Origin of the sequence: Enterobacter cloacae complex sp. 418I7, from assembly GCF_050030705.1 — a bacterium.
Taxonomy (GTDB): Bacteria; Pseudomonadota; Gammaproteobacteria; order Enterobacterales; family Enterobacteriaceae; genus Enterobacter; species Enterobacter intestinihominis.
The window spans coordinates 683093-740763 of record NZ_JBLGUU010000001.1 but is presented as its reverse complement, the minus strand read 5'-3'; the positions used below and the strand labels follow the sequence as shown (position 1 = coordinate 740763).

The window sequence follows — 57671 nt, the reverse complement described above, 5'->3', positions numbered from 1 at the left end:
CGCAGGCAACTGTTCGCTGGAAGAAGTGATCATGGCGATCAAAGTGCGCAAAGACATCATGGACGTGCACACACGCATCAATCACAACGAAATCTGGCGCACCAGCCAGACCGTCAGCCAGATTTGCAACATGCCGATCCCGGCCAACAAAGCGATTGTCGGTACGGGCGCGTTCGCTCACTCTTCCGGTATTCACCAGGATGGCGTGCTGAAGAACCGTGAAAACTACGAAATCATGACTCCGGAATCCATCGGTCTGAACCAGGTTCAGTTGAACCTGACCTCACGCTCTGGTCGCGCGGCAGTGAAGCACCGTATGGAAGAGATGGGCTACAAGGACAGCGATTACAACATGGATCAGCTGTACGACGCCTTCCTGAAGCTGGCGGACAAGAAGGGCCAGGTGTTCGATTACGATCTGGAAGCGCTGGCATTCATCAACAAACAGCAGGAAGAGCCAGAGCACTTCCGTCTGGACTACTTCAACGTCCAGTCCGGCTCAAGCGACATCGCCACCGCCTCCGTGAAGCTGGCCTGCGGGGATGAAATTAAAGCGGAAGCCGCCAACGGCAACGGCCCTGTGGATGCCATTTACCAGGCGATTAACCGCGTCACTGAGTACGACGTAGAGCTGGTGAAATACGACCTGACGGCTAAAGGGCACGGTAAAGACGCCCTGGGTCAGGTGGATATCGTCGTCAATTATAACGGTCGCCGCTTCCACGGTGTGGGTCTGGCGACAGATATCGTCGAATCCTCCGCGAAAGCGATGGTGCATGTCCTGAACAACATCTGGCGCGCCGCCGAAGTCGAAAAAGAGTTGCAACGCAAAGCTCAGAATAAAGAGAACAATAAGGAAACCGTGTGATGTCGAAGAATTACCATATTGCTGTGTTGCCGGGTGACGGTATTGGCCCGGAAGTGATGGCACAGGCGCTGAAAGTACTGGAAGCCGTTCGTTCGCGTTTTGCGATGAAAATTACCACCAGCCACTACGATGTGGGCGGTATTGCAATTGATAACCACGGTACGCCATTGCCGAAAGCCACTGTGGAAGGCTGTGAAAATGCCGATGCCGTGCTGTTTGGCTCCGTGGGCGGCCCTAAGTGGGAACATTTGCCGCCAGCAGAGCAGCCGGAGCGCGGTGCGCTGCTGCCGCTGCGTAAACATTTCAAACTGTTCAGCAACCTGCGTCCGGCGAAGCTGTACCCGGGGCTGGAAGAGTTCTGCCCGCTGCGCGCGGATATCGCGGCCAACGGTTTCGACATTCTCTGCGTGCGTGAGCTGACCGGCGGCATCTACTTCGGTCAGCCAAAAGGTCGCGAAGGCAGCGGTCAGCATGAGAAAGCGTTTGATACCGAGGTCTATCACCGTTTTGAAATTGAACGTATCGCCCATATCGCGTTTGAGTCAGCGCGCAAACGCCGCCGTAAAGTGACCTCTATTGATAAAGCGAACGTGCTCCAGTCTTCCATTTTGTGGCGCGAAATCGTCAGTGAAGTCGCTAAGCAGTACCCGGACGTTGCGCTGTCGCATATGTATATCGACAACGCAACGATGCAGCTGATCAAAGATCCGTCTCAGTTTGACGTGCTGCTGTGCTCCAACCTGTTCGGCGATATTCTCTCGGATGAATGCGCCATGATCACTGGCTCCATGGGCATGCTGCCCTCGGCCAGCCTGAACGAAGAAGGCTTTGGCCTGTACGAACCGGCGGGGGGCTCCGCGCCGGATATCGCAGGCAAAAACATCGCCAACCCGATTGCGCAGATCCTCTCCCTGGCTCTGCTGCTGCGCTACAGCCTGGATGCAGGCGATGCAGCAACCGCAATTGAAAACGCCATTAACCGGGCGTTAGAAGAAGGCGTCCGTACCGGTGATTTAGCACGCGGCACGGCGGCAGTCAGTACCGATGAAATGGGCGACATCATTGCCCGCTATGTCGCTGAAGGGGTGTAATCATGGCTAAGACGTTATATGAGAAGTTGTTTGATGCGCACGTTGTTTACGAGACGCCAGACGAAACCCCACTGTTGTACATCGACCGTCATCTGGTACACGAAGTGACGTCTCCTCAGGCATTTGACGGCCTGCGTGCGCACAAGCGCCCGGTGCGTCAGCCGGGTAAAACCTTTGCCACGATGGATCACAACGTTTCCACCCAGACCAAAGACATTAATGCATCTGGCGAGATGGCGCGTATCCAGATGCAGGAGCTGATTAAGAACTGTAACGAGTTTGGCGTGGAGCTGTACGATCTGAACCACCCCTATCAGGGCATCGTCCACGTAATGGGGCCTGAACAGGGTATTACTCTGCCGGGCATGACCATTGTCTGCGGCGACTCCCACACCGCGACGCACGGCGCATTTGGCGCCCTGGCGTTCGGGATTGGCACCTCTGAAGTGGAACACGTTCTGGCGACGCAGACCCTGAAGCAGGGCCGCGCCAAAACCATGAAGATTGAAGTGAAGGGGAAAGCCGCGCCGGGTATCACCGCGAAAGATATCGTGCTGGCGATTATCGGCAAAACCGGCAGTGCAGGCGGTACCGGTCACGTCGTTGAGTTCTGCGGCGACGCTATCCAGGCGCTGAGCATGGAAGGTCGTATGACCCTGTGCAACATGGCCATTGAGATGGGTGCCAAAGCAGGCCTGGTGGCCCCAGACGACACCACCTTCAACTATGTGAAGGGGCGTCTTCATGCGCCGAAAGGACAGAATTTTGACGACGCGGTAGCGTACTGGAAAACCCTGAAAACGGACGAGGGGGCAATTTTTGATACCGTTGTGACGTTGCAGGCGGAAGAGATCGCCCCGCAAGTCACCTGGGGCACCAACCCGGGCCAGGTCATTTCCGTCAACGACTGCATTCCTGACCCGGCTTCCTTCGCCGATCCGGTCGAGCGCGCGAGTGCGGAAAAGGCGCTGGCCTATATGGGGCTGAAACCCGGCGTACCGCTGACCGACGTGAGCATTGATAAAGTGTTCATCGGCTCCTGCACTAACTCCCGTATCGAAGATTTACGCGCTGCGGCAGAAATTGCAAAAGGCCGCAAAGTGGCACCGGGCGTGCAGGCGCTGGTTGTGCCGGGCTCCGGTCCGGTGAAAGCCCAGGCGGAAGCGGAAGGTCTGGATAAGATCTTTATCGAAGCAGGCTTCGAGTGGCGCCTGCCCGGCTGCTCCATGTGTCTGGCGATGAACAACGACCGCCTGAATCCGGGCGAGCGCTGTGCCTCCACCAGCAACCGTAACTTTGAAGGCCGTCAGGGCCGCGGTGGGCGCACCCACCTGGTCAGCCCGGCAATGGCCGCCGCTGCGGCAGTCACCGGTCATTTCGCCGATATTCGCAGCCTGAAATAAGGAGACAATCATGGCAGAGAAATTTACCCAACATACGGGCCGTGTTGTCCCGCTGGACGCCGCTAACGTCGATACTGACGCGATCATTCCTAAACAGTTTTTGCAGAAAGTGACGCGCACGGGTTTTGGGGCGCATCTGTTCAACGACTGGCGCTTCCTCGATGATAAAGGCGAAGTGCCGAACCCGGAATTCGTCCTGAACTTTCAGGAATACAAAAGCGCCTCCATTCTGCTGGCGCGGGAAAACTTTGGCTGCGGATCGTCGCGTGAACACGCGCCATGGGCGCTGACCGACTACGGTTTTAAAGTGGTTATCGCCCCAAGCTTCGCGGATATCTTCTACGGCAACAGCTTCAACAACCAGCTGCTGCCGGTGACGCTGAGTGACGAACAGGTCGATGAACTGTTTGCGCTGGTGCAGGCAAATCCGGGGATGTCGTTTGAAGTGGATCTGGAAGCAGAAGTGGTGAAAGCCGGTGACAAGACCTACAGCTTTAGCATTGATGCGTTCCGTCGCCACTGCATGCTGAACGGTCTGGATAGCATTGGCCTGACGCTGCAGCACGAAGAGGCTATCTCCACCTACGAGAAAAAACAGCCTGCGTTTATGGGCTAAAGGCAATGGCCCGCAGGGCGCGGGCCATTGATAAGGGTGCGTTGAGGCGTAACCACTCTGGAGAGGCGGGGAAAAACCCCGCCAATACCGCTAACGTTTTGCTTCGTAAGCCAACACTGCCGCCAGCTCTGTTTTCTCCTGTCTGAAGTGCAGCTCACACAGCGAGTCGCGCACCATCCAGGTGAAGATCAACAACGTCGTACAGATCAGAAACAAACCTAACAGCAGAGTACGTTTTGGCATTCCAGCCTCCTTATTGCTTTTCGGCAATGAAGAGACTAACCTCGCAATGTTGGTTGTGAAGTTGGTCTCCCCATCATTTTTTTGATGTGGGGCTCTCCACTGTTTGCCTCTTGCGAAAGCCTGAGGCAAACAGCCTCAAGCACCCGTCACGCACTCTATGCGCCTTCTCTGCTCCTGTCAGAAAATCGTTTCATTTCGTGAAGCCGCCTTCCAGAATCAAACGTCTTTAACCCGGCACGTTAACACAAGCGTGATGACCGAAATCGCTGCGATCACCCAGTACACGGATGCATGTCCATAGCTTTGCGACAGCGCCCCCTGAATCACCCCTGCCAGAATCACGCCGGTAGAGATACTGTTTGTAAACAGCGTGGTCGCGGAGCCTGCTCGCCCCGGCATTAAATCCTGGAACCAGAGCATGCCGATCCCGGCAACGATTCCGATAAATACCGCGTTAAATAGCTGTAACGCCAGCAAAGCTTCACGCGAATGGAAAAGGATTAACCCCGCGTAGAACACCACCCCAGCCGCCATGGCGACGACCATCATCCGACGCTTTCCGAAACGTTTTACGTAGTAACCCGCCAGAATCATCGCCGGGATCTCCAGCCCGGCAGCGGTGCCCATCAGGATCCCCGCGAGCTTGTCGGGCAGTCCCAGATCGCTGCTGATCCACAGCGGCATATCGATAATGTACATGGTGTTGCAGGTCCACATCAGCGTGGAGGCGATAAACAACATGCGGACGTTTTTATCCTGCCAGCCGCTTACCTGGGTGATGGGCTTGTCCGTCACCTGCTCTACGCGCGCCACCGATGGCAGCACAAAGGCTATCAGCGCCAGGCTGATGGCAAAAATTCCCGCGGCGATGGTGAACATGACGGTGAAACCGTAGTTCAGCGCCAGCATGAACGCCAGCGGGGGGCCGATGACCCATGCGAGAGAGAGCTGCGCACGCATTACCGAGCTGAACATCACCACTTCCCGCGCCGAGTTGTCGGCGTACTCCCGGGCCAGAGCGAAGAGCTGCGGCATGGCGGTGTTCGCCAGAGAGGCCAACAGCACGCCACAGGTGATAAGCGTCAGGTAGTGACGATTAAAGGCAAACAGCAACGCGTTGCCCACGGCCATGGCGCAACAAAAGAGGATCAGCTTGCGGCGATCGCCCTGGCTGTCGGATCGTTTCGCCAGCCACAGGCTGACGAGGATCCCGGCAATGGCGTTGACGGTGTAGAACAGGCCTACCCAAAATGGCTGCGCCCCAACCTCACGGCTGAGAAACAGGCTCAGCGTCGGCGCCTGTAGCGCACCGGCCACGCCCATCATGAAGGCCACCAGCATAAAAGCGGCGTACACGCCGTTCAGGCGTCGCCCCATCGTCATCAACCAGAGCATGCGCAAGTCCTTATGAAAGCGAATCGAAATTGGGTGAAATAGTAAACGAAAAAAGCCAGCAAAAACATTTTGCTGGCGGGTGATTAGCACCAATACTCAGTCACACATGATCGAGGCGAGTTAGCGAGAAGAGGTCGGTTTCGTAACGTCCCACTGCATCAGATCTTCCAGTATTCTCAGCCGCTGCTCTGCGCACTGGCGGGCCAGCCAGGACACTCCCTTTGTCGCTGAAAAATAGTGCTGATAAAACTGACGTGCGGTAGACCTCTTCATAATTTACCTCCTCGCTTCATCGATAAGGATTATTGGCTTAATATAGGGATTAATAAATTGCTGATTTTTTGTCAGGAGTTCCTCTTTTATGCCTTCTGGTCGTCTGCAACAACAATTTATCCGCCTCTGGCAGTGCTGCGAGGGGCAATCGCAGGAGACCACGCTGAACGAGCTGGCTGAGCTCCTCAACTGCTCCCGGCGTCATATGCGTACCCTCCTTAACACCATGCAGCAGCAGGGCTGGCTAAACTGGGAGGCCGAAGCCGGACGCGGTAAGCGCTCGCGCCTGACTTTCCTCTATACCGGCCTGGCGTTGCAGCAACAGCGGGCGGAGGATCTGCTGGAGCAAGACCGCATCGATCAGCTGGTCCAGCTGGTGGGCGACAAAGCCGCCGTGCGCCAGATGCTGGTCTCGCATCTGGGACGCAGCTTTCGTCAGGGACGCCACATTCTGCGAGTGCTTTACTATCGCCCAATGAAAAATCTGTTGCCCGGTACGGCGTTACGTCGCTCTGAAACCCACATGGCCCGGCAGATTTTTAGCGGTCTGACGCGGATAAATGAGGAAAACGGGGAACTGGAAGCGGATATTGCCCATCACTGGCAACAGGTGTCTCCGTTGCACTGGCGCTTCTTTTTACGTCCCGGCATACATTTCCACCATGGACGCGAGCTGGAGATGCGCGACGTTATCGATTCCTTAGAGCGCGCCCGCACGCTGCCGCTCTATTCGCATATCGCGCGGATCCACTCCCCAACGGCATGGACGCTGGATATTGAGCTATCGCAGCCGGACAAATGGCTTCCGTGGCTTCTGGGCTACGTGCCCTCGATGATCCTGCCTGCCGAGTGGCGATCCCTGAACAATTTTTCCAGCCAGCCGATTGGTACGGGCCCCTACTCCGTTTCACGGAACAACAGTAATCAGCTGAAGATCCGCGCCTTTGATGATTACTTTGGCTATAGGGCGCTGATCGACGAAGTCAACGTCTGGGTACTGCCGGATCTCAACGAAGAGCTGAGCGCAGGCCTGACGCTGGAAGGGCCAACAGCCGGTGAAAAGGCGTTCGAAAGCCGCCTGGAGGAGGGCTGCTACTACCTGCTCTTCGATAGCCGCAGCCATCGCGGGGCGAATCACGACGTACGCAGGTGGATCAGCCATGTTCTGGCGCCCGCTAACCTGATTTATCACGCAGAGGAGCAATACCAGACCTGGTGGTTCCCGGCCTATGGCCTGCTTCCGCGCTGGCACCATGCGCAGCCAATACGCAGTGAAAAACCTGCCGGACTGGAGACCATCACCCTCAGCTACTATCGCGATCACATTGAGCACCGGTTTATCGCAAGGATCATGAGTAAGCTGCTGGCAGCCGAGGGCGTGACGCTGGCGATACAGGAAGTGGACTATGATGAATGGCACCGTGGAGATGTTATCAGCGATATCTGGCTCAACAGTGCGAACTTCACGCTGCCGCTTGATTTTTCGCTCTTCTCTCACCTGTATGAAGTGCCCCTGATTCAGCACTGTATCAATCGGGACTGGCAGCGAGACGCCGCACGGTGGCGGGCAGGAGAAATGGATCTGGCCGCCTGGTGTCAGGAGCTGCTGGCCGGGCAGACGATCGTACCGTTGATTCACCACTGGCTGCTGATCCAGGGTCAGCGCAGCATGCGCGGCCTGCGAATGAATACCCTGGGCTGGTTTGATTTTAAATCCGCGTGGTTTGCGCCGCCGGAGCCATAACGCTTTCGTAATATTCACCAAATCATTACAATAGCGCCGTTCTCAACGGGGTGCTGCATCACTGATGTGCGCTGAGATAATACCCGTCGAACCTGATCCGGATAACGCCGGCGAAGGGATTTGAGGCTGTCTCTCAAAATCCTTTGCCACTCAACCCTGAGGTGCAAAGTGTTAAAAAACGTTCTTCCTCTGCTGGCGCTGTTTGCGCTGCCTGTTTTTGCTAAGCCTGTCCTGACGGTCTACACCTACGACTCCTTCTCCGCCGACTGGGGCCCCGGCCCGGCGGTGAAAAAAGCCTTTGAAGCCGACTGCAACTGCGAGCTGAAATTCGTGGCACTGGAAGATGGTGTCTCTCTGCTTAACCGGCTGCGTATGGAAGGCAAAAACAGCAAAGCCGACGTGGTGCTCGGGCTGGATAACAACCTGCTGCAAGCCGCCACTCAAACCAGACTGTTCGCCAAAAGCGGCGTGGCGGCAGATGCCGTCAACGTGCCGGGCGGCTGGAAAAACGACACCTTCGTTCCCTTTGATTACGGTTACTTTGCGTTTGTCTACGATAAAAACAAGCTGAAGAATCCGCCCAAAAGCCTGAAAGAGCTGGTCGAAAGCGATCAGAAGTGGCGCGTGATTTATGAAGATCCGCGCACCAGCACGCCGGGTCTGGGGCTGCTGTTGTGGATGCAGAAAGTCTATGGCGACAAAACGCCTGAGGCGTGGCAGAAACTGGCTGCGAAAACCGTTACCGTCACCAAAGGCTGGAGCGAAGCCTACGGCCTGTTCCTGAAAGGCGAAAGCGACCTTGTGCTGAGCTACACGACTTCTCCGGCCTACCACATTATCGCCGAGAAGAAAGACAACTACGCCGCCGCGAACTTTGCTGAAGGACATTATTTGCAGGTGGAAGTGGCCGCCCGCACCGCCGCGAGCAAACAGCCGGAGCTCGCCGAGAAATTCCTGAAGTTTATGGTTTCACCGGCATTCCAGAATGCTATTCCGACAGGAAACTGGATGTACCCGGTCACTGATGTTGCGCTGCCGGCAGGTTTTGAGCAGCTGAACAAACCGCAAACCTCCCTGGAATTTACGCCGCAGCAGGTTGCCACCCAGCGCGCCGCATGGATAAGTGAATGGCAACGCGCCGTCAGCCGCTGATCCCCGGCTGGTTAGTTCCCGGGCTGCTCGCCGCTATACTGATGGTGGTCGTCAGCCTGGGTGCATTCCTTGCGCTGTGGTTTAACGCGCCAGAGAGCGATCTGCTTGCCCTCTGGCACGACAGCTATCTCTGGCACGTCATCCGTTTCTCGTTCTGGCAGGCGTTTCTCTCCGCGCTGCTGTCAGTCATCCCGGCCATTTTCCTCGCCCGCGCCCTCTATCGCAGACGTTTCCCCGGCAGGCTTGCCCTGCTGCGGCTGTGCGCGATGACGCTGATCCTGCCCGTGCTGGTGGCGGTGTTCGGCATTCTGAGCGTCTATGGTCGGCAGGGATGGCTGGCATTCCTTTTCAACCTGCTTGGTCTGGAATGGACCTTCTCGCCATACGGCCTGAAAGGCATTCTGCTGGCGCATATTTTTTTCAATATGCCGATGGCCACGCGCCTCTTTTTACAGGCGCTGGAAAACATTCCCGGTGAGCAGCGTCAGATTGCCGCCCAGCTTGGCATGCGCGGCTGGTCGTTCTTCCGCTTTGTCGAATGGCCGTGGCTGCGACGCCAGATTGCCCCGGTTGCCGCGCTAATCTTTATGCTCTGCTTTGCCAGCTTCGCGACCGTACTTTCTCTCGGCGGCGGGCCGCAGGCCACCACCATTGAGCTGGCGATCTATCAGGCTTTAAGTTACGACTACGATCCGGGCCGCGCCGCGCTGCTGGCGATCGTGCAGATGGTATGCTGTCTGGCACTGGTGTTACTCAGCCAGAGGCTAAGCAAAACGATCCCCGCAGGAAGCAATAACATGACAGGCTGGCGCGATCCGCAGGACAGCCTGTATAGCCGCGTCGCGGATTTTATGCTGATCGCACTGGCACTCCTGCTTTTGCTGCCCCCGCTGCTGGCCGTTATCGTTGATGGACTGAATCGCAATGTGTTGTCGGTACTGCAACAACCTGTCCTGTGGCAAGCGACGTGGACCTCCTTGCGCATTGCGCTGGCAGCCGGGCTACTGTGCGTGATTCTGACCATGATGCTGCTCTGGAGCAGCCGCGAGCTGTACGCGCGTCATGCCCGTAAAGCCGGACACGCGCTGGAACTGACGGGTATGCTGATCCTGGCGATGCCGGGCATTGTGCTGGCGACCGGATTCTTTTTACTGTTCAACAGCACCCTCGGCCTGCCGGAAAGCGCCGACGGCATCGTCATTTTTACCAACGCACTGATGGCCATCCCTTACGCGCTCAAGGTACTGGAAAATCCGATGCGCGACGTCAACAGCCGCTACAGCTTGCTGTGTCAGTCGCTGGGCATGCAGGGCTGGCAGCGTCTGAAGGTGGTAGAATTGCGCGCACTGAAACGTCCGCTCGCCCAGGCGCTGGCGTTTGCCTGCGTGCTGTCGATTGGCGATTTTGGCGTAGTGGCGCTCTTCGGCAACGAGGATTTCCGCACGCTGCCGTTCTGGCTTTATCAGCAAATTGGCTCCTATCGTAGCCAGGACGGCGCCGTCACGGCGCTGCTCCTGTTGCTGCTGTGCTTTGCGTTATTTACCGTTATCGAAAAACTTCCGGGGCGTGATGTTAAAACTGACTGATGTAACCTGGCTTTATGAGCACCTGCCAATGCGTTTTACCCTCTCCGTTCGTCAGGGAGAGCGAATCGCAGTGCTTGGCCCCAGCGGGGCCGGAAAAAGTACCCTGCTCAATCTGATTGCCGGTTTTTTGCAGCCAGCCAGCGGGTCGATCGTCATTGATAACGGCGAGTTTACCTACGCTCCGCCGGCTAAGCGCCCGGTGTCGATGCTGTTTCAGGAAAACAATCTGTTCAATCATCTTACGGTCTGGCAGAACATCGCGCTGGGTATGGATCCGGGGTTAAAGCTCAGTGCTGCGCAGCGTCAGACGCTGGAGGCGATCGCCGAACAAATGGGCCTGTCTGCGTTTATCAACAGACTTCCGGGGGAGCTTTCCGGCGGCCAGCGCCAGCGCGTGGCGCTGGCACGCTGTCTGGTGCGCGAGCAGCCGCTGCTGCTGCTCGACGAACCCTTTTCGGCGCTCGACCCGGCTCTGCGTCAGGAAATGCTCTCGCTGGTTGAGGAGGTGTGCGAGCGCGAACAACTGACGATGCTGATGGTTTCGCACAGCATTGAAGATGCCGCACGCATCGCGCCGCGATCGGTGGTGATCGCAGAGGGACGTATTTTGTGGGATGGAGAAACAGAAGAACTTCTGAGTGGTAACGCAGGGGCATCTTCATTGTTGGGCATTCGTGCGGTCTGATGCCCTCACCCTGGCCCTCTCCCACGGGGAGAGGGAAAACACCTTAACGGCTCACCACCTTCAACAGGATCTCTCCGTACACCGGCATCAGCGGGTGACGGATTAGCGCCACCAGCGCTACCACCGCCACGCCGAGCGTAAGTGGGGCCAGCCAGAGCAGGCGCGTGCGCGGGAGATAGCGGGTCAGGCGATCGACGCTCGCTTTCGCGCTGCGCCACAGGCGCCAGCAGAGCCAAACCGCCAGCCACAGCAGCACCGCCGTACCCAGCAGCAGCCATTTAAACTCACCGCTTTGCATACCGTCAGGAATATCAATCGCCGCGCCCGCCAGGATACCCGGCAGGAAGTAGAACGGCGGCCAGAAGACGCAGCCGATGATATTCGGCACCACAAACTTCGCGACGGGCAGATCCAGCATCCCGGCCACCATCGGCACCAGTGGACGCGTTGGCCCAACGAAGCGCCCCACGAGGATGGTGAACATGCTGTGCTGGTGCAGCGCATGCTCGGTTTTATCCAGCAGCGCTTTGTTTTTTTTCATGAACGACCAGCGGTGTAGCGGCTTCTTAAAGCGCCAGCCCAGCCAGAAGGAAATCCAGTCCCCCAGCAAACAGCCGATAATACCGGCCATCCACGCCTGCCAGAAATTGACCTCGCCGCTGCCGATAAGCGCCCCAAGCCCCGCCATCATCACGGTGCCGGGCAGGATCAGCCCGACCAGCGCCAGCGACTCCAGAAACGCCACCAGCGCCACGGCGATGAGCGAATACATAACGGACTGGGTAATAAAATGTTCCAGCAATGCCTGCATAACTATTCCGGTCAGAAAACGAATCAGCGATTCTGCTTAGCGCCCTGCACCGCGTCAAGGCATCAATTGTCTGAATAGTTTACAAGATGCGCCTGAAGTTCACCTGAATGTTTACCGATTATTCACATCCCGCACGGAATTCGCTCGGGCTGGCACCGGTGCACTTCTTAAACACGCGAGAGAAATAGAGCTGATCTTCAAAGCCGACGTTACGCCCGACGGTGGCGATAGGCATTCGGGTGGTGCTGAGCAGCAGTTTCGCCTGGCTGATGCGCTGATCCTCGCGCCAGCTGAGCACGCTCACGCCAAGCTGCTGGCGGAACAGATGCGACAGCCGTGACGGCGACAGGCACACATGCTGGGCGACGCTGGCAATATCAAACTGGCTGTCGGCAAGGTGGTCGCTGATGTACTGGCAGGCGTCGCGGACGCGGTTGTCCAGCGGCGGATTAAGCGACTCGTTGATGGCCTCCATGCGGCGCAGCAGCACCTGTTCAAGCAGATTGATGGCCAGCAGTTCGGCGTAGCGCCCTCCCGCCTGCCCTGCCTCAATAATCTGTGCAAACAGCTCACGGAACTGCGCCAGATGCGCCTCATCCGGGCGATATAAACCGGTATGGGCGAAAATGGCCGGCCACGAGAGCCACTCCTGCCAGTAGGCGCGCGGACGGAAATAGACCCACTGGTGATACCACTCTTTGGCATCCGGGTGGCGTCCGTAGTGGTGGATCTCCCCCGGCGGGAACAGCAGCATATCACCAGGGCGGCAGATAAACTGCCGATCGCCGTTTTTAATCACCCCTTCCCCGCGAACGGTCAGGTTCAGAATATACCCTTTCATTCCGAGCGGTCGATCGACGTAGAAATCGAGATACCCCTCGGCCTCAATGGGCGTCAGCCCCGCCACCAGATGGGCGTTAAATGAGTATCCCGGCAGCAGGGGATCGTTTTGCGGTTCGGCCATAGATTCAGTTCTCCCAAGGGTCCTGAAGGAAACCAATTGTCCATATCGATAAAAGCAGTATAAAAATGGCCCGCGAAAAGATCCAAAAAGCATCACGCCTCTTTTACGTCCGCCATGTTTCAGCCTTTTCCCCTGATTTCTCCGCCAGCACGGGCGGATAAGCAGTAACAAAAGTGTCTATAAGTACGGCAGAAATGTCCACATTGAATATTTGCACGGCGTCACACTTTCCGCTGCTACAGCAATTTAGTCCATAAGATTAGCGGATCCTGCCTGACGATCTTTGTCCTCAGTCTCTAATGTTCTTCCATACCTGTTTTGGATGGAGCAACACCATGGCAATTGCAATTGGCCTCGATTTTGGCAGCGACTCAGTTCGCGCGCTGGCAGTGGACTGTACGACTGGCCGGGAGATAGCAACCAGCGTTGAGTGGTATCCGCGCTGGCAAGAGGGGCGCTACTGCGATGCGCCGAACAACCAGTTCCGCCACCACCCGCGTGATTACATTGAATCAATGGAAGCGGCGATCAAAACCGTGCTGGCGGAGCTGACGGATGCCCAGCGGGCCGACGTCGTGGGGATTGGCGTCGACAGTACCGGTTCAACGCCGGCCCCGGTTGATGCAGAAGGCCGCGTACTGGCGCTTCGCCCGGAGTTTGCCGATAACCCGAACGCCATGTTTGTGCTGTGGAAAGACCATACCGCCGTGGAAGAGGCGGAAGCCATCACCCGCTTATGCCACCAGCCGGGCAAAACCGACTACTCGCGCTACATCGGCGGGATCTACTCCAGCGAATGGTTCTGGGCAAAAATCCTGCACGTTACCCGCGCGGACGCGTCGGTCGCACAGGCAGCGGCGTCATGGATTGAGCTGTGCGACTGGGTTCCCGCCCTGCTTTCCGGCACCACTCGCCCGCAGGCTATTCGCCGTGGCCGTTGCAGCGCCGGGCATAAATCGCTGTGGCATGAAAGCTGGGGTGGTCTGCCTCCGGCAGCGTTCTTCGATGAACTCGACCCGATCATCAACAAAAACCTGACATACCCGCTGTTTACCGACACCTTCACCGCCGATATTCCGGTCGGCATGCTCTGCGAGGAGTGGGCGAAACGCCTCGGTCTGCCGCAAAACGTGACCATTTCCGGCGGCGCGTTCGACTGCCATATGGGCGCCGTGGGCGCGGGTGCGCAGCCTAACACGCTGGTGAAAGTGATTGGCACCTCCACCTGCGACATTCTGACGGCGGATAAAACGACCGTTGGCGACCGCGCGGTGAAGGGTATCTGCGGTCAGGTTGACGGCAGCGTGGTGCCCGATTTTATCGGCCTCGAAGCGGGTCAGTCCGCGTTTGGCGATATCTACGCCTGGTTTGGCCGGGTGCTCGGCTGGCCGCTGGATCAGCTGGCGGCCGCGCATCCTGAACTGAAAACCCAGATTACCGCGAGCAAAAAACAGCTCCTGCCGCAGCTCACCGAAGCCTGGGCAAAAAATCCGTCTCTCGATCACCTGCCGGTGGTGCTGGACTGGTTCAACGGCCGTCGTACGCCGTTTGCCAACCAGCGTCTGAAAGGGGTGATTACCGATCTCAACCTGGCGACCGACGCGCCCGCGCTGTTTGGCGGCCTGATCGCCGCCACCGCGTTCGGCGCGCGCGCCATTATGGAGTGCTTCACCGGGCAGGGCATTGACGTGAACAACGTGATGGCTTTGGGCGGTATCGCCCGTAAAAACCCGGTGATCATGCAGGCCTGCTGCGACGTGCTCAACCGTCCGCTGCAAATTGTGGCCTCCGATCAGTGCTGTGCGCTGGGCGCAGCGATTTTCGCTGCCGTGGCCGCAGGTGTCCATGCGGATATCCCGACCGCGCAACAGCATATGGCGAGCGCCGTCGAAAGTACGCTTCAGCCGCAGGCTCAGCAGGCACAACGCTTTGAACAGCTTTATCAGCGCTACCAGCAATGGGCAAAAAGCGCCGAACTTCACTATCTCCCTGTCGCCGCCCCGGCCAAAAGTACCGCGGACACTACGGCAACCCTGACACATTAAGGACACGATAATGACCATTTTTAATAATTATGAAGTGTGGTTTGTGATTGGCAGCCAGCATTTATACGGACCGGAAGCGTTGCAGCAGGTGACGAAACACGCGGAGCACGTTGTGAATGCGCTGAACACGGAAGCCAAACTGCCGTGCAAACTGGTGCTGAAGCCGCTGGGTACTACGCCGGACGAAATCACTAACATCTGCCGCGATGCCAATTACGATGACAAATGCGCTGGCCTGGTGGTGTGGCTGCACACCTTCTCGCCAGCCAAAATGTGGATCAACGGCCTGGCTATCCTCAACAAACCGCTGCTGCAATTCCACACTCAGTTCAACGCCTCCCTGCCGTGGGACAGCATCGACATGGACTTCATGAACCTGAATCAGACCGCGCACGGCGGTCGCGAGTTCGGCTTCATCGGCGCACGTATGCGTCAACAACATGCCGTGGTGACCGGCCACTGGCAGGACGGCCAGGCACAAAAACGCATTGGCTCCTGGATGCGTCAGGCGGTCTCTAAGCAGGATACCCGTCACCTTAAAGTGGTGCGTTTCGGCGACAACATGCGTGAAGTTGCCGTAACCGACGGCGACAAAGTGGCCGCGCAGATCAAGTTCGGCTTCTCCGTGAATACCTGGGCAGTGGGCGACCTGGTGCAGGTGGTGAATGACATCAGCGATGGCGACGTTAACGCGCTGGTGGACGAGTACGAAAGCAGCTACCGCCTGACGCCTGCGGCACAGGTCAACGGCGACAAGCGCCAGAACGTGCTGGATGCCGCACGCATTGAACTGGGCATGAAGCGCTTCCTGGAACAGGGCGGCTTCCATGCCTTCACCACCACCTTTGAAGATCTCCACGGCCTGAAACAGCTCCCGGGTCTGGCGGTACAACGTCTGATGCAGCAGGGCTACGGTTTTGCGGGCGAAGGCGACTGGAAAACTGCCGCTCTGCTTCGCATCATGAAGGTGATGTCAACCGGTCTGCAGGGCGGCACCTCTTTTATGGAAGACTACACCTACCACTTCGAGAACGGCAACGATCTGGTGCTCGGCTCGCACATGCTGGAAGTGTGTCCCTCTATCGCCGTTGAAGAGAAACCGATCCTCGATGTGCAGTACCTCGGCATTGGCGGCAAAGCGGATCCGGCCCGTCTGATCTTCAACACCCGTACCGGCCCGGCCATTAACGCCAGCCTGATCGACCTCGGCGATCGTTTCCGCCTGCTGGTGAACTGCGTCGATGCGGTGGAAACTCCGCATTCTCTGCCGAAACTGCCGGTCGCGAACGCCCTGTGGAAAGCGCAACCTGACCTGCCAACCGCGTCGGAAGCCTGGATCCTGGCCGGCGGCGCGCACCACACCGTCTTCAGCCACGCGCTTGACCTGAACGATATGCGTCAGTTTGCCGAGCTGCACGACATCGAACTGACCGTGATTGATAACGACACCCGTCTGCCAGCCTTTAAAGACGCGCTGCGCTGGAACGAAGTCTATTACGGTTCAAAACGCTAAGCCCTGAATGCCCGGTGGCACTTCGTTTACCGGGCCTACGGTTCTGTAGGCCGGATAAGCGCAGCGCCATCCGGCAGGAGACGACAATGTTAGAAGATCTCAAACGTCAGGTACTCGAAGCCAACCTGGCGCTGCCAAAACATAACCTCGTGACCCTGACATGGGGCAACGTCAGCGCCGTTGACCGGGAAAAAGGGGTGTTCGTGATCAAGCCTTCCGGCGTGGATTACACGGTAATGACCGCAGACGATATGGTTGTGGTCAGCCTCGAAACGGGTGAAGTGGTTGAAGGCAATAAAAAGCCCTCCTCCGATACGCCAACCCACCGCCTGCTCTACCGCTCATTCCCAACCATCGGCGGGATTGTGCATACCCATTCACGTCACGCGACCATCTGGGCGCAGGCGGGCCAGTCCATCCCGGCCAGCGGCACCACACACGCGGACTACTTCTACGGCACCATTCCCTGCACGCGTCTGATGACCGATGCGGAGATCAACGGTGAGTACGAATGGGAAACCGGGAACGTGATCGTCGAAACCTTCGAAAAACAGGGAATCGACGCGGCGCAAATGCCCGGCGTGCTGGTGCACTCCCACGGCCCGTTTGCCTGGGGTAAAAACGCGGAGGACGCGGTGCACAACGCGATCGTGCTGGAGGAAGTCGCCTACATGGGGATCTTCTGCCGCCAGCTGGCACCGCAGATGCCGGATATGCAGCAAACCCTGCTGGATAAGCATTATCTGCGCAAGCACGGTGCGAAGGCGTACTACGGGCAGTAAATCATTGCCCGGCGGCGCTGCGCTTATCGGGCCTACGGATCCTGTTGGCCGGATAAGCGTAGCGCCATCCGGCAAAACAGGCACTGTATAAAACCCCAGCAAACACCCCTCAACCAGGCTATAATCAGGCCTGGTTTGTTTTGTGGGATAGCGGCGTGGCACAGGCGCAAGAAGGCTTTTTACTGACCCGACACTGGCGGGATACCCCTCAGGGCACCGAGGTTGCGTTCTGGCTGGCGACGGATAACGGCCCGCTGCACGTTACCCTGCCGCCTCAGGAGTCCGTGGCGTTTATCCCTGAACACCACGTCGAGAAGGTAAAGCAGCTGCTGCGCGGTGAAAACGGCTGGCGCCTCACGCCTCTTGAGCTAAAAGACTTCCACCGCCAGCCGGTTTATGGCCTCTACTGTCGCGCCCATCGCCAGCTGATGCGCTATGAAAAATTGCTCCGCGAAGCGGGCGTGACGCTCTATGAAGCGGACATTCGCCCGCCGGAACGTTTTCTGATGGAGCGGTTTATCACCGCCCCCGTCTGGGTAGATGGCACCGCGCAAAACGGCAGGATCGTTAACGCGCGCCTGAAGCCTAATCCGCACTATCGCCCCCCGCTCAAGTGGGTCTCGCTGGATATCGAAACCACCCGCCACGGTGAACTGTACTGCATCGGCCTGGAGGGCTGTGGGCAGCGGGTTGTCTATATGCTCGGGCCCCCGAACGGCGATGCGTCCGCGCTGGATTTTCATCTGGAATACGTTATCAGCCGACCACAGCTGCTGGAGAAGCTTAACCAGTGGTTTGCCGAGCACGATCCCGACGTGCTGATCGGCTGGAACGTGGTGCAGTTTGACCTGCGCGTGCTGCAAAAACATGCCGAGCGGTACCGCATTCCCCTGACGTTAGGGCGCGGAAACACGGAGCTGGAGTGGCGAGAGCACGGTTTTAAGAACGGCGTATTCTTCGCACAGGCTAACGGTCGCCTGATAATCGACGGCATCGAGGCGCTGAAATCGGCCTTCTGGAACTTCTCTTCCTTCTCGCTGGAAGCGGTCGCCCAGGCGCTGCTCGGTGAAGGTAAATCCATCGACAATCCCTGGGACCGAATGGACGAGATCGACCGGCGCTTTAATGAGGATAAGCCGGCGCTCGCTACTTATAACCTGAAAGACTGTGAGCTGGTAACGCAGATTTTCCATAAAACCGAGATCATGCCCTTCCTGCTGGAACGCGCAACGGTAAACGGTCTCGCGGTCGACAGGCACGGCGGCTCGGTAGCGGCCTTCAGCCACCTCTATTTCCCGCGGATGCACCGGGCGGGCTATGTGGCCCCTAACCTCGGTGACGTGCCGCCGCAGGCCAGTCCCGGCGGTTACGTGATGGATTCACGGCCCGGGCTGTATGATTCGGTGCTGGTGCTGGATTATAAAAGTCTGTACCCGTCGATTATCCGCACATTTCTGATTGATCCGGTAGGGCTGGTCGAGGGGATGGCGCAGCCAGACGATGCGCACAGCACCGAAGGTTTTCTTGGGGCACGCTTCTCGCGCGAAAAACACTGCCTGCCTGAAATCGTGGGAAACATCTGGCACGGCCGCGACGAGGCAAAACGTTACGGCAACAAGCCGCTCTCACAGGCGCTGAAAATCATTATGAACGCCTTTTACGGGGTGCTGGGCACCAGCGCCTGCCGCTTCTTTGATCCGCGTCTGGCGTCGTCCATCACCATGCGCGGGCACGACATTATGCGCCAGACCAAAGCGTTGATTGAATCCCGGGGTTATGACGTTATTTATGGCGACACCGATTCCACCTTTGTCTGGCTGAAATCGGCCCATTCAGAAGACGACGCCGCGCAAATCGGCAAAGAACTGGTCGCCTTCGTGAACGCCTGGTGGCGCGAAAATTTGCAAAAAGAGCGGTTAACCAGCGCGTTAGAGCTGGAGTTTGAAACCCATTTTGCCCGCTTCTTAATGCCGACCATTCGCGGAACCGACCAGGGCAGCAAGAAGCGCTACGCCGGACTGATTCAGGAAGGCGACAAGCAGCGGATGGTGTTTAAAGGGCTGGAGACAGTGCGCACCGACTGGACGCCGCTGGCACAGCAGTTTCAGCAAACCCTCTATCTGCGGGTGTTCCGCAATGAGCCGTATCAGGACTACGTGCGCGAGACGATAGCCAGCCTGATGGCAGGCGAACTTGACGCGCAGCTGGTGTATCGCAAGCGCCTGCGCCGCCCGCTGGCGGACTACCAGCGTAATGTTCCTCCGCACGTCCGCGCGGCGCGGCTGGCGGATGAAGAGAACGTTCGCCGGGGCCGCGCGCCGCAGTATCAGAACCGGGGAACGATCAAATACGTCTGGACAACGAACGGACCAGAACCCGTTGATTACCAGCAGTCTCCGCTCGATTACGATCACTACCTGACCCGCCAGCTTCAGCCTGTTGCGGAGGGAATTTTACCGTTCATCAACGACGACTTTGCTACACTAGTGACAGGACAACTTGGGCTATTTTGACGCGTGACGAAACCGTTGCCATCCAGTACCATAGCGCCCTTTCCATTCCCGGACCCATTTTTCGATGACCGTCTTTTTTGACGGGGTCGAACTATTGCCTGCAATTAAAGATTAGAGCCGAACAACTATGCCTTTTACACTTGGTCAACGCTGGATCAGCGATACAGAAAGCGAACTTGGATTAGGAACCGTCGTTGCCGTCGATGCGCGCATGGTTACCCTCCTTTTCCCTGCTACCGGTGAAAACCGCCTGTACGCTCGCAATGACTCCCCTGTTACCCGCGTAATGTTCAATCCGGGTGATACCGTGACCAGCCATGACGGCTGGCAACTGAAGGTTGAAGACGTAAAAGAAGAGAATGGACTGCTCGCCTACATCGGAACGCGTCTTGATACCGACGAGACGAATGTCATCCTGCGTGAAGTGCTGCTCGACAGCAAACTGGTGTTCAGCAAGCCGCAGGACCGTCTGTTTGCCGGGCAAATCGACCGAATGGATCGCTTCTCCCTGCGCTACCGCGCGCGTAAGTTCCAGAGTGAGCAGTACCGCATGCCGTGGAGCGGCCTGCGCGGTCAGCGTACCAGCCTTATTCCCCATCAGCTGAATATCGCCCATGACGTGGGCCGTCGCCATGCGCCTCGCGTGCTGCTGGCTGACGAAGTGGGCCTGGGTAAAACCATCGAAGCAGGCATGATCCTGCACCAGCAGCTGCTCTCTGGCGCTGCCGAGCGCGTGCTGATTGTGGTTCCAGAAACGCTGCAACATCAGTGGCTGGTTGAAATGCTGCGCCGCTTTAACCTGCGCTTCTCCCTGTTCGACGATGAGCGCTATGCCGAAGCCCAGCACGACGCGGACAACCCGTTTGAAACCGAACAGCTGGTCATTTGTTCCCTGGACTTCGTGCGCCGCAGCAAGCAGCGCCTGGAGCATCTGTGCGACGCTGAATGGGATCTGATGGTCGTCGACGAAGCGCACCACCTCGTCTGGAGCGAAGACGCGCCAAGCCGTGAATACATGGCGATTGAGCAGCTTGCCGAGCGCGTACCGGGCGTTCTGCTCCTGACCGCCACGCCGGAGCAACTGGGTCTTGAGAGCCACTTCGCCCGTCTGCGCCTGCTCGATCCCAACCGTTTCCACGATTTTGAGCAGTTTGTTGAAGAGCAGAAAAACTACCGCCCGGTGGCGGACGCCGTCGCGCTGCTGCTGGCCGGTAATCGTCTCTCTAATGATGAGCTTAACACTCTCAGCGATCTGATTGGCGAGCAGGATATTGAGCCGCTGCTTCAGGCCGCGAACAGCGACAGCGATAATGCGGGATCCGCGCGTAAAGAGCTGATCGACATGCTGATGGACCGCCACGGTACCAGCCGCGTGCTGTTCCGTAACACCCGTAACGGCGTGAAAGGCTTCCCGAAACGCGAGCTGCACACCATCAAACTGCCGCTGCCGACCCAGTACCAGACGGCGATTAAAGTCTCCGGCATTATGGGCACCCGTAAATCTGCGGAAGATCGCGCGCGCGACATGCTCTACCCGGAGCAGATTTATCAGGAATTCGAAGGCGACACCGGCACCTGGTGGAACTTCGATCCGCGCGTGGAGTGGTTGATGGGCTACCTCACCGCTCACCGTTCCCAGAAAGTGCTGGTGATCTGCGCCAAAGCCGCTACCGCATTGCAGCTGGAGCAGGTTCTGCGTGAGCGCGAAGGCATTCGCGCCGCCGTGTTCCACGAAGGCATGTCCATAGTTGAGCGCGATCGTGCAGCAGCCTGGTTTGGTGAAGAGGACAGCGGCGCGCAGGTTCTGCTGTGCTCTGAAATCGGTTCTGAAGGCCGTAACTTCCAGTTCGCCAGCAATCTGGTGATGTTCGATCTGCCGTTTAACCCGGATCTGCTGGAGCAGCGTATCGGCCGTCTGGATCGTATCGGGCAGGCGCACGATATTCAGATCCACGTGCCGTATCTGGAGAAAACCGCCCAGTCCGTGCTGGTGCGCTGGTACCACGAAGGGCTGGACGCGTTTGAACACACCTGCCCGACCGGCCGCACCATTTACGATCAGGTCCATGGCGATCTGATCGGTTACCTGGCCGCGCCTGAAAATAGCGAGGGCTTTGATGAGCTGATTAAATCCTGCCGTGAGAAGCACGACGCACTGAAAGCGCAGCTGGAGCAGGGTCGCGATCGCCTGCTGGAGATCCACTCCAACGGCGGTGAAAAAGCGCAGCAGCTGGCCGAAAGCATTGAAGAGCAGGACGACGACACCAGCCTGATCAGCTTCTCCATGAATCTGTTCGACATCGTCGGTATAAACCAGGACGATCGCGGCGAGAACATGATCGTGCTGACCCCGTCCGATCATATGCTGGTGCCGGATTTCCCGGGCCTGCCGGAAGACGGCTGCACTATCACCTTTGAGCGTGATGTGGCGCTGTCCCGCGAAGACGCACAGTTCATTACCTGGGAGCACCCGCTGATCCGCAACGGTCTGGATCTGATCCTCTCCGGCGATACCGGCAGCAGCACCATTTCCCTGTTGAAGAACAAAGCCTTGCCTGTGGGCACGCTGCTGGTGGAGCTGATCTACGTTGTGGAAGCGCAGGCGCCGAAACAGCTTCAGCTTAACCGCTTCCTCCCGCCAACGCCGGTGCGTCTGCTGCTGGATAAAAACGGTACGAATCTGGCCGGCCAGGTGGAGTTTGAAAGCTTCAACCGTCAGTTGAGCGCGGTGAACCGCCATACCGGCAGCAAGCTGGTGAATGCGGTGCAACAGGACGTGCATGCCATTCTGCAACTGGGTGAAACCCAGGCCGAAAAAGCGGCCAGAGTGCTGATTGATGCGGCGCGCAGCGAAGCCGATGAGAAGCTTTCTGCCGAGCTGTCGCGTCTGGAAGCGTTGAAAGCGGTGAACCCGAACATTCGTGACGATGAGCTGGCCGCAATTGAGAGCAACCGCCAGCAGGTGCTGGAAAGTCTGAATCAGGCCGGATGGCGTCTCGACGCCCTGCGTCTTATCGTTGTGACGCATCAGTAAGCGGAGCGCAAAATGGTAATGGAGCCCTACAATCCCCCGATGGATCCGTGGCTGGTCATTCTGTATCAGGACGAGCACATTATGGTGGTTAACAAGCCGAGCGGCCTGTTGTCCGTGCCGGGGCGTCTGGAAGAGCATAAAGACAGCGTGATGACGCGTATCCAGCGCGATTATCCCCAGGCCGAGTCTGTCCATCGTCTGGATATGGCGACCAGCGGCGTGATTGTGGTGGCTCTTAATAAGGCGGCAGAACGTGAGCTGAAGCGTCAGTTCCGCGAGCGCGAGCCGAAGAAGCAGTATGTCGCCCGCGTGTGGGGCCATCCGGCGCAGGCGGAAGGGCTGGTGGATTTACCGCTGATTTGCGACTGGCCGAACCGGCCAAAGCAGAAGGTGTGTTATGAAACCGGCAAGGCTGCGCAGACCGAGTATGAAGTGCTGGAGTACGCGCCGGATAATACCGCGCGCGTCCTGCTGAAGCCGATTACCGGGCGCTCCCATCAGCTGCGTGTGCATATGCTTGCGATGGGTCACCCGATTCTGGGGGACAGATTCTATGCGCCGCCGGAAGCGCTGGCGTTAGCGCCGCGCCTGCAACTGCATGCGCAGACGCTCACCATCACCCACCCTGCTTTCGGCAACGCCATGACGTTCAAAGCCCCGGTGGACTTCTGAAAAAATGGCCCGACACTGTCGGGCCATTTTTTTATTTAAAACCTTTCTGCTCTTTAATCAGCTCGTAGGCTTTCTGGATTTCCTGCGCTTTCTGTTTCGCCATCTCCATCATCTCAGGCGGCAGGCCTTTCGCCACCAGCTTATCCGGATGGTGCTCGCTCATCAGCTTACGATAGGCGCGTTTGATGGTCGTGACATCGTCAGAGGGCTTCACGCCGAGGACATTACAGGCATCTTCAAGCGTAGGGCCACGCTGCGCCTGCTGCCAGCCGCCACCGGACGATTGCTGTTGATAACCGCCGCCAAAGTGCGCGCCACCCTGCATCATGCGCAGGAACTGATCGAACTGCATGCGGGAAATGCCCAGCTCTTCAGCAATCACATACAGGACGTCCCGTTCATTCGGATGCAGAGAGCCATCCGCGAAGGCGGCCTGGATTTGAATTTCCAGAAACATCCGAATTAAATCAAAGCGCCCGAAGCAGATGCTACGGAACTGCCGCATTTTTTCACGCAGCGGGTAGTTATCCGCTTTACCAATCCGGAATGCATTCTGCGCCGCGACGCGGGATTCGCCGTGCAGATTCATGCGATCCATAAAGACGCTGGCAACCTGAATATCGGCTTCCGTTACGCGCCCTTTTGATTTGGTTAAGTGCCCCATCACCTCGAAGGTGGTGGAGAAAAAGAGTGACTGGCGCTCGCGCTGGTTGGCAAACCAGGCCATTTTGCGGCTGCGTGCTTTATCAAACATATGGCCGATAATGAGGCCAAGAACAACACCCCAGAATCCGGCACCCATAATAATTGCGAACGCAACGCCGATTATTTTACCCCAATACTGCATATACTCCCCGAATGGTCATGTTCCTGGCCGACGCAACGCCATCATTACAGTGGTCGCGCCACGGTCAATTGAGGGACATCGCCTATAATTTGCATTATCATACTCGTCATTCGATAGCGAGCCTAACACTCTGGCGCGCAAACGGGCAGGATTAACGCTGGTACTGCGCTGATGAGTAAGATAGTCTCTGAGCGTTTGTAAGCCGTAGCCACTGATGACGGAACAATAAAATACAACGTATGAAAAAACGTATCCCCACCCTTCTGGCCACAATGATTGGCACCGCCCTGTATAGCCAACAGGGGCTCGCAGCCGATCTCGCCTCGCAGTGTATGCTTGGCGTCCCAAGTTACAATCGCCCACTGGTGAAAGGCGATACGAATGACTTACCCGTCACCATTAATGCCGACAGCGCAAAAGGTAATTATCCTGACAATGCAACCTTTACGGGCAATGTCGATATTAACCAGGGAAACAGCCGTCTGCTGGCTGACGAAGTGCAATTGCACCAGAAGCAGCCGGAAGGTGCTCAGGCGCCTGTCCGTACGGTGGATGCGCTGGGTAATGTGCACTATGACGACAATCAGGTCATCCTGAAAGGTCCGAAAGCCTGGTCGAATCTGAATACCAAGGACACCAACGTCTGGGAAGGTGATTATCAGATGGTCGGTCGTCAGGGGCGCGGTACCGCAGACCTGATGAAGCAGCGCGGCGAGAACCGCTACACCATTCTCGAAAACGGCTCGTTTACGTCCTGTTTGCCAGGGTCAAATACCTGGAGCGTTGTGGGCAGCGAAGTGATCCACGACCGTGAAGAACAGGTTGCAGAGATCTGGAACGCCCGTTTTAAACTCGGCCCGGTGCCCATTTTCTATAGTCCTTACCTGCAACTGCCTGTGGGTGACAAACGTCGTTCAGGCTTCCTGATCCCGAACGCCAAGTACAGCACGTCGAACTACTTTGAGTTCTACCTGCCGTACTACTGGAACATTGCGCCCAACATGGACGCCACGATCACGCCGCACTACATCCATAAGCGCGGTAACATCATGTGGGAGAACGAATTCCGCTATCTGACCAAAGCGGGCGCGGGTCTGATGGAATTTGATTATCTGCCATCAGATAAGGTGTTCCAGGACGAACATCCGAGCGAAGGTGATAAGCACCGCTGGATGTACTACTGGAAGCACGCCGGGGTATTGGATCAGGTGTGGCGCTTCAACATCGACTACACCAAAGTCAGCGATCCGTATTACTTCAACGACTTCGACTCTAAATACGGGTCCAGTACCGACGGTTACGCCACGCAGAAATTCAGCGTGGGCTACGCCATTGAGAACTTTGACGCGACGGTGTCGACCAAGCAGTTCCAGGTATTTGATACGCAATCGCGTAGTACCTATGGTGCAGAGCCGCAGCTGGACGTGAACTGGTACCAGAACGATGTGGGTCCTTTCGACACGCACGTTTACGCTCAGGCGGTCCATTTCGTCAACACCAACTCGGATATGCCGGAATCAACGCGTCTGCATATCGAGCCGACGATCAATCTGCCGTGGTCAAACGACTGGGCGAGCCTGAATACCGAAGCCAAGCTGATGGCCACCCACTATCAGCAGAAAAATCTGGACTGGTATAACAAACGCTATGGCACCGATCTTGAAGAGTCGGTAAACCGTACGCTTCCGCAGTTCAAAATGGACGGGAAGCTGATTTTCGAACGTGACATGGCTCTTCTCGCGGATGGATACACCCAGACGCTTGAGCCACGTATGCAGTATCTGTACGTGCCTTATCGCGATCAGAGCAAAATTCAAAACTATGACTCGTCCTTCCTGCAATCAGACTACAGCGGCCTGTTCCGGGATCGTACCTACGGCGGCCTTGACCGTATTGCGTCTGCTAACCAGTTAACGACCGGCGTCACAACGCGCATTTATGATGATGCTGCCGTTGAACGTTTTAACGTTTCTGTTGGTCAAATCTACTATTTCACCGAGTCTCGTACCGGTGATGACGACATTAACTGGGAGAAAGACAACAAAACGGGCTCACTGGTATGGGCGGGCGACACCTACTGGCGTATGACGGATCGTTGGGGTCTGCGCGGTGGTGTTCAGTACGATACACGACTGGACAATATCGCGACGGGCAGCGCTGCCATCGAATATCGTCGTGATGAAGATCGCATGTTGCAGTTGACGTACCGTTACGCCAGCCCGGAGTATATCCAGGCGACATTGCCAAACTATGCGAATACAGACCAATACAAAGACGGTATTTCACAGGTGGGTACCGCCGCGAGCTGGCCTATCGCCGATCGTTGGTCAGTCGTCGGAGCCTACTACTATGACACGAATGCCCAAAAACCTGCTGACCAGATGCTGGGTCTGCAATATAACTCCTGCTGTTACGCAATACGTGTCGGTTACGAACGCAAACTTAACGGCTGGGATACGCAAAACAGTCAGGGCAAATACGATAACGTGATTGGCTTTAATATCGAGTTGCGCGGCCTGAGCTCTAACTACGGTCTGGGCACGCAGCAGATGCTGCGCTCGAACATTCTGCCGTATCGTAGTTCATTGTAATGTGCTTGATTTACAACGTAATCCGCTTTGCGGTTAATTGAAATGGAAAAAGTATGAAGAACTGGAAAACGCTGCTACTCGGTGTCGCTATGGTTGCGAATACCAGCTTCGCGGCCCCACAGGTTGTCGATAAAGTCGCGGCTGTGGTTAACAACGGCGTCGTGCTTGAAAGTGACGTTGACGGTTTGATGAAATCTGTAAAGCTCAACTCGGGCCAGGCAGGTCAACAACTTCCGGATGACGCTACGCTGCGCCACCAGATCCTGGAACGTCTGATCATGGATCAGATTGTCCTGCAAATGGGCCAGAAAATGGGTGTGAAGATCTCTGACGAGCAGCTCGATCAGGCGATCGCTAACATTGCAAAGCAGAACAACATTACCCCGGACCAGATGCGTAGCCGCCTGGCCTATGACGGCATCAGCTATGCCACCTACCGTAATCAGATCCGTAAAGAGATGCTGATTTCAGAAGTGCGTAACAATGAAGTCCGTCGCCGCGTCACCATCCTGCCTCAGGAAGTGGATGCCCTGGCGAAACAGGTGGGTAATCAGAATGATGCCAGCACTGAACTTAACCTGAGCCACATCCTGATCCCACTGCCGGAAAACCCAACCTCCGATCAGGCGGCTGAGGCGGAAAGTCAGGCGCGCGCTATCGTTGAGCAGGCGCGTAATGGCGATGACTTCGGCAAACTGGCGATCACCTACTCTGCTGACCAGCAGGCGCTGAAAGGCGGCCAGATGGGCTGGGGCCGTATTCAGGAGCTGCCATCCCTGTTTGCCCAGGCGCTGAGCACGGCGAAGAAAGGCGACATCGTCGGTCCAATCCGTTTCGGTGTGGGCTTCCACATTCTGAAAGTGAACGACCTGCGCGGTCAGAGCCAGAACATTTCGGTTACCGAAGTGCATGCGCGCCATATCCTGCTCAAACCGTCTCCGATCATGACTGACGATCAGGCCCGTGCGAAGCTGGAACAGATCGCCGCAGACATCAAGAGCGGTAAAACCACCTTCGATAAAGCAGCAAAAGAGTTCTCTCAGGATCCTGGCTCTGCAAACCAGGGCGGTGACCTGGGTTGGGCGGCAGCGGATATTTACGATCCAGCTTTCCGCGATGCGTTAATGAAGCTGAATAAGGGTCAGATGAGCGCGCCAGTGCACTCCTCCTTCGGCTGGCATCTGATCCAGCTGATGGACACGCGCAACGTGGATAAAACCGACGCGGCGCAGAAAGATCGTGCGTATCGCATGCTGTTTAACCGTAAGTTCTCTGAAGAAGCCGCAACCTGGATGCAGGAACAACGCGCCAGCGCTTACGTGAAAGTGTTGAGCAACTAATGAAACCGCATCGTGTTGTGATCACTCCCGGCGAACCCGCCGGGATTGGGCCTGACCTTGTGGTTCAGCTCGCCCAGCGCAGCTGGCCGGTAGAGTTGGTGGTCTGCGCAGATGCAACACTGTTACAAGACCGGGCAGCCTTGCTCGGTCTGCCTTTAACGCTCCTCCCTTACGTTGAAGGCCAACAGCCCGCACCGCAGCAGGCTGGTACTCTCACCCTGCTTTCAGTTCCGCTCCGTGCACCTGTTGTCCCCGGTGAGTTACACATCGAAAACGGCCACTACGTTGTCGAGACGCTGGCGCGCGCCTGTGACGGTTGCCTTCAGGGCGAATTTGCAGCCCTGATCACCGGTCCGGTGCATAAAGGCGTAATCAACGACGCGGGCATTCCGTTTACCGGGCATACCGAATTTTTCGAAGAGCGTTCGCACAGCCCGAAAGTGGTGATGATGCTGGCAACCGAAGCAATGCGCGTTGCGCTGGTAACAACGCACCTGCCGATCAAAGCCATTCCGGATGCCATTACGCCTGAACTCCTGCGTGAGATCATTGGCATTTTGCATCACGATCTGCAAACCAAATTCGGTATTCCGCAGCCGCATGTGCTGGTTTGCGGCCTGAATCCGCACGCGGGTGAGGGCGGACATATGGGCACTGAAGAGATCGACACCATCATTCCGGTGCTTGAGGAGATGCGGGCGAAGGGGATGAACCTCAGCGGGCCACTGCCTGCCGACACCCTTTTCCAGCCCAAATACCTGGATAAAGCCGATGCCGTACTCGCGATGTACCACGATCAGGGTCTGCCCGTGCTAAAATACCAGGGATTTGGTCGCGGGGTGAATATCACCCTCGGCTTACCCTTTATTCGAACGTCCGTTGACCACGGTACTGCGCTGGATCTGGCAGGCCAGGGAAAAGCGGATGTCGGCAGTTTTATCACGGCGCTTAATCTCGCCATCAAAATGATTGTTAATACTCAATGACTAATCGAGTCCATCAGGGCCACTTAGCCCGTAAACGCTTCGGGCAAAACTTCCTCAACGATCAGTTTGTGATCGACAGTATCGTTTCTGCCATTAATCCGCAGAAAGGCCAGGCCATGGTCGAAATCGGCCCGGGTCTTGCCGCGCTGACCGAGCCGGTAGGCGAACGCCTTGACGAACTGACCGTTATCGAACTCGACCGCGATCTGGCCGCGCGTCTGCAAACGCACCCTTTCCTCGGGCCGAAGCTGACGATTTATCAGCAGGATGCGATGACCATGAACTTTGGCGAACTGTCAGAAAAAATGGGACAGCCGCTGCGCGTGTTCGGTAACCTGCCGTACAACATCTCCACCCCGCTGATGTTCCATCTGTTTAGCTATACTGATGCCATTGCCGACATGCACTTCATGTTGCAAAAAGAGGTCGTTAACCGTCTGGTTGCAGGGCCGAACAGTAAAGCGTATGGTCGTTTAAGCGTGATGGCGCAATATTACTGCAACGTGATCCCGGTATTAGAAGTGCCGCCTTCCGCGTTCACGCCACCACCAAAAGTGGATTCTGCGGTTGTGCGCCTGGTGCCACATAAAACGATGCCGTATCCGGTCAAAGACCTGCGCGTGCTGAGCCGTATCACGACAGAAGCCTTTAACCAGCGCCGTAAAACGATTCGTAACAGCCTTGGCAATCTGTTTACCGTTGACGTGTTAGCTGAGTTGGGCATCGACCCGGCAATGCGTGCGGAAAATATTTCCGTAGAGCAGTACTGCAAGCTGGCTAATTACATCAGCGACAATGCGCCGCCGAAGGAGAGCTAAGCCATGATTGATTCGCCCCGCGTCTGTGTTCAGGTTCAAAGCGTCTACATTGAGTCCCAATCCACACCGGATGAAGAACGTTTTGTCTTTGCTTATACCGTAACCATTCGCAATCTGGGGCGGATGCCTGTGCAACTGCTCGGGCGCTACTGGCTTATCACCAACGGCAATGGCCGCGAAATTGAAGTCCAGGGTGAAGGTGTGGTCGGTGAACAACCCCATATCGCCCCTGGCGAAGAGTATCAGTACACCAGCGGTGCGGTCATTGAAACGCCACTGGGTACCATGCAAGGCCATTACGAAATGGTCGATGCCGACGGTAATGCTTTCCGCATTGCTATTCCTGTGTTCCGTCTCGCCGTACCTACACTTATTCATTAATCTAATGTCTACATATCTGATTGGCGACGTTCACGGTTGCTACGATGAACTGATCGCATTATTAAAACAGGTCGATTTTACTCCCGGGCAGGACACGCTCTGGCTTACAGGCGATTTAGTGGCGCGCGGCCCTGGCTCCCTTGACGTCCTGCGTTACGTCAAATCTCTGGGCGACAGCGTGCGGCTGGTACTGGGCAACCACGATCTGCATCTGCTGGCCGTATACGCCGGGATCAGCCGTAATAAGCCGAAAGATCGCATTACCCCCCTGCTGGAAGCACCGGATGCCGATGAGTTGCTCAACTGGCTGCGTCGCCAGCCACTGCTACAGATTGACGAAGAGAAAAAGCTGGTGATGGCTCATGCCGGCATCACGCCTCAGTGGGATCTTGAGACGGCAAAAACCTGTGCGCGCGACGCCGAAGCGGTGCTGGCGAGCGACTCCTACCCGTTCTTCCTCGATGCGATGTACGGCGACATGCCGAATAACTGGAGTGATGACCTCAGCGGCCTGGCGCGGCTACGTTTTATCACCAATGCTTTTACGCGGATGCGCTACTGCTTCCCGAACGGGCAGCTGGATATGTATTGCAAAGATACGCCGGAAAATGCCCCTGCGCCGCTTAAGCCATGGTTTGCGATTCCGGGCCCCGTGACAAACGAATATAGCGTGGTATTTGGGCACTGGGCATCACTGGAAGGAAAAGGCACCCCGGAAAATATCTATGCGCTGGATACCGGATGCTGCTGGGGCGGGGATTTAACCTGCTTACGCTGGGAAGATAAAACCTACTTTGTCCAGCCATCCAACCGACAGCTGGATTTAGGCGAGGGAGAGGCGGTCGCCTCCTGAAGATGTTTATCCTCTCCCTTTGGGGAGAGGATAAAAACGTTAACGACGTTCCAGAATTTCGAAGCAGTAGCTGTGCGAGTTCTGCGCATCCGCATCGTGAAACTCACTGAATACGGACTCCCACTCGTCCGGATCGTAATCCGGAAAATGGGTATCCCCTTCCACTTCCGCATCAATGTGCGTCAGATACAGTTTCTGCGCTTTTGGCAGGAACTGCTCATACACGCGACCACCACCGATCACCATGATCTCTTCGGCATCGCCGCAGGCGGCAATCGCTTCATCAACGGATTTCACCCACTGCACGCGATCGTCAGTGCCCGGCTGGCTACTGATCACAATATTCTTACGACCCGGCAATGGACGACCAATCGACTCCCAGGTCAGGCGGCCCATCACTACCGGCTTGTTTAACGTAGTACGTTTAAACCATGCGAGATCGGCAGGCAGGTTCCACGGCATGGCGTTTTCCATGCCGATAACGCGGTCTACCGCCAGCGCTGCAATCAGACTGATCATTGAAAATTTCCCGGATGCAAAAAATTGCCGCCACTATACGGAAAGCTTAATCTTTCGTCGACTGGCGGCAGGGTAAAGAATTAGAAATTTTTTAATATTGCTGGCAACTCCACTTCACGCAGAGGGTTTACTCTCCGGTTCATCCGCAGGATCACCGGTATGCTTGCCCTCTTCCGTCCCTTGCCAGCCGTGGCGCTGAACCAGCGACAGGTGATTACGATCCTCGTTGATGATTTCCGTCAGCATGGTGCTGGTGCGTTTAAACACCGCTGCGCGTTCGGTTGCCGTACTGCTCGCCATCGCCACCATCTCTTCCACCATATCATGGTTAAAGCGGCGGAACAGATCGGCACGTTCACGCGCTTCATACGCACCAAGCCCCAGACTTTCCAGCGCCATGCGGCCAGATTTGAGCGCCCCTTCGAAGGTTTCACGTTCAGGGGCTGCCACCCCCGCCTGACGCAGCTGGATGTAGTGATCCACATCGCGCGCACGTGAGATAATGGTCAGATGCGGAAAATGCTCTTTAACCAGCTCAACCATCTGCATGCTGGTCTCAGGATCGTCGATGGCGTTAATCAGCACCTCGGCTTTCGCCGCCCCGGCGGATTCCAGCAGGTCCGCCCGGGTCGCATCACCGTAAAACACTTTCATATCGAATTTACGCAGCGTATCAACATGGTCAGGATCGTGATCGAGGATAACCATTTTCACACCGCTGGAGAGCAGTAAACGGCCTGCGATCTGCCCGAAGCGGCCAAATCCGGCGATGATCACGCGAGGCTGCTCCTCGTCGATCTCATCGGCTTCTCGCTCCTGTTCGCTTCCCGTTTTTTCCAGACGCGTCAGCAGCACCAGCAGAATTGGCGTTGCGGCCATCGACAGCGCGACCGCCAGCGTCAGCGCTTTTGCCCATTCCGGATCGAGTACATCTGCCATCTGCGCTGCGCCAAAGACCACGAAAGCAAACTCACTCCCCTGCCCCAACAGCACGGCAAACCAGCGGCGTTGCGGTTTTGGCACGTTTAACGGTCGGGCAATCAGCCACAGCATCGCCATTTTAATGACCAGGAAACCCACCAGCAGAATGATGATGCGCAGCGGGTGGGTTACCAGCGTCCCGAAGTCGATAGACATCCCGACGCCGATGAAAAACAGCCCAAGCAGCAATCCTTTAAACGGCTCGATATCGCTTTCCAGCGCGTGACGATATTCGGAGCTTGCCAGTAAGACCCCTGCGAGGAAAGCGCCCATCGCCATCGACAGCCCAGCCTCTTCAAGCAGCAATCCAAAACCAAACACCAGGAATAACGCAACGGCGCTGAATACTTCGCGCAGGCCAGAGCGAGCCACAAAGCGCAGCAACGGACGCGTTACGTAGCGCCCCAAAAGAATTACCAGCGCCAGCGCACCGACAACCTTCAGCGCAGATAAGGCAAATGCCCCCAGCGTCGTTGATGCGCCGCTGGTTGCCAGCAGCGGGATCATCGCTACCAGCGGGATGGCGGCAATATCCTGGAACAGCAGTACGGAGAAGGTGCTGCGCCCCATTTGCGAGACCGTCAGGTTACGTTCGTTCATTGCCTGCATGGCAATCGCCGTCGAGGAGAGCGCCAGCGTCATGCCAATCAGCTCTGCGACTTTCCACTCCATCCCCAGCAAAATGCAGAACCCGCCCAACAGCAGACCGCAGGCCAGCATTTGCAAAGCGCCACCGCCAAACACCGAGGCGCGCAGTTTCCACAGCCGCTGCGGATCCAATTCCAGGCCAATCACAAACAGCATCAGCACCACGCCGATTTCCGCAAAATGCAGGATTGACTCGGCATCCGTCACCAGCCGAAAGCCCCAGGGGCCAATCACACACCCGGCAATCAGATAGCCGAGCACCGAGCCCAGCCCCAGACGGACCGCCACGGGCACAATTAATGCCGCCGCGCCGAGGTAAATCAGCGCCTGTATCATCGTATGGCTATCCATTGTGCCCCTCCTGCCACTCGAGTAAGCGTTGTTTGTAGTGACTAGCCTGCGCCTGCAAGGTTTCATCGTCGCAGACAAAGGTACAGTGCATTGCAAAAGGCGGAAGCCAGTTCAGGCCACAGTAAAGGGCGGTAGCCTGGAGCGGCTGCGCCAGCACGTCAAATCCGGGGAAAGCGCCAATCTCAAAGTGGCTTTCACCCCCACCGGTGGTTACAGCCCACATCAGGCTTTTTCCCTGAAGCGCTTTGCCGTTATGTCCGTATGCCCAACCGTGCGACAAGACTTTGTCGATCCACAATTTCAGCAGCGGAGGTGTGCTGTACCACTGCATCGGATGCTGCCAGACGATCAGATCGGCACGAGAGAGCGCCTCCTGTTCGGCGGCGACATCGATACTGAAATCAGGATAGAGTTGATAGAGGGAACGTATCTCAACGTTTTCGAGCGTCCTTGCCTGCTCAAGCATCCGTTTATTCGCATGCGAATGTTGCGGATAGGGATGCGCATAAATTATCAGAACCATGAATATGCCTGTCTTTTACTTTTCTTGTAGCATTGAGTGTAGACAGTTACCACCCCGACTTAAAGGGGCTATCTAACGGTTAAAAGTAAAACGCAAGTATTGGCAACCCATCCCACCTTACCAGCGACAGTGGCGCTAAACACGAAGAGCGATACGCGAGACAAATTCATCCTACAAAATAGTTATGGCCATTCATATTATCAACAGATATTTTTAGCGAAACTTAAGTCATTATTTAATAAATCAACCTGTACATAACCTATTGAAAAAATAATAATTTTATGCTTTTTTGTTTTAAGCTCACGCTTTAAGACGGACTAAATACGTTTTACGCACGTTATCTAATGTTCCTTCTCACTCAAATGGATGTGTACATGAGCAACAATTTCTTTAGATTAAATCATACAACCAAAACTCTTGGAAAGATATTTCCTGCCTTGTTGATATGCACCCCTGCGGTTGCATTTTCTGCAACGATTGACCAATCAACTTCTGTTCCTCAAGATTTCTCAGCCGATGCTGAATATATTATTAATAAAAACGTGACGATCTCCTCCGCTGGTAGTGAAGCGGCGGTATCGGTCTCTGGGTTTACTCTCACCAATGTCACTAACGAGGGGAATATTTCTGGCACGGGAAATGGCCTGAATATAAATACTGGTGTACAGCGCATTGTAATTAATAACGACATCGGCGCAACCATTTCCTCCACCACCGCGAATGCGGTGAATATTCAGTCACTACTCGGTGATTTTAATAACAGTGGAAACATTACTGGCTCGGAAAATGGCATTTTTGTCAGTGAAAACTCCTCCGCAGTAAATATTACCAATACCAGCACCGGAACGATAAAAGGAAAAACAGGTCTTAGTACTCAGGTTGGCATTGGCATTAATAACAGTGGCGAAATTATCGGTACAAACGGTGATGCTATTACGGCAAATGATGGCAACACTAAGATTTTTAACAGTGCCACTGTGCAGGGAACCCAGTACGGAATCAATGTAAAAGATACAGCAAAATTAGATATCAAAAATAGCGGAACGATTAGTGGTGAAACAAACGCTATTATGTTTGCCAGCGATAAAAATAACACGCTACTGCTCGACACTGGCTCCAACCTCATCGGTGACGTAATATCCACAAATTCCAGAGGAAATACCCTGACGTTGATCGGCACCGGTACGGAAGACAGTAACTTCGTGGGTCTGAATGAAGGCGACTGTTTTGCCAGCGTAAAAATGGAGGGTGAAAGCTGGGCACTGTCGGGCGATCTCGACATTATTGGCTCTGGCGACTCCTTGCTGATAGAGACTGGCGCGTTAACCCTGTCGGGTGCGGTATCGAATACCGGTAATACGCGGGTGGCCAAAGACGCCTCGCTGCAACTGGGCGATGGCGAAAAAACTGCGACGCTCAGCGGTGGGCTCACCAACAATGGTACCGTCATTTTTAATCAGGGTAGCGATTTCACTTTCGCCACCGACATGACCGGTAGCGGTAACGTCGAAAAAGTTGATTCCAACACGCTGACCCTGACAGGCAAAAATAGCTATACAGGGAATACGGTTCTGCACGGTGGCACCACGCTTATCTCCACCGGAGCAACGCTCGGCGTCAAGGGCAGTAACGCCACCGTTACCGTTGAAAACGGCGCGACCTTTGCCACCGCAGGCGAAGTGAACAACAACATCGCGATTCTTAGCGGCGGTACGCTGGCGGCATGGAATGCAGTCCAGGGTAACTCCACGCTCAGCGCTTCCGGTGTTGATACCATCAACGGCAACGTGGCTAATGGCGGCACGCTGTTGCTGAGTGCGGCTGATAATAGCGTTGGCAATAATTTTACGATTAATGGCGACTACACCGGCTCTGACGGTAGCCAGATTGTGATGAACAGCACTCTGGGTGAAGATAACTCACCAACTGACCACCTCACCATTACGGGCAGCAGCTTCGGTCAGTCCGGCGTCAGCATTACCAACATTGGCGGCGCAGGCGCGCAAACCCTTAACGGTATGGAAATTGTCAGCATTGGCGGCAGTTCCGAAGCCCAGCTGACGCTGGCAAAACCGGTCGTCGCAGGCGCCTGGGAATATAACCTTTACCAGCACAGTGACGGAAACTGGTATCTGGAATCAAAGGCGACGCCTTCTGATGATCCTTCCGACGACACCGATGACGGTGGCAATAATGATGACGGCGGTAACACCGACGGCGGTGGCAACACCGATAATGGTGGTAACACCGATGACGGTGGTAACACAGATGACGGTGGTAACACAGATGACGGTGGTAACGCCGATGATGGTGGTAACACCGACAACGGCGGCAACACTGACAACGGCGGCAACACCGATAACGGCGGCAACACTGACAACGGTGGCAACACCGATAACGGCGGCAATACTGACAACGGCGGCAACACCGATAACGGCGGCAACACCGATAACGGCGGCAACAACGATAACGGCGGTAACAGTGCCCCGGAAGTTATGGCACCTGAAGTGGGTGCTTACTTAGGTAACTACCTTGCCGCGCAGAGCATGTTCCTGCATAAGCGCGACGATCGCGACCAGCTCACTTTCCGCAATGAAGACGATCTGAACACCTGGATGTACGTTAAGGGTCGCTATCATGAGAACGATGCGGGTGGCGATAAAGTCAGCTACGACACCACCACCACCGTTCTGCAAGTCGGCAGCGATTTCATGAGCAAGCCAATGGATAACGGCATCCTGCGTGCCGGTGGTATGTTCGGTGCAGGCCAGGCGAAGACCCACTCTGATGCGAAGCACAACGTGCGTGACGCACAGGGTAAGGTTGATGGCTTTAATATTGGGCTGTACGCCACCTGGCAGGAAGATCAGAAATTACGTCTGGGCAGCTACGTTGATACCTGGGCCGCTTATAGCTGGTACAACAACAAAGTCACCAGCAATCGTAACGATGAAGATTACGATAGCGAAGGTTTCGCCGCGTCTGTTGAAGTCGGCCACGCGTGGGTTATCCAGTCTGAAAATGAACGTACATGGAAGATCGAGCCACAGGCGCAGGTGATCTACAGCTATCTCGATCAGGAAAATCACACCGATCGCGACGGCGTTCGCGTAACCACGCTGGACAATGACAGCGTCTTTGGTCGTCTTGGCGTTAAAGCAAGCTACTTCCAGCAGAAGGACGTCAAGGCCTGGCAGCCATACGTCGCAGTTAACTGGTTGAAAGGTGCTGGTCAAAACGATCTGGCATTCAACGACGAAACCGTCAGCAACGATACGCCAGAAGATCGTGGTCAGTTAGAGCTGGGCGTAACCGGCAACCTGAACGAAACCACAACGATCTCCCTGCGTGCCAGCGGTGAGTGGGGTGAAAACAGCTATGCCGCTTACGGCGGTCATATTTTGTTAAACCATCGCTGGTAATCGATCATTCTGACGCAAAAAAAGCAGTGGCATGTGCCACTGCTTTTTTTTAGTTATCCAGCTCACCCATTGATTTAACCTGGTCACGGTTAATCTGTTCAGTTTGACCGGTTTCGGCGTTTTTGTACGATACCAGACCGGTATCGTCATCCACCTGCGGTTTCCCGTCAGTAACGATAGTTTTACCATCGGTGGTTTTTACGGCCTGATTTGACGAACAGCCCGCCACGGTGAACATTGCAGTGGCAGCCAGAACGGAAGCGATCAGTAGTTTATTTTGCATGGTGTTTTCCCCTGCTCTCAGTTGAATTTTCGTTATCGACCTAACCATTTTAGGCTAACTGACTGAAAGCGGATGAAAAACCAGAAGGTTCTTAAGATGGGTAAAGAAAACCGTAGGGCGGGTAAGCGAAGCGCCACCCGCCACTTGCCCGGCGGCGCTAACGCTTGCCGGGCCTACGCAGATTACTTGCTAATCTGAGCGTGCATTTCCTGCACCGAAATCACCTTCTCGGTGGCATCCGCATTCAGCGCCATGGCCGTCGCGAAACCGCCGTTCAGGGTGGTGTCGTAATGCACTTTATACTGGAGCGCGCTGCGGCGAATCAGCTTGGAGTCTTCAATCGCCTGGCGACCTGCGGTGGTGTTGATGATGTAGGTGTACTCACCATTCTTGATACGGTCCTGAATGTGCGGACGACCTTCATGCACCTTGTTCACCAGACGCGGGTTGATCCCAGCTTCACCCAGCACAATTGCCGTGCCGTGGGTTGCATCCAGCTCGAAGCCCTGTTTAAGCAGCTTGGCGGCCAGGTCAACCACGCGCTCTTTATCGCCTTCGCGAACGGAGAGCAGCGCACGGCCCGATTTTCTCATGGTGGAGCTGCTGCCCAGCTGTGCCTTGGCAAACGCTTCTGCGAAGGTGCGGCCCACGCCCATCACTTCCCCGGTAGAGCGCATCTCTGGCCCTAACAGTGGGTCAACGCCCGGGAATTTGTTGAACGGCAGCACCACCTCTTTCACCGAGTAGTACGGCGGGATGATTTCTTTCGTGACGCCCTGCTGAGTCAGCGTCTGGCCAGCCATCACGCGCGCCGCCACTTTCGCCAGCGGAATACCGGTCGCTTTAGAGACGAACGGTACGGTACGTGCCGCACGCGGGTTGACTTCAATCAGATAAACTTCGTTGTCTTTCACTGCGAACTGGACGTTCATCAGGCCGCGAACCTGCAACTCGAAGGCCAGCTTCTGCACCTGCTGACGCATCACATCCTGAATCTCCTGGCTCAGGGTGTACGCAGGAAGAGAACATGCGGAGTCACCGGAGTGCACGCCAGCCTGCTCGATGTGCTCCATGATGCCGCCAATCAGCACCATTTCGCCGTCGCAGATAGCGTCAACGTCGACTTCGACCGCGTCGTCGAGGAAGCGGTCGAGCAGCACTGGCGCATCGTTGGAGACGCTCACCGCCGTCTGGAAGTAGCGACGCAGGTCGGCTTCGTCATAGACGATTTCCATCGCACGGCCGCCCAGTACGTAGGATGGACGCACCACCAGCGGGTAACCAATCTCTTTCGCTTTCTCAACGGCCATTTCAATCGCGGTCACGGTGGCGTTCGCCGGCTGTTTCAGCTTGAGACGATCAACTGCCTGCTGGAAACGCTCGCGGTCTTCCGCACGGTCAATCGCGTCCGGGCTGGTGCCAATGACCGGCACACCTGCTGCTTCCAGCGCACGCGCCAGCTTCAGCGGAGTCTGGCCGCCATACTGCACGATCACGCCTTTCGGCTTCTCGATGCGCACGATTTCCAGCACGTCTTCCAGCGTAACCGGCTCGAAGTAGAGGCGATCGGAAGTGTCGTAGTCGGTCGAGACGGTTTCCGGGTTACAGTTGACCATGATGGTCTCGTAACCGTCTTCGCGCAGCGCCAGCGAGGCATGCACGCAGCAGTAGTCGAACTCAATGCCCTGGCCGATACGGTTTGGACCGCCGCCCAGCACCATAATCTTGTCGCGGTCGACGGACGGGTTCGCCTCGCACTCATCTTCATAGGTGGAGTACATGTACGCGGTATCGGTCGAGAACTCTGCCGCACAGGTGTCCACGCGCTTGTAAACCGGGTGCAGGTCATACTGGTCGCGCAGCTTGCGGATCTCCGCTTCACGTACGCCCGCCAGTTTAGCCAGACGCGCATCGGCGAAGCCTTTACGCTTCAGCATGCGCAGGAAGTCTGCGTCAAGGCCGTTGATGCCCAGCTCTGCCACTTTCTCTTCCAGACGCACCAGCTCTTCAATCTGTACCAGGAACCAGCGGTCGATGTTAGTCAGGTTAAATACGCCGTCGACGGAGAGGCCCGCACGGAAGGCATCGGCGATGTACCAGATACGCTCTGCGCCCGCGTCTTTCAGCTCGCGGCGGATTTTGGTCAGTGCTTCCGGGTCGTCCAGGCTGACTTTCGGGTCAAAGCCGGTCGCGCCCACTTCCAGGCCACGCAGCGCTTTTTGCAGGGATTCCTGCTGCGTGCGGCCAATCGCCATGACTTCACCAACGGATTTCATCTGGGTAGTCAGACGGTCGTTCGCGCCGGCGAATTTCTCGAAGTTAAAGCGAGGAATTTTAGTCACAACGTAGTCGATGGACGGTTCGAAGGACGCTGGCGTGCGGCCACCGGTGATGTCGTTCATCAGCTCGTCAAGGGTGTAACCCACCGCCAGTTTCGCCGCCACTTTCGCAATCGGGAAGCCGGTGGCTTTGGAGGCCAGCGCGGAGGAACGGGACACGCGCGGGTTCATTTCGATAACAATCAGACGGCCGGTTTTCGGGTTCACCGAGAACTGCACGTTCGAGCCGCCGGTTTCCACGCCGATTTCACGCAGTACCGCCATCGAGGCGTTACGCATGATTTGGTACTCTTTGTCGGTCAGCGTCTGAGCTGGCGCAACGGTGATGGAGTCGCCGGTGTGGATCCCCATCGCGTCGAAGTTTTCGATGGAGCAGACGATGATGCAGTTGTCGTTTTTATCACGCACCACTTCCATCTCGTACTCTTTCCAGCCAATCAGCGATTCATCAATCAGCAGCTCTTTGGTTGGGGAGAGATCCAGACCGCGTTCGCAAATCTCTTCGAACTCTTCGCGGTTGTAGGCGATACCGCCGCCGGTGCCGCCCATAGTGAATGATGGACGGATGATGCACGGATAGCCCACGTCAGCCGCGACGGCCAGCGCTTCTTCCATGTTGTGTGCGATACCGGAACGCGCGGTGTCGAGGCCAATTTTTTTCATTGCCACGTCGAAGCGACGACGGTCTTCTGCTTTATCAATCGCGTCGGCGGTTGCCCCAATCATGGTCACGCCGAACTCTTCCAGCACACCCTGACGCTCCAGCTCCAGCGCGCAGTTCAGCGCCGTCTGGCCACCCATGGTCGGCAGCACCGCGTCCGGACGCTCTTTCTCAATAATTTTGCGTACCACTTCCCAGTGAATTGGCTCGATGTAGGTCGCATCTGCCATTTCCGGGTCGGTCATGATGGTGGCCGGGTTAGAGTTGACCAGGATGACGCGGTAACCCTCTTCGCGCAGGGCTTTACACGCCTGCGCGCCGGAGTAGTCAAATTCACAGGCCTGGCCGATCACGATCGGGCCAGCGCCAAGGATCAGGATGCTTTTTATGTCTGTACGTTTTGGCATGGTCTTCTCAGCTCCTGATTATTTAGCAGTCTTACGGTATTGCTCGATAAGTTCGATGAAGTGATCGAACAGCGGCGCGGCATCGTGTGGGCCCGGGCTGGCTTCAGGGTGGCCCTGGAAGCTGAACGCAGGCTTATCGGTGCGATGGATACCCTGCAAGGTACCATCGAACAGTGACTTATGCGTCACGCGCAGGTTAGCTGGCATCGTCGCTTCATCCACAGCGAAGCCGTGGTTCTGCGCGGTGATCATTACCGTGTTGTTGTCGATATCTTTCACCGGGTGGTTACCACCATGGTGGCCAAACTTCATCTTGACGGTGTTCGCTCCGCTCGCCAGTGCCAGCAGCTGATGGCCGAGACAGATGCCGAATACCGGGATATCGGTTTCAAGGAAGGACTTAATGGCGTCGATAGCGTAGTCGCACGGCGCCGGGTCGCCAGGACCGTTAGAGAGGAAGATGCCGTCCGGGTTCATCTTCAGAACATCTTCCGCAGACGTTTGTGCCGGGACGACCGTCAGGCGGCAGCCACGGTCAACCAGCATACGCAGGATGTTGCGCTTGGCACCAAAATCGTAGGCCACCACGTGGAACGGCAGCTCGCTTTCCGGTTTCGCTTCCGGCAGGTCGCCTTCCAGCGTCCAGCTTCCCTGCGTCCAGCTGTAGGCTTCTGTGGTAGTCACTTCTTTCGCCAGGTCCATCCCGTTCAGGCCCGGGAAGGCTTTCGCTTTTTCCAGCGCCAGCGCCGCATCGAGGTTGTCCCCTGCGATGATGCAGCCATTTTGTGCACCCTTCTCGCGCAGCAGACGCGTCAGCTTACGGGTATCGATATCGGCAATCGCCACAATGTTATGGCGCTTCAGGTAAGAAGAGAGGTCTTCGGTGTTGCGGAAGTTGCTGGCAATCAGCGGCAGGTCGCGAATGACCAGGCCTTGCGCATGTACCTGAGAGGATTCTTCGTCAGCCGCATTGGTGCCGACATTGCCGATATGAGGATAAGTAAGAGTAACGATTTGGCGAGAATAGGAAGGATCAGTGAGGATTTCTTGATAACCGGTCATTGAAGTATTGAAAACGACTTCCCCAACCGCCGAACCCGTTGCCCCTATGGCCCGACCGATAAACTGGGTTCCGTCTTCCAGAACCAATAGCGCTGACTTAATCAAAACACCCTCCAGAGAATATTCACTCACTTTATTTGCATATTAATTCATAACCATGTCATGGATCAATGCAAATGTGTTGCCAGCGGATTTTTGGCAAACGGCGGCATTCTGGGGATTTGCCATGTAAAAGTCAACTTAAAACGGGGATTTTGTTTATTCTTTTGCAGGCCTGATGGCTTGATTTCAAATTAAGTGGCAAAAAGATCAACTAAATCACTGTGGAAACCGCTTGCGCAGGCAGTTTAAAAGAAACAATCGTCTTGCGGGAATAAAAAGTGGACCAGATGGTCAAAATTTACAGTACAGCAACATAAAATAGCATGAAAACACTTACTTTAAATGAGTTAAATGCAATAATCCTTTGAAATAGACAAAATAAAAGGGCAATAAAATATTGCCCTATGCAATCAAACAGTTACGACTGCAATAACCACATCACGATGGGTAATAACGCTTACAAATTGTTGAGTTCGAGCACATCTCGCATATCAAAAAGACCATTTGGCTTACCTTTTAGCCACAGTGCGGAGCGTACCGCCCCGTTTGCAAACGTCATGCGGCTGGATGCTTTATGTGTGATTTCGACCCTTTCACCAATATCGGCGAACATAGCGGTATGTTCGCCGACGATATCACCCGCGCGAACGGTGGCAAAACCAATGGTGCCAGGCACGCGCTCGCCAGTGTGACCTTCGCGAGAATAGACCGCGATGTCTTTCAAAACTTTATCCATTGCATAAGCAATCGCTTCGCCCATCGCCAGCGCCGTGCCAGATGGGGCATCGACTTTATGGCGGTGGTGCGCTTCAATAATCTCAATGTCGGTATAGTCGCCCATCACCTTCGCTGCCTTTTCCAGCAGTTTCAGCATAACGTTAACGCCTACGCTAAAGTTCGCGGCGAAGACAATCGCAATGTCGGCGGCTGCTTCCTGAATGGCCTGTTTACCGGCATCATCGAAACCGGTGGTGCCAATCACCATCCCTTTACCGTGCTGGCGGCAAAACGCCAGGTGAGTCAAAGTGCCTTCCGGACGGGTAAAGTCGATGAACACGTCAAAGTCTTCTTTCACCGCCTCCAGGTTGCTCTGTACGGTAACGCCTGTCTTGCCCGCGCCTGCCAGCTCGCCCGCATCGGAGCCCAGCAGGGATGAACCTTCACGCTCCAGCGCCGCGCCAAGTGCCACGCCATCCATCTGTAGTGCCGCCTGAATCAGCTGGCGACCCATACGTCCACCCGCGCCCGCAATGGCGACACGGATCTGTGCATCATGCATAGTTATTCTCTTACGTTAAAATGATGTAAACCGTTTTCAGATTAACCAGCCTTCGCTAACGCTGCCAACTGAAAACACCAATAATTAGAATTTAACGTGAAACCGACTCAGATATCAGTAAAAGACATGATTTTGTCGTCACGATAAGATACGAAGCAAAAAAAGGCCAGCACAGAAGGTGCTGGCCTTTCATCAGAAAAGAAATTATTCCACTTCGCGGGCGTCAATTCGCAGCTCTTTCGGCACTTCAAAGACAATGTTCTCTTCACGGCCTTCCAGCGGCACCGCTTCGCCACCACCCAGCTCTTGCAGGCGGGCAATGACGTTTTGCACCAGAATATCCGGCGCTGAAGCACCTGCGGTAACACCGACGCAGGCCGCGTTTTTCACCCACGCTTCCTGAATGTCCGTTGCGTCGTCGATCAGAAACGCCGCTTTCCCCATACGCTGCGCCAGTTCGGCCAGACGGTTAGAGTTAGAGGAGTTTTTTGAACCGACCACCAGCACCACGTCCGCCTGTTCAGCCAACGCGCGCACGGCTTCCTGACGGTTGGTGGTTGCGTAGCAGATATCATCTTTGCGCGGCCCGACGATTTTTGGGAAGCGCTGGCGCAGGGCGTCAATCACGTCTGAGGTGTCGTCCACGGAAAGCGTCGTCTGGGTCATAAACGACAGACGCGCTTCGTTTTTCACATTCAGCGTAAAAACGTCTTCCGGCGACTCAACCAGATACATACCCCCTTCCGGGTTGCTGTACTGACCCATGGTGCCTTCAACTTCCGGGTGACCGGCATGGCCAATCAGAATCGACTCTTCACCACGACGGCTTGCACGCGCCACTTCCATATGCACCTTGGTCACTAACGGACAGGTGGCATCGAATACGGTCAGATCGCGGCTTTTGGCTTCGTTACGTACGGCCTGGGATACGCCGTGCGCGGAGAAGATGAGGATTGCGCCGTCCGGCACTTCGCTGATCTGCTCGATAAAAATCGCACCGCGCTCGCGCAGGCTGTCGACCACGTAGCGGTTGTGCACCACTTCGTGACGCACGTAAATCGGCGCGCCGTAAATCTCCAGCGCATTTTCAACAATGCTGATAGCGCGGTCTACACCAGCGCAAAAACCGCGCGGGTTAGCCAACAGGATCTGCATTTCAGTCCTCCAGCGCCGGATCGATCTCCAGCACTTCTACATCAAAATGAACGGTACGCCCGGCAAGCGGATGGTTGAAGTCAACGGTGATGGAATCCCCGTTGATTTCGCGGATCACGCCAGGCATTTCGCTGCCGTCCATAGCGGTAAAGAGCATAATCGCCCCGATCTCCGGTTCACCCGCATCCATAAACTCACGGCGCGAGAAGTACTGAATCAGATCCGGGCTTGGCACACCGAATGCCGCATCCGGCTCCAGTGAGAACGCTTTTTTCTCACCCTCTTTCAGCCCGAGAAGCTGTTGTTCTAGGCCTTCAGACAGGGAGGTGTCGCCCAGACGAAACAGCGCCGGTTTGCCATTGTTGCGGGTGGATTCGGCCGTGGAGCCGTCATCCAGCTTCAGCGTGAAATGAACGAGAACCGCGCTGTTGCTCTGTACGGATTTAGACATGCAAATTGCTCGCTTGTTTTGGGTCACCTGTTGCCCGGTGGCGCTACGCTTACCGGGCCTACGGGGGCCACAAATTCTGTAGGCCGGGATCGCTACGCGTCACCCGGCTGGTTTTGTTACGCCTGCTCTTTCGCGGCCGGTTTAGGCAAGAAGCCTTCCAGCACGATTAACGCTGCACCAACGCATATTGCGCTATCGGCGAGGTTAAAGGTCGCAAAGTGCCAGTCGCCGACGTAGAAGTCGATCATATCGACTACAAAGCCGTGCCACAGGCGGTCAAACAGGTTACCCAGTGCGCCACCAATGATCAGCGCGTAGGCGATGTTATTCAGCTTTTGCGTGGCCTTCGAGCGGTACATCAGCACCGCGAGCACGACGCAGATACCCATTGCGATACCTGCGAAGAACCAACGCTGCCAGCCACCGCTGTCGGCAAGGAAACTAAACGCCGCGCCGTAGTTGCGGGCGTAGTGCAGGTTAAGCGACGGGAACAGCGGGACCGTATCCCCCAGAGCGAAATTCTGGAGGATCAGGAACTTGCTGCCCAAATCAATAATCAGCACCACTACCACCAGCCACAGCCAGCGCAGTCCTGTTGAACAGAGAGTTTTACTCATCAGGCAAACTTACGTTTTTCGCCGTCGCCGGCGACGTTGCTTACACAGCGTCCGCAGATGTCTGCGTGTTCCGCCACCTGGCCGACATCGGTAGTGTAATGCCAGCAACGCGGGCATTTTTCACCATCGGCTTTGCTCAGTGCGACCTTCAGTCCTTTGAGCAGTTCGCTCTGCTGAGCATCAGCAGATGCCTCGGCATAATCCGCAACTTTCGCACCGGAGGTCAACAGGACAAATCGTAATTCATCGCCCAGCGCGGTCAGCTTCGCGGCCAGCTCAGGCTCTGCGTACAGGGTCACCGTCGCTTCCAGAGAGCCACCGACTTTCTTGTCAGCGCGCGCCTGCTCGATAACCTTGTTCACTTCGCCACGCACTTTCAGCAGCTCGTCCCAGTAGGCGTCGTTCATTGCTTCAGTGCTGGAGAGGTCGAACAGACCTTCGTACCACTCGCCGGTGAAGACATACTTCTCACGGTCGCCCGGCAGGTAACCCCAGATTTCATCTGCGGTGAAGGACATGATCGGCGCCATCCAGCGTACCAGCGCCTCTGCGATGTGGAACAGCGCGGTCTGGCAGCTACGACGCGCCACGCTGTCCGCTTTCGCGGTGTACTGGCGGTCTTTGATGATGTCGAGATAGAACGACCCCATCTCAATGGAGCAGAAGCGCATCAGGCGCTGCACCACTTCGTGGAAGTCGTAAGACTCATAGGCTTTCAGAATATCTTCCTGTGCCGCTTTCGCGCAGCCTACCGCCCAGCGATCGAGCACCACCATCTCTTCCGGCTTCACCATGTCTTTTACCGGATCAAACCCGTTCAGGTTCGCCAGCAGGAAGCGCGCGGTGTTACGGATACGACGATAGCTGTCAGCAGCACGTTTCAGGATCTCGTCAGACACCGCCATTTCGCCCGTGTAGTCGGTGGATGCCACCCACAGGCGTAGAATATCCGCGCCCAGCTTGTTCATCACGTCCTGCGGAGAAACGGTGTTACCGATGGATTTGGACATCTTACGGCCCTGACCATCCACGGTGAAGCCGTGGGTCAGTACCTGGCGGTAAGGTGCTTTGCCCTTCATGGCGGTGGAGATCATCAGGGATGACATGAACCAGCCGCGGTGTTGGTCGGAGCCTTCCAGATACATGTCGGCAGCGTGACCGGCGAACTCAGGGCGCACGTCAACCACGGAGGAGTGGGTAGACCCGGAGTCGAACCACACGTCCAGGGTATCCGGCACTTTCTCGTAGTTGTCCGCGTCAGCGCCCAGGATGTCACGGGAATCGAGATCCCACCACGCCTGAATGCCGTCAACTTCAACGCGCTTCGCCACCTCTTCCATCAGTTCCAGGGTGTTCGGGTGCAGTTCCTGCGTCTCTTTATGCACGAACAGCGACATCGGCACGCCCCAGGTGCGCTGACGGGAGATACACCAGTCGGGACGGTTAGCCACCATGGATTCGATACGCGCCTGGCCCCAGTCCGGGATCCACTGCACGCCTTTGATCTCTTTCAGAGACTGCTCGCGCAGGCCTTTCTGGTCCATGCTGACGAACCACTGCGGGGTCGCACGGAAGATAATCGGGGTCTTATGGCGCCAGCAGCACGGATAGCTGTGCTGCATTTTCTCAACGTGCAGCAGCGCACCGCTGGTGCGAAGCATGTCAACGATGATGTCGTTGGCTTTAAAGACGTTGATACCGTCCAGCGCCGGGTAGGTGCCAGGCAGGTAAGAGCCATCCGGACCGACCGGGTTGGCGATTTCCAGACCGTATTTCAGGCTGATGTTGTAGTCGTCAGGACCGTGGCCGCCGGCGGTATGCACCGCACCGGTACCCGCGTCCAGCGTGACGTGGTCGCCCAGGATCGCCGGAACGTCGAAGTCCAGGAACGGGTGTTTGAAGCGCATCAGCTCCAGCGCGTCGCCTTTTACGGTACCCAGCACGCTGTAATCAGTGATGTTCGCGCGTTTAAGCACGCTTTCAACCAGATCTTTTGCCAGGATAACCGCGCGACCATCAATTTGTACCAGCGCGTACTCAAACTCACCGGACAGGGAAATGGCACGGTTGGCTGGTAACGTCCACGGGGTGGTGGTCCAGATAACCAGCGAGACTGGACCGCTTACGCCTGGCAGGCCAAATTTAGCTTTGATCGCATCCTGATCGACCGCTTCGAACGCCACGTCGATAGAAGGCGAGGTTTTGTCGTAATACTCTACTTCCGCTTCTGCCAGCGCAGAACGGCAGTCCACGCACCAGTGCACCGGCTTAGCGCCTTTATGCAGGTGACCGTTGCCGATGATTTTACCCAGCGCACGGATAATGTTGGCTTCGGTTTTGAAGTCCATGGTCAGGTACGGGTGCGACCAGTCGCCCAGCACGCCCAGACGGATGAAGTCAGCGCGCTGACCGTCTACCTGGGTGGCAGCGTATTCGCGGCATTTCGCGCGGAACTCTGCGGCGGTGAACTTCTCACCCGGCTTACCGTACTCTTGCTCCACTTTCAGCTCGATTGGCAGACCATGGCAGTCCCAGCCCGGAACATAAGGCGAGTCATATCCCGCGAGTCCTTTGGACTTCACGATAATGTCTTTCAGAATCTTGTTTACAGAGTGACCAATATGAATGCTGCCATTCGCATAGGGAGGGCCATCATGCAGAATGAAGGTTTTTTTGCCTTTTTTGGCTGCACGAATGATGCCGTACAGGTCATCATCAGTCCAACGCGCCAGCATTCCCGGTTCGCGCTTGGCGAGATCGCCGCGCATCGGGAACCCTGTTTCCGGCAAATTCAGGGTTGATTTATAGTCACTCATCAGATTCTCGGTTCCGTATTTATCACGTAGGCAGTTAAGCCGGTTCTAAAGCCCAAAAAACTCGCGGGCCGTTAATTCATCTCGCGCGATTTGCGCCTTAAGTTCATCCAGCGAAGCGAATCGCTGTTCATTGCGTATTTTTTTACGCAGTATCACATCTATATGGCGACCGTAGAGGTCCATTACAACGTCCAGCAGGTGTACTTCTAACTGTTGACGCACACCGGAAACCGTTGGACGTGTACCAATGTTGGCAACACCGTAGAAAGGCTTCTCACCCAGTCCTGCCACTTCCACCGCATAGACCCCTTTAACCGGGGAGACCTGACGACGCAGCGGTATATTCGCCGTCGGAAAACCTATCGTGCGGCCCAGCGCATCGCCATGGACCACACGACCTGAAATTGTGAACGGATGACCCAGCAGCGTTTCTGCCGTGTCCAGTTCATCGTTCGCCAGCGCCTGACGTACCGCCGTGCTGCTGACGCGCACCCCGCCCTCACAGAAGGTCATCGTACTGGTGACGTCAAACCCGTACTCCAGGCCAGCCTTCTGTAATAACAAGAAATCGCCCTGACGACCAGCGCCAAAGCGGAAATCATCGCCCACGGCGAGAAACTGCACGCCAAGCTGCCTGACCAACAGATCGCTGACAAAGTTTTGTGCGGTCAGCGCGGCAAACCGACGGTCGAAGCGTACGCACAGGACGTAGTCAACGCCGGACTCCGTCAGGTAGCGTAACTTCTCACGCAGACGCGTCAGCCGCGCGGGGGATTTCTCGCCGGCAAACAGCTCCAGCGGCTGCGGTTCGAAAATCATCACCACAACGGGCAGGCCACGCGCCTCCCCTTCTTTACGCAATCCCTGCAACAGCGCCTGATGCCCACGATGCACGCCGTCAAAATTACCAATGGTCAGCACGCACCCGTGCGGGGCTTGACTGAGATTATGTATGCCGCGTATCAGCTTCATGACTGGCTCAAAACAGTGAAAATCGCCAAAGTATACCTTGTACGGCGGTTAAGGTTAACCGGCGATTGTTCACGCGAAACAGAAAGCCGTATGATTTCATCAGGCTGACCTTTCACAGCAAAAAAATCTGCCCGAGAACTGCGATTTTTATGCCGAAAGGCTGTATTCACGAAAGACAAGCTGGTAGAATCCTGCGCCATCACTACGTAACGTAGCGTCGCTCATTAACGGCGCTTATTTGCACAAATCCATTGACAAAAGAAGGCAAAGAGGGCATATTCCTCGGCCTTTGAATTGTCCACATAGAACATATTTGGGAGTTGGACTTGGCTAATATCAAATCAGCTAAGAAACGTGCCGTTCAGTCTGAAAAGGCTCGTAAGCACAACGCAAGCCGTCGCTCTATGATGCGTACTTTCATCAAGAAAGTATACGCAGCAATCGAAGCAGGCGACAAAGCTGCAGCGCAGAACGCATTTAACGAAATGCAACCAATCGTGGATCGTCAGGCTGCTAAAGGTCTGATCCACAAAAACAAAGCAGCGCGTCATAAAGCAAACCTGACCGCGCAGATCAACAAACTGGCTTAATCGCTACTTGTTGTTGCTTGTTTGAAAGAACCCGCTTAACGCGGGTTTTTTTATGTCTTCAGATTGCCGGCGGCGTAAACAGCGCCGAGTAGTCGCGGTTGCAGATTCGCTGCACCGCCGGGTGCTGAATCATCCTTTCGGCGAATATGGCGTGATACTCTTCCATCACGTTATCCACCCTGCCAATCTCGGTAATCTTGTCGTCTGAATAGAGATCGTGCGCGTACAGCGTCGGGGCAACGAAGATAGCGTTGTGCGCCTCGCCAAAAGCCTTCATCAAAGCCGCATCGTCGAACTCACCGAGGATCTCCACGTTCAGCCCCTGCGAGTTAAACCAGTTCAGCAGCTTACGTCCGAGCATAGACCGCCTACCCGGCACCAGCAGGCGGCGCTCTTCCAGGCAGGCAGGAAACGGTTTTTCCGGCGGCGGATTAATGCACCAGAAACTGACGCCGCATTCGCCAATTTTCACCGAGAACAAGCCTTCCTGCTGCGTGGAGTCGATTGGGCAGTCCGAGATAATCATATCCAGCTTATGCTGGCTCAGCTGTTCCAGCAGCATCTCGTGAGTGGACTCAAAGCAGCGTAAATGAATCTGTTCATCTTCCACCACCGCCGCATCCAGCACACCGCTTACCAGCCGTTTGGACAACGCATCCGCCACGCCCACGTCAAAGAGCAGGTTCGACTCTTTGCGATAGTTAACGATATCCAGCATCTCCTGGCTCAGGGTGAACATCTTGTCCGCATAGCGGAACACCAGTTCGCCCAGCTCGCTCGGCTCAATGCCACGTCCTTTCCGCTTAAAAAGCTTGCCCTGTAAGCGCTCTTCCAGGGCTTTGATTTGCCCGGTAATAGTTTGTGGTGTCAGGTAGAGCGCCTCTGCCGCTCCCACGACCGAGCCCTGCTTGTAGACATGCCAGAAGTAATAGAGATGGTTATAGTTCAAATGAGACATCACGTTTTCACTCCCTGATAGTTTATCGGGAGAAGGCTTCCCTTCTCCCGGTTTCCTGTTATGCCTGGACAGCCTGTCCGGACAACTTCACCTTCAACAAGGTATAACCAATAACCGCGGCCAGTAACGACCCGATAAGAATGCCGAGTTTCGCCCAGACGATAAGCTCAGGCGCGCTGGTGCCAAACGCCAGCGTCGAGATAAAGATCGACATGGTGAATCCAATACCGCACAGCACGCCGATGGCCATAATCTGACTAAAGGTGGTTCCGTTTGGCAATGACGCCAGCTTCAGCTTCAGCGCCAGCCAGCAGAACAGGCTGATACCCAGCGGCTTACCGATAAACAAACCAGCGATGATACCCAGCGGCAGCACAGAGGTGAGTCCGTCCAGGGTAACACCGGCCAGGGAAACACCCGCGTTGGCAAATGCAAACAGCGGCAGGATCATAAAGCCCACCCACGGATGAAGCACATGCTCCAGCTGTCTGGCAGGCGATTTGCCGTCCTGCTCCTTCAGCGGAATAAAGAAGCCAACGATGACGCCCGCCAGCGTGGCATGCACGCCAGACTTCAGCACCGCCGTCCACAGCACCATCCCCACCAGAATATAAATACCCGTGCGTCGGACGTTGAAGACGTTCAGCAACGCCAGCACCGCAATAGCCACGGCCGCCACGCTCAGCGACAGAACCGACAGATCGCTGGTGTAGAACAGCGCGATAATCACGATAGCGCCCAGGTCATCGATAATCGCCAGCGCCATCAGGAAAATTTTCAGTGCTACCGGGACGCGGCTACCGAGCAAGGCTAAGACCCCGAGCGCAAACGCGATATCCGTTGCGGCCGGGATCGCCCAGCCGTCACGCGCAACCGGATCCTGCCACGCAAACGCGAGAAAGAGCAACGCGGGAACGATCATCCCGCCAATCGCCGCGATCACCGGAAACGCCGCGCGCTGACGGCTGGCAAGAGAACCGATCACCAGCTCACGTTTGACCTCCAGGCCTACCAGCAGGAAGAACACCGCCATCAGCGCATCGTTGATCCACAGCAGCATGTTCTTGTTAATTTCCAGCGCCCCGACCTTCAGCTCGACGGGGGTTTCCAGAAATGCGTGATAGAGATCGCGCGTCATGCCCATATTGGCGAGCAGCATGGCGGCTGCAGCAGCAATAATCAGGATGACGCCGCCGGATGCCTCACTGCTTAAGAAACGGTGTAGTAATTTCACGTTTAAACTCTCTTTTACAACAATACCTCGGTAAAACCATAATATCAGCGCAAACAGATCGGTAAAAACAGATTAATATTGGTTATAGATTCAGTTTAACCGAGGAATAACGCTATAAAGCAAAAAGCCCGGAATCGCTTCCGGGCTTTAAAGGATAGTAACCAGCTGGCAGGTTAGCGGGTTAAATCGTCGAAGAATTTTTTGACGCCATCGAAGAAGCTTTTGGAGCGCGGGCTGTTTTTCTCACCCGTCGGGCCACCAAAACTCTCCTGAAGCTCTTTCAGCAGCTGTTTCTGCTTGTCGTTCAGGCCGACCGGCGTTTCAACAACCACGCGGCATAACAGGTCACCCTGCGCGCCACCGCGAACGGATTTAACGCCTTTGCCGCGCATGCGGAACAGCTTCCCGGTCTGGGTTTCGCCAGGGATTTTCAGGTTAACGCGACCGTCCAGCGTCGGCACTTCGATTTCGCCGCCCAGCGCCGCCATCGCAAAGTTGATCGGCACTTCACAGTACAGGTTGTTACCTTCACGCTCGAAGATGGCGTGCTGTTTAACCTGAACCTGAACGTACAGATCCCCTGCCGGTGCGCCGTGCTCGCCAGCTTCACCCTCACCTGCCAGACGGATGCGGTCGCCCGTATCCACGCCTGCCGGGATCTTAACGGACAGCGTTTTGGTTTTCTCCACGCGACCGTGACCGTGGCATTTGGTGCACGGATCTTTAATCAGCGTACCGCGACCATGACAATGCGGACAGGCCTGCTGCACCGCGAAGAAGCCCTGGCGCATCTGCACCTGACCGGAACCGTGACAGGTTGGACAGGTCTGTGGCTGAGTCCCCGCTTTCGCGCCGCTGCCGTGGCAAACGTCACACTCTTCCAGCGTCGGGATACGGATCTCTTTGGTTACGCCACGAACCGCTTCTTCCAGCGTCAGGTCCATGTTATAGCGCAGATCTGCGCCGCGCGCCGCGCGCTGACGACCACGACCGCCGCCGAAGATATCGCCAAATACATCGCCAAAGATGTCGCTGAAATCAGCGCCGCCGCCGAAGCCGCCGCCACCAAATCCACCGCCGCCCATGCCGCCCTGTTCAAAGGCCGCGTGACCATACTGGTCATAAGCCGCACGTTTTTGTGCATCGGTCAGGACTTCGTAGGCTTCTTTAATCTCTTTAAATTTGGCTTCAGCCTCTTTGTCACCCTGGTTACGGTCAGGGTGGAATTTCATGGCCAGGCGCTTATATGCCTTTTTGATTTCACGCTCTTCCGCAGTTTTCGGAACGCCTAAAATCTCGTAATAGTCTTGCTTTGCCATTGGTTTTTTTAAGCCCCTTAACATGCGAGCACGGGCGTGGAGAATACTCCTACGCCCGTGCCGATTAATTACCCTGCATCAGGGCGATTATTTTTTATCTTTCACTTCTTCGAACTCAGCGTCGACAACATCGTCGTCTTTCGCGTTGTTCTGGGAAGCATCAGCGCCCGCCTGCTGCTGTGCGTGCTGCTGCTGAGCGATTTCCATCAGCTTCTGAGAAACCTGTGCCAGCTCCTGCATCTTCGCTTCAATGTCCGCTTTGTCTTCGCCTTTCAGAGACGTTTCCAGTGCGCTCAGTGCAGTTTCGATCGCAGTTTTGTCTTCCGCTGGCAGTTTATCGCCCGCTTCTTCAACCTGCTTACGGGTGCTGTGCAGCAGATGGTCACCCTGGTTACGGGTCTGAACCAGCTCTTCGAACTTACGGTCGGATTCCGCGTTAGCTTCGGCATCACGAACCATTTTTTCGATTTCCGCTTCGTTCAGGCCAGAAGATGCCTTGATGGTGATCTTCTGCTCTTTACCGCTGTTTTTGTCTTTCGCAGACACGTGCAGGATACCGTCAGCATCGATGTCGAAGGTGACTTCGATCTGTGGCATGCCGCGTGGTGCCGGGTTAATACCGTCCAGGTTGAACTGACCCAGAGATTTGTTATCCGCCGCACGCTTACGCTCACCCTGAATCACATGGATGGTTACCGCAGACTGGTTGTCTTCAGCGGTGGAGAACACCTGGCTGTGTTTCGTCGGGATAGTAGTGTTTTTGTTGATGAGCGGAGTCATCACGCCACCCATGGTTTCGATACCCAGTGACAGCGGAGTAACGTCCAGCAGCAGTACGTCTTTCACTTCACCCGTCAGAACACCACCCTGAACCGCAGCACCGATAGCAACCGCTTCGTCCGGGTTCACGTCTTTACGTGGCTCTTTACCAAAGAATTCAGCAACTTTCTTCTGAACCATTGGCATACGGGTCTGACCACCTACCAGGATAACGTCCTGAATATCAGACACGGACAGGCCAGCGTCCTGCAATGCAACTTTCAGTGGCTCGATAGAACGGTTCACCAGGTCTTCTACCAGGCTTTCCAGTTTCGCACGGGTCACTTTGATGTTCATGTGTTTTGGACCGGTCGCGTCTGCGGTGATGTACGGCAGGTTCACATCGGTCTGCTGAGCGGAAGACAGTTCGATCTTCGCTTTCTCAGCCGCTTCTTTCAGGCGCTGCATGGCCAGCGGGTCGTTACGCAGGTCAATGCCCTGATCTTTCTTAAACTCGTCAACGAGGTAGTTGATCAGACGGGTATCGAAGTCTTCACCACCCAGGTGGGTATCACCATTGGTTGCCAGAACTTCGAAGGTTTTTTCGCCGTCGACGTCGTCGATTTCGATAATAGAGATATCGAAGGTACCACCACCCAGGTCGTAAACCGCGATAGTACGGTTACCAACTTCTTTATCCAGACCGTAAGCCAGTGCTGCTGCGGTTGGTTCGTTGATGATACGTTTTACTTCCAGACCTGCGATACGGCCAGCATCTTTGGTTGCCTGACGCTGAGCATCGTTGAAGTAAGCAGGTACGGTGATAACAGCTTCAGTTACCGGTTCACCCAGGTAATCTTCCGCGGTTTTCTTCATTTTCTTCAGCACTTCAGCAGAGATCTGCGGAGGTGCAGTTTTGGTGCCTTTCACATCAAGCCATGCATCGCCGTTATCGGCTGCGATGATTTTGTAAGGCATGATGGAAACGTCACGCTGAACTTCTTCGTCCTGGAAGCGGCGGCCAATCAGGCGTTTGATTGCAAACAGGGTGTTTTGCGGGTTTGTCACTGCCTGACGTTTAGCCGGCTGACCAACCAGAGTTTCACCATCCTGGGTATAAGCAATGATAGAAGGCGTGGTGCGATCGCCCTCGGCGTTCTCCAGCACACGTGCAGTAGTGCCATCCATAATCGCTACACAAGAGTTGGTAGTACCCAGGTCGATACCAATAATTTTACCCATCTAAACGTCTCCACTAAAAATTCAGTCAACATGTGGTTGTGTACCTGTAATAAGGGCAGAACGTGCTTTTTCAACTGCCCAGATTTGATTTTTTTCAGGTCCACACACTGCGGTTGCTTACAAGATGGGGTCACAACGGCATCCATCAAGGGGGAAGGATAAAAAATTTTTTAATTTCACCCCGATGAGATCATAGACGGCGCCGATGCCGCCCATTATGATGCCGCGCCCCGTCAGGGAGAACTGGCGCGGGTTTAACCATTTCACCATATTAATGATGATTTTTTTGAGGACTTATGGGCAACACTAAGTTGGCTAATCCGGCTCCGCTGGGCCTGATGGGTTTTGGCATGACCACCATTCTGCTGAACCTGCACAACATCGGGATGTTCCCGATGGACGGCGTAATCCTGGCGATGGGCATTTTTTACGGCGGTATCGCGCAAATTTTCGCGGGCCTGCTGGAATATAAGAAAGGCAATACCTTCGGCTTAACCGCCTTTACCTCTTACGGTTCGTTCTGGCTGACGCTGGTCGCCATTCTGCTGATGCCTAAAATGGGCCTGGCAGATGCTTCAAACGCCCATTTCCTGGGCGTGTACCTGGGACTGTGGGGCGTGTTCACCCTGTTCATGTTCTTCGGCACCCTGAAGGCGAACCGCGCGCTGCAATTCGTCTTCCTGAGCCTGACCGTGCTGTTCGCTCTGCTTGCCGCGGGTCACCTGGCGGATAACGAAGGCATCGTTCACGTTGCCGGCTGGGTCGGTCTGGTGTGCGGCGCAAGCGCTATCTACCTGGCAATGGGTGAAGTGCTGAACGAGCAGTTCGGCCGCACCGTATTACCGATTGGTGAAAAACACTGATCCCTCTGTCGTGCCCGCGTCGCGGGCACGACATCCCTCTGACTGGCGAAGCCACATCCCCAATACCAGCCCCATTAGCGATAACGCCAGCACGTACCATGCAGGTGCAAGGGGTGACAGCCCCATCAACACCGTGACCACAATCGGGGTCAGCCCACCGAAAATGGCATACGAGACGTTATAAGAGAAAGAGATGCCGGTGAAGCGTACCTCCGGCGGGAAGGCGCGGACCATTACGTACGGTACGGCGCCAACGACGCCCACGCACAGCCCGACGATGCCGTACAGCAGGAACAACTGTTCAGGATGGCTGCCCGCAAGATGGTAGAATGCCCAGCTCGACGCGGCCAGCAGCAGGCTGCCGACAATAAAGGTCACGCTGGCACCGAAACGATCCGCCGCCAGTCCCGCGGCCAGACAGCCAAAGCAGAGCATAATTGTCGCGATACTGTTCGCCTGTAACGTCACCGCAGGCGCAAAACCGTACTGTTTTTGCAGCCAGACCGGCGACATCAAAATGACCACCACGATACCCGCAGACAGCAGCCAGGTCAGAAGCATCGACACGACTACCGCTTTTTTATGCCGCACTACTACGGTTTTTACCGGCAATTCTTGCGCCAGCGCCTTCCGCTGCTGCATTTCCAGAAATACTGGCGTCTCCTGCAACCAGCGTCGCAGGTACATTGCCACTAGCCCAAACGCCCCGCCCAGCAGGAACGGGATACGCCAGCCCCAGTCGTGAACGGCCTGTTGCGTCATGCTGGTATTGATGATGGTTGCAACCACGGAGCCAAGCAGGATCCCAATCGTCAGCCCTGCGGTCAGCGTTCCGCACGCAATGCCGATGCGGCGCACCGGGACGTGCTCAGCGACAAACACCCACGCGCCCGGCACTTCCCCGCCGATGGC

Annotated in this window: 46 protein-coding genes, 1 pseudogene and 1 riboswitch (2 of these 48 running past the window's edge); of the genes and pseudogenes, 23 read left to right on the top strand and 24 right to left on the bottom strand. The window is 55.9% G+C overall.

Translation table 11 applies throughout. From position 1 onward, the window contains the following. The 4 genes in view from leuA to leuD are tightly spaced (at most 10 nt apart) and all read left to right on the top strand, a layout consistent with a single transcriptional unit that may run on beyond the window. Positions 1–868, top strand: the 3' portion of a protein-coding gene (gene leuA, locus ACQG0S_RS03550) for a 2-isopropylmalate synthase (protein ID WP_022647035.1). Its footprint begins 704 nt before the window's first position; the window shows 868 of its 1572 coding nt (coding positions 705–1572); its start codon lies beyond the left edge, outside the window; its stop codon occupies positions 866–868. After that, complete coding sequence (gene leuB, locus ACQG0S_RS03545; RefSeq protein ID WP_022647034.1) at positions 868–1959, top strand: 3-isopropylmalate dehydrogenase; 1092 nt, start codon at positions 868–870, stop codon at positions 1957–1959. The genes leuA and leuB overlap by 1 nt, the downstream gene beginning before the upstream one ends. 2 nt (positions 1960–1961) lie before the next feature. Beyond that, on the top strand, positions 1962–3362 hold the full coding sequence (leuC, locus tag ACQG0S_RS03540) for a 3-isopropylmalate dehydratase large subunit (RefSeq protein WP_032625472.1): 1401 nt from the start codon (positions 1962–1964) through the stop codon (positions 3360–3362). A 10-nt stretch (positions 3363–3372) separates the two neighbouring features. Further along, entirely contained in the window at positions 3373–3978 is a 606-nt protein-coding gene (leuD, locus tag ACQG0S_RS03535; protein WP_063137936.1) for a 3-isopropylmalate dehydratase small subunit, read from the top strand. Between the two features lie 90 nt (positions 3979–4068). Here leuD and ACQG0S_RS03530 read toward each other — a convergent pair whose 3' ends face one another. The 3 genes from ACQG0S_RS03530 to sgrT all read right to left on the bottom strand — a co-directional run bounded on the left by ACQG0S_RS03530 (position 4069) and on the right by sgrT (position 5889). Further along, entirely contained in the window at positions 4069–4221 is a 153-nt protein-coding gene (locus ACQG0S_RS03530) for a Hok/Gef family protein (protein WP_010427008.1), read from the bottom strand. A 216-nt stretch (positions 4222–4437) separates the two neighbouring features. After that, complete coding sequence (locus ACQG0S_RS03525) at positions 4438–5616, bottom strand: sugar efflux transporter (protein ID WP_063137937.1); 1179 nt, start codon at positions 5614–5616, stop codon at positions 4438–4440. 120 nt (positions 5617–5736) lie between these two features. Continuing rightward, positions 5737–5889, bottom strand: a complete 153-nt coding sequence (sgrT, locus tag ACQG0S_RS03520) for a glucose uptake inhibitor SgrT (RefSeq protein ID WP_003856388.1) — start codon at positions 5887–5889, stop codon at positions 5737–5739. 88 nt (positions 5890–5977) lie between these two features. Here sgrT and sgrR point away from each other — a divergent pair, with 88 nt between their 5' ends. The 4 genes from sgrR to thiQ all read left to right on the top strand — a co-directional run bounded on the left by sgrR (position 5978) and on the right by thiQ (position 11056). Beyond that, entirely contained in the window at positions 5978–7633 is a 1656-nt protein-coding gene (gene sgrR / locus ACQG0S_RS03515; RefSeq protein ID WP_063137938.1) for an HTH-type transcriptional regulator SgrR, read from the top strand. A 36-nt stretch (positions 7634–7669) separates the two neighbouring features. Further along, positions 7670–7770, top strand: a riboswitch (TPP riboswitch). A 31-nt stretch (positions 7771–7801) separates the two neighbouring features. Beyond that, positions 7802–8785 (top strand): thiamine ABC transporter substrate binding subunit, encoded by a 984-nt coding sequence (gene thiB, locus ACQG0S_RS03510; RefSeq protein WP_022647029.1) that lies wholly within the window; start codon positions 7802–7804, stop codon positions 8783–8785. Beyond that, a complete protein-coding gene (thiP, locus tag ACQG0S_RS03505) occupies positions 8761–10371 on the top strand; it encodes a thiamine/thiamine pyrophosphate ABC transporter permease ThiP (RefSeq protein WP_063137939.1) in 1611 nt (536 codons plus the stop codon). Before thiB ends, thiP begins: the two co-directional genes overlap by 25 nt. Further along, on the top strand, positions 10355–11056 hold the full coding sequence (gene thiQ / locus ACQG0S_RS03500) for a thiamine ABC transporter ATP-binding protein ThiQ (protein ID WP_032621321.1): 702 nt from the start codon (positions 10355–10357) through the stop codon (positions 11054–11056). Before thiP ends, thiQ begins: the two co-directional genes overlap by 17 nt. A gap of 43 nt (positions 11057–11099) precedes the next feature. On the opposite strand, the gene ACQG0S_RS03495 is transcribed toward thiQ, so the two are convergent. Together ACQG0S_RS03495 and araC are read right to left on the bottom strand one after the other, a co-directional pair. Continuing rightward, positions 11100–11867: a DedA family protein gene (locus ACQG0S_RS03495; protein ID WP_017383796.1), complete on the bottom strand. Its 768-nt coding sequence runs from the start codon at positions 11865–11867 to the stop codon at positions 11100–11102. Positions 11868–11985: 118 nt separating this feature from the next. Then, positions 11986–12831: an arabinose operon transcriptional regulator AraC gene (araC, locus tag ACQG0S_RS03490; protein ID WP_022647026.1), complete on the bottom strand. Its 846-nt coding sequence runs from the start codon at positions 12829–12831 to the stop codon at positions 11986–11988. A 335-nt stretch (positions 12832–13166) separates the two neighbouring features. Here araC and araB point away from each other — a divergent pair, with 335 nt between their 5' ends. From araB to rluA, 6 genes are all read left to right on the top strand, one after another. Further along, positions 13167–14876 carry a ribulokinase gene (araB, locus tag ACQG0S_RS03485; RefSeq protein ID WP_045622486.1) on the top strand — a complete coding sequence of 570 codons (1710 nt, stop codon included), beginning with the start codon at positions 13167–13169 and terminating at the stop codon, positions 14874–14876. Between the two features lie 10 nt (positions 14877–14886). After that, positions 14887–16389 (top strand): L-arabinose isomerase, encoded by a 1503-nt coding sequence (araA, locus tag ACQG0S_RS03480; protein WP_426750023.1) that lies wholly within the window; start codon positions 14887–14889, stop codon positions 16387–16389. A gap of 86 nt (positions 16390–16475) precedes the next feature. After that, the gene (gene araD, locus ACQG0S_RS03475; RefSeq protein ID WP_169440947.1) at positions 16476–17171 is read left to right on the top strand and encodes an L-ribulose-5-phosphate 4-epimerase; all 696 of its coding nucleotides are present in this window, start codon (positions 16476–16478) and stop codon (positions 17169–17171) included. A 155-nt stretch (positions 17172–17326) separates the two neighbouring features. After that, on the top strand, positions 17327–19684 hold the full coding sequence (polB, locus tag ACQG0S_RS03470) for a DNA polymerase II (RefSeq protein ID WP_169440945.1): 2358 nt from the start codon (positions 17327–17329) through the stop codon (positions 19682–19684). Between the two features lie 127 nt (positions 19685–19811). After that, entirely contained in the window at positions 19812–22718 is a 2907-nt protein-coding gene (gene rapA, locus ACQG0S_RS03465; RefSeq protein ID WP_023299306.1) for an RNA polymerase-associated protein RapA, read from the top strand. A gap of 12 nt (positions 22719–22730) precedes the next feature. Then, positions 22731–23390 carry a bifunctional tRNA pseudouridine(32) synthase/23S rRNA pseudouridine(746) synthase RluA gene (gene rluA, locus ACQG0S_RS03460; protein ID WP_003856412.1) on the top strand — a complete coding sequence of 220 codons (660 nt, stop codon included), beginning with the start codon at positions 22731–22733 and terminating at the stop codon, positions 23388–23390. Between the two features lie 31 nt (positions 23391–23421). Here the strand turns inward: rluA and djlA are convergent, their stop codons facing one another. Next, the gene (djlA, locus tag ACQG0S_RS03455; RefSeq protein WP_023299305.1) at positions 23422–24237 is read right to left on the bottom strand and encodes a co-chaperone DjlA; all 816 of its coding nucleotides are present in this window, start codon (positions 24235–24237) and stop codon (positions 23422–23424) included. 239 nt (positions 24238–24476) lie between these two features. Here djlA and lptD point away from each other — a divergent pair, with 239 nt between their 5' ends. From lptD to apaH, 6 genes are read left to right on the top strand one after another with little or no spacing between them, the layout of a single operon-like run. After that, the gene (gene lptD / locus ACQG0S_RS03450) at positions 24477–26828 is read left to right on the top strand and encodes an LPS assembly protein LptD (RefSeq protein WP_023299304.1); all 2352 of its coding nucleotides are present in this window, start codon (positions 24477–24479) and stop codon (positions 26826–26828) included. Positions 26829–26881: 53 nt separating this feature from the next. Next, complete coding sequence (gene surA, locus ACQG0S_RS03445; protein ID WP_426750021.1) at positions 26882–28168, top strand: peptidylprolyl isomerase SurA; 1287 nt, start codon at positions 26882–26884, stop codon at positions 28166–28168. After that, positions 28168–29154 (top strand): 4-hydroxythreonine-4-phosphate dehydrogenase PdxA, encoded by a 987-nt coding sequence (gene pdxA, locus ACQG0S_RS03440; protein ID WP_022647019.1) that lies wholly within the window; start codon positions 28168–28170, stop codon positions 29152–29154. Before surA ends, pdxA begins: the two co-directional genes overlap by 1 nt. Further along, positions 29151–29972, top strand: a complete 822-nt coding sequence (rsmA, locus tag ACQG0S_RS03435; RefSeq protein WP_003856423.1) for a 16S rRNA (adenine(1518)-N(6)/adenine(1519)-N(6))-dimethyltransferase RsmA — start codon at positions 29151–29153, stop codon at positions 29970–29972. The genes pdxA and rsmA overlap by 4 nt, the downstream gene beginning before the upstream one ends. A 3-nt stretch (positions 29973–29975) precedes the next feature. Then, entirely contained in the window at positions 29976–30353 is a 378-nt protein-coding gene (gene apaG / locus ACQG0S_RS03430) for a Co2+/Mg2+ efflux protein ApaG (protein WP_003856425.1), read from the top strand. A gap of 4 nt (positions 30354–30357) precedes the next feature. Continuing rightward, positions 30358–31206, top strand: coding sequence for a bis(5'-nucleosyl)-tetraphosphatase (symmetrical) ApaH (gene apaH / locus ACQG0S_RS03425; protein WP_022647017.1), 849 nt, complete (start codon positions 30358–30360; stop codon positions 31204–31206). Positions 31207–31245: 39 nt separating this feature from the next. Here the strand turns inward: apaH and folA are convergent, their stop codons facing one another. The 3 genes from folA to kefF all read right to left on the bottom strand — a co-directional run bounded on the left by folA (position 31246) and on the right by kefF (position 34228). After that, positions 31246–31725, bottom strand: coding sequence for a type 3 dihydrofolate reductase (gene folA / locus ACQG0S_RS03420; protein WP_003856431.1), 480 nt, complete (start codon positions 31723–31725; stop codon positions 31246–31248). A 114-nt stretch (positions 31726–31839) separates the two neighbouring features. Beyond that, positions 31840–33705 carry a glutathione-regulated potassium-efflux system protein KefC gene (kefC, locus tag ACQG0S_RS03415; protein WP_169440943.1) on the bottom strand — a complete coding sequence of 622 codons (1866 nt, stop codon included), beginning with the start codon at positions 33703–33705 and terminating at the stop codon, positions 31840–31842. Continuing rightward, a complete protein-coding gene (gene kefF, locus ACQG0S_RS03410; RefSeq protein WP_063137945.1) occupies positions 33698–34228 on the bottom strand; it encodes a glutathione-regulated potassium-efflux system oxidoreductase KefF in 531 nt (176 codons plus the stop codon). Before kefF ends, kefC begins: the two co-directional genes overlap by 8 nt. 374 nt (positions 34229–34602) lie before the next feature. On the opposite strand from kefF, the gene ACQG0S_RS03405 reads away from it, so the two are divergent. After that, positions 34603–37650: an autotransporter outer membrane beta-barrel domain-containing protein gene (locus ACQG0S_RS03405; protein ID WP_426750018.1), complete on the top strand. Its 3048-nt coding sequence runs from the start codon at positions 34603–34605 to the stop codon at positions 37648–37650. A gap of 49 nt (positions 37651–37699) precedes the next feature. On the opposite strand, the gene ACQG0S_RS03400 is transcribed toward ACQG0S_RS03405, so the two are convergent. From ACQG0S_RS03400 to ACQG0S_RS03355, 10 genes and pseudogenes are all read right to left on the bottom strand, one after another. Beyond that, complete coding sequence (locus tag ACQG0S_RS03400) at positions 37700–37933, bottom strand: YgdI/YgdR family lipoprotein (protein ID WP_003856439.1); 234 nt, start codon at positions 37931–37933, stop codon at positions 37700–37702. 182 nt (positions 37934–38115) lie between these two features. Then, positions 38116–41340 carry a carbamoyl-phosphate synthase large subunit gene (gene carB, locus ACQG0S_RS03395; protein ID WP_022647013.1) on the bottom strand — a complete coding sequence of 1075 codons (3225 nt, stop codon included), beginning with the start codon at positions 41338–41340 and terminating at the stop codon, positions 38116–38118. 18 nt (positions 41341–41358) lie between these two features. Further along, positions 41359–42507: a glutamine-hydrolyzing carbamoyl-phosphate synthase small subunit gene (gene carA, locus ACQG0S_RS03390; RefSeq protein WP_023299297.1), complete on the bottom strand. Its 1149-nt coding sequence runs from the start codon at positions 42505–42507 to the stop codon at positions 41359–41361. 454 nt (positions 42508–42961) lie between these two features. After that, positions 42962–43783 (bottom strand): 4-hydroxy-tetrahydrodipicolinate reductase, encoded by an 822-nt coding sequence (gene dapB / locus ACQG0S_RS03385; RefSeq protein WP_169440938.1) that lies wholly within the window; start codon positions 43781–43783, stop codon positions 42962–42964. A gap of 204 nt (positions 43784–43987) precedes the next feature. Then, entirely contained in the window at positions 43988–44938 is a 951-nt protein-coding gene (ispH, locus tag ACQG0S_RS03380; protein WP_022647010.1) for a 4-hydroxy-3-methylbut-2-enyl diphosphate reductase, read from the bottom strand. A gap of 1 nt (position 44939) precedes the next feature. After that, entirely contained in the window at positions 44940–45389 is a 450-nt protein-coding gene (fkpB, locus tag ACQG0S_RS03375) for an FKBP-type peptidyl-prolyl cis-trans isomerase (RefSeq protein WP_022647009.1), read from the bottom strand. Positions 45390–45505: 116 nt separating this feature from the next. After that, on the bottom strand, positions 45506–46006 hold the full coding sequence (gene lspA / locus ACQG0S_RS03370; RefSeq protein ID WP_063148247.1) for a signal peptidase II: 501 nt from the start codon (positions 46004–46006) through the stop codon (positions 45506–45508). Beyond that, positions 46006–48822 (bottom strand): isoleucine--tRNA ligase, encoded by a 2817-nt coding sequence (ileS, locus tag ACQG0S_RS03365; RefSeq protein ID WP_038415308.1) that lies wholly within the window; start codon positions 48820–48822, stop codon positions 46006–46008. The genes lspA and ileS overlap by 1 nt, the downstream gene beginning before the upstream one ends. Positions 48823–48867: 45 nt before the next feature. Then, entirely contained in the window at positions 48868–49794 is a 927-nt protein-coding gene (gene ribF / locus ACQG0S_RS03360; protein ID WP_048966495.1) for a bifunctional riboflavin kinase/FAD synthetase, read from the bottom strand. Positions 49795–49801: 7 nt separating this feature from the next. Then, a pseudogene (locus ACQG0S_RS03355) lies at positions 49802–50019 on the bottom strand (DUF2575 domain-containing protein). A gap of 101 nt (positions 50020–50120) precedes the next feature. Here ACQG0S_RS03355 and rpsT point away from each other — a divergent pair. Beyond that, positions 50121–50384, top strand: coding sequence for a 30S ribosomal protein S20 (rpsT, locus tag ACQG0S_RS03350; protein ID WP_003856458.1), 264 nt, complete (start codon positions 50121–50123; stop codon positions 50382–50384). Positions 50385–50442: 58 nt separating this feature from the next. Here rpsT and nhaR read toward each other — a convergent pair whose 3' ends face one another. The 4 genes from nhaR to dnaK all read right to left on the bottom strand — a co-directional run bounded on the left by nhaR (position 50443) and on the right by dnaK (position 55896). Further along, positions 50443–51342, bottom strand: a complete 900-nt coding sequence (nhaR, locus tag ACQG0S_RS03345; RefSeq protein WP_003856462.1) for a transcriptional activator NhaR — start codon at positions 51340–51342, stop codon at positions 50443–50445. Positions 51343–51400: 58 nt separating this feature from the next. Further along, the gene (gene nhaA, locus ACQG0S_RS03340; RefSeq protein ID WP_023305418.1) at positions 51401–52576 is read right to left on the bottom strand and encodes a Na+/H+ antiporter NhaA; all 1176 of its coding nucleotides are present in this window, start codon (positions 52574–52576) and stop codon (positions 51401–51403) included. 173 nt (positions 52577–52749) lie between these two features. Continuing rightward, complete coding sequence (gene dnaJ / locus ACQG0S_RS03335; RefSeq protein ID WP_008502040.1) at positions 52750–53895, bottom strand: molecular chaperone DnaJ; 1146 nt, start codon at positions 53893–53895, stop codon at positions 52750–52752. Between the two features lie 87 nt (positions 53896–53982). After that, on the bottom strand, positions 53983–55896 hold the full coding sequence (gene dnaK, locus ACQG0S_RS03330; RefSeq protein WP_006810169.1) for a molecular chaperone DnaK: 1914 nt from the start codon (positions 55894–55896) through the stop codon (positions 53983–53985). 296 nt (positions 55897–56192) lie between these two features. Here dnaK and satP point away from each other — a divergent pair, with 296 nt between their 5' ends. Beyond that, the gene (satP, locus tag ACQG0S_RS03325) at positions 56193–56759 is read left to right on the top strand and encodes an acetate uptake transporter (protein ID WP_022647004.1); all 567 of its coding nucleotides are present in this window, start codon (positions 56193–56195) and stop codon (positions 56757–56759) included. On the opposite strand, the gene ACQG0S_RS03320 is transcribed toward satP, so the two are convergent. Continuing rightward, positions 56736–57671, bottom strand: partial view of an MFS transporter gene (locus ACQG0S_RS03320; protein WP_048966496.1) — the 3' portion only. 387 nt of this gene lie beyond the right edge of the window; the window shows 936 of its 1323 coding nt (coding positions 388–1323); the start codon falls outside the window, past its right edge; its stop codon occupies positions 56736–56738. The genes satP and ACQG0S_RS03320 overlap by 24 nt on opposite strands.

What these genes read in the sequence shown, in the direction of transcription:
- rsmA (WP_003856423.1), top strand. Translation starts at nt 29,151, where the DNA reads ATGACTAATCGAGTCCATCAGGGCCACTTAGCCCGTAAACGCTTCGGG.
- araD (WP_169440947.1), top strand. Translation starts at nt 16,476, where the DNA reads ATGTTAGAAGATCTCAAACGTCAGGTACTCGAAGCCAACCTGGCGCTG.
- fkpB (WP_022647009.1), bottom strand. Translation starts at nt 45,389, where the DNA reads ATGTCTAAATCCGTACAGAGCAACAGCGCGGTTCTCGTTCATTTCACG.
- dnaJ (WP_008502040.1), bottom strand. Translation starts at nt 53,895, where the DNA reads ATGGCAAAGCAAGACTATTACGAGATTTTAGGCGTTCCGAAAACTGCG.
- lptD (WP_023299304.1), top strand. Translation starts at nt 24,477, where the DNA reads ATGAAAAAACGTATCCCCACCCTTCTGGCCACAATGATTGGCACCGCC.
- satP (WP_022647004.1), top strand. Translation starts at nt 56,193, where the DNA reads ATGGGCAACACTAAGTTGGCTAATCCGGCTCCGCTGGGCCTGATGGGT.
- apaG (WP_003856425.1), top strand. Translation starts at nt 29,976, where the DNA reads ATGATTGATTCGCCCCGCGTCTGTGTTCAGGTTCAAAGCGTCTACATT.
- leuB (WP_022647034.1), top strand. Translation starts at nt 868, where the DNA reads ATGTCGAAGAATTACCATATTGCTGTGTTGCCGGGTGACGGTATTGGC.
- ACQG0S_RS03495 (WP_017383796.1), bottom strand. Translation starts at nt 11,867, where the DNA reads ATGCAGGCATTGCTGGAACATTTTATTACCCAGTCCGTTATGTATTCG.
- carB (WP_022647013.1), bottom strand. Translation starts at nt 41,340, where the DNA reads ATGCCAAAACGTACAGACATAAAAAGCATCCTGATCCTTGGCGCTGGC.
- lspA (WP_063148247.1), bottom strand. Translation starts at nt 46,006, where the DNA reads ATGAGTAAAACTCTCTGTTCAACAGGACTGCGCTGGCTGTGGCTGGTG.
- ACQG0S_RS03530 (WP_010427008.1), bottom strand. Translation starts at nt 4,221, where the DNA reads ATGCCAAAACGTACTCTGCTGTTAGGTTTGTTTCTGATCTGTACGACG.
- apaH (WP_022647017.1), top strand. Translation starts at nt 30,358, where the DNA reads ATGTCTACATATCTGATTGGCGACGTTCACGGTTGCTACGATGAACTG.
- sgrR (WP_063137938.1), top strand. Translation starts at nt 5,978, where the DNA reads ATGCCTTCTGGTCGTCTGCAACAACAATTTATCCGCCTCTGGCAGTGC.
- ileS (WP_038415308.1), bottom strand. Translation starts at nt 48,822, where the DNA reads ATGAGTGACTATAAATCAACCCTGAATTTGCCGGAAACAGGGTTCCCG.
- ispH (WP_022647010.1), bottom strand. Translation starts at nt 44,938, where the DNA reads ATGCAGATCCTGTTGGCTAACCCGCGCGGTTTTTGCGCTGGTGTAGAC.
- ACQG0S_RS03525 (WP_063137937.1), bottom strand. Translation starts at nt 5,616, where the DNA reads ATGCTCTGGTTGATGACGATGGGGCGACGCCTGAACGGCGTGTACGCC.
- folA (WP_003856431.1), bottom strand. Translation starts at nt 31,725, where the DNA reads ATGATCAGTCTGATTGCAGCGCTGGCGGTAGACCGCGTTATCGGCATG.
- thiQ (WP_032621321.1), top strand. Translation starts at nt 10,355, where the DNA reads ATGTTAAAACTGACTGATGTAACCTGGCTTTATGAGCACCTGCCAATG.
- kefC (WP_169440943.1), bottom strand. Translation starts at nt 33,705, where the DNA reads ATGGATAGCCATACGATGATACAGGCGCTGATTTACCTCGGCGCGGCG.
- araB (WP_045622486.1), top strand. Translation starts at nt 13,167, where the DNA reads ATGGCAATTGCAATTGGCCTCGATTTTGGCAGCGACTCAGTTCGCGCG.
- ribF (WP_048966495.1), bottom strand. Translation starts at nt 49,794, where the DNA reads ATGAAGCTGATACGCGGCATACATAATCTCAGTCAAGCCCCGCACGGG.
- sgrT (WP_003856388.1), bottom strand. Translation starts at nt 5,889, where the DNA reads ATGAAGAGGTCTACCGCACGTCAGTTTTATCAGCACTATTTTTCAGCG.
- rluA (WP_003856412.1), top strand. Translation starts at nt 22,731, where the DNA reads ATGGTAATGGAGCCCTACAATCCCCCGATGGATCCGTGGCTGGTCATT.
- nhaR (WP_003856462.1), bottom strand. Translation starts at nt 51,342, where the DNA reads ATGTCTCATTTGAACTATAACCATCTCTATTACTTCTGGCATGTCTAC.
- djlA (WP_023299305.1), bottom strand. Translation starts at nt 24,237, where the DNA reads ATGCAGTATTGGGGTAAAATAATCGGCGTTGCGTTCGCAATTATTATG.
- pdxA (WP_022647019.1), top strand. Translation starts at nt 28,168, where the DNA reads ATGAAACCGCATCGTGTTGTGATCACTCCCGGCGAACCCGCCGGGATT.
- ACQG0S_RS03400 (WP_003856439.1), bottom strand. Translation starts at nt 37,933, where the DNA reads ATGCAAAATAAACTACTGATCGCTTCCGTTCTGGCTGCCACTGCAATG.
- ACQG0S_RS03405 (WP_426750018.1), top strand. Translation starts at nt 34,603, where the DNA reads ATGAGCAACAATTTCTTTAGATTAAATCATACAACCAAAACTCTTGGA.
- araC (WP_022647026.1), bottom strand. Translation starts at nt 12,831, where the DNA reads ATGGCCGAACCGCAAAACGATCCCCTGCTGCCGGGATACTCATTTAAC.
- dnaK (WP_006810169.1), bottom strand. Translation starts at nt 55,896, where the DNA reads ATGGGTAAAATTATTGGTATCGACCTGGGTACTACCAACTCTTGTGTA.
- surA (WP_426750021.1), top strand. Translation starts at nt 26,882, where the DNA reads ATGAAGAACTGGAAAACGCTGCTACTCGGTGTCGCTATGGTTGCGAAT.
- araA (WP_426750023.1), top strand. Translation starts at nt 14,887, where the DNA reads ATGACCATTTTTAATAATTATGAAGTGTGGTTTGTGATTGGCAGCCAG.
- dapB (WP_169440938.1), bottom strand. Translation starts at nt 43,783, where the DNA reads ATGCATGATGCACAGATCCGTGTCGCCATTGCGGGCGCGGGTGGACGT.
- kefF (WP_063137945.1), bottom strand. Translation starts at nt 34,228, where the DNA reads ATGGTTCTGATAATTTATGCGCATCCCTATCCGCAACATTCGCATGCG.
- rapA (WP_023299306.1), top strand. Translation starts at nt 19,812, where the DNA reads ATGCCTTTTACACTTGGTCAACGCTGGATCAGCGATACAGAAAGCGAA.
- leuD (WP_063137936.1), top strand. Translation starts at nt 3,373, where the DNA reads ATGGCAGAGAAATTTACCCAACATACGGGCCGTGTTGTCCCGCTGGAC.
- leuC (WP_032625472.1), top strand. Translation starts at nt 1,962, where the DNA reads ATGGCTAAGACGTTATATGAGAAGTTGTTTGATGCGCACGTTGTTTAC.
- thiP (WP_063137939.1), top strand. Translation starts at nt 8,761, where the DNA reads ATGGCAACGCGCCGTCAGCCGCTGATCCCCGGCTGGTTAGTTCCCGGG.